The organism is Levilactobacillus bambusae (assembly GCF_003124125.1).
GTDB lineage: Bacteria > Bacillota > Bacilli > Lactobacillales > Lactobacillaceae > Levilactobacillus > Levilactobacillus bambusae.
This window is the reverse complement of the sequence record NZ_QCXQ01000002.1, coordinates 672801-730471: the sequence shown is the minus strand read 5'-3', so window position 1 is coordinate 730471 and position 57671 is coordinate 672801. Positions and strand designations below refer to the sequence as shown.

Sequence of the window (57671 nt, the reverse complement as noted above, 5' to 3'; positions counted from 1 at the left end):
ATTACCCTGGCCGTCGCCATCGGGCTACCCGAAAGCTTACCGATGGACAAACGGTCAACGGGCAGCCTGCGGAGCTCCTTTGCCGCCATGGGAAAACTGTTAACGCATCCCCGGTTTGACGCCATGCTCCTCGTGACCGGGCTCATCTACGCCATTTTATTCTGCTACATTTCGGCGTCCTCCTTCGTCTTTCAACACGGTTTTGGCATGTCCGCCCAGGCCTTTAGCTGGTTATACGCCATGAACGGACTTGCCATGGCGCTCGGGAGTGCCATCCCTGCCCGGTTAGTGGGTCGCTTAGACAACCGGCGGCAGCTCATCTGGGTGCTGCGGCTGACCCTGCTTGCCACGGGCTGCTTAGTGCTGTCGCTGTTCTTCCCCCAACAGTTATGGTTAGTGGTATCCCTGCTCTTCATTATTTTATTATTGAACGGCGCCGGATTAACCCTCTCGGGATCCTTAATTCTCGAAAACGCAACGGCCAACGCCGGCAGCGTTTCAGCCCTCATCGGCCTTTCTCAGGATGGGTTAGGCGGCTTAGCCTCGCCGCTCGTCGGACTAGGCAAGCCGGGATCATACGCCTCGATGGCCATCTGGATGCTGATCTCGGCCGCATTAGCCCTCGGTTTAACCCATACCAGTGAATTAAAACCCACAGTCTAAGGCCCTAAACGTCGTAAGAACACTAAAATCAAACATTTATACCACCCCAAATAAGGATGATGACCAAGATCGATCTTGGTCATCATCCTTATTTGGGGTGGTTAGTCGGGGTGCAAGCCTCAAGATCTACCGAGGGTCTCCATACCCTTTAGTTAGGTTCCATCACTCAGATCTCTGCGGATAACCCAAGAAACAAATTATGCTAAAGCCCAGCATATTTTGTTTCTTACGTTAATCCTCAAGCTCTACCGAGTGACTCCACACCCTTTAGTTGGGTTCCACCGCTCAGATCTCTGCGTTTAACCAGGTCATCGAATAATGCCCAAGCCCAGCATTTTTCGATGACCCCGTTAATCCTCAAGATCTACCGAACGGTTCCACACCCTCAGTCGGGTTCCAAGCCTCAACTCTTTCCGGTTAACCCAAGCAGCAAATAATACTAAAGCCCAGTATTTTTTTCTGCTTACGTTAATCCTCGAGAGTTAGCGAGGCTTTCCACACCCTTCATTCCGTTGCCGTTTCAAAGCGCCGGAGGAAAGCTTCTTTTTGGTCGTAAACCACCGGTGTCAAAAAGTCGGCTGGGCCGTGGTGGGCACCTTCAAGCCAGTGCCATTCCACCTTTCGTTCACCTAGGACACTCACGAGTTCGCTCGCCAGGTTAACGCTTTGGATGTAGGGAACCACGGCATCCGCCGTACCCGCGTATAGGAGCACCGGCGGCATCTGTGGCGTTAACCAGTTAGCTGGGTTGGCCTTTGCCACGGCGGCCTTTGCGTTCGCTGGCTTCGTTTTTCCAAACATCATACCTTCAAACGAATCGGCCGCCCCGGTCTCCGGAAACTTCGGGGTGATCCCTAATGTTTCAAACTGGGGCCGCATCAGCCGGAAGTCATAGGGGCCGTACGAAGCAATCACCGCGTTGACCCGGCTGTCAACCGTCAAATTTCCGCCTAAGTCGTTTTGCATTTCAGAAACGGCATCCGTTGCTGCCACCATCATGGCTAACTGGGCCCCGGAGGATTCCCCCATTAAAAAGAAGTTGTCAGGATCAAGCTGCAGACCCTTGGCGTGGGCCCGGACGTACCGAATGGCCGCCTTAATTTCAAAAATTTGGGCCGGGTACCGGCGTTGCCACGACAGCGAATAATTTGGCGAAACCACCGCAAACCCACGTTCTAAAAGCCGAAGGGCCCCTTCCATTTTATGTGAACTCTTCTCCCCAAAGTAGAGGCCGCCCCCGTATATATCAATGATGGTCGGAAACGGGCCCGCCCCTTCGTTTGGCAAGTAAACGTCTAATTGGTGCCGGTCACCCTCGGCATAGGAAAGGTTTAATTGTTGCTGTTTCACAAACTGGGTTTGAGCCGCCACAAACGGGACTTCTCGGTCAATAAACTTCATGTTTTCCTCCTTGCTAGTTACGCACTCCCACCTGACAAAATAAGAAGCGGGCCCCGATTCAATTGTCTTGGCAATTAAAGGGACCGGCTTCTTACTGGTAGTTCATTTAATCCTGTGAGATTTTTTGGGCCCACATCGTTAGCGTACTTTCCATATTGTTCAGGACTTTTAGCCCCTGTTGGTAATCCTGCTCTGATCCAAGCATCCGAAACGATAGCGTGCAGCTGTCGTTAAACGAACTCATCGTCAGCCGGAAGTCCGGCATCGTTCGAAACGAATCGGTCAGGTAAACGCCCGCCACCGGAATCTGGTCAAACATAAACCGGTTAGCATCAACCTCCCCAAACGCCTCGAACGAAACGTGGCGCAGGGGTTGGTTTCTGGCAATCATCCGGCGCATCATATCCGGGGTCGCCCACCGGCTTAGTCGCTGCAAAGCCGGAATAACGTTAAGGTACTGCTGCTGATCAATCATGGTTTCAATCGTGTCATGAACCCGCTGTAAGATGGTATCAAAGGTATCGTAAATATGAATTTGAACGGAAACAAGCAGCTGTCCCGTTAAATTCGCAATTTGAACGGTCTGATCCGAAAAACGTGCGGGATTAAACTGCCGAAGATTCACGGGGAATGGTATTTGAAGCCTTTGCTTGCCCGTTAGGACGTTAATAGCCTTCGCATATGCAGCTAACACAACCTCTTCAACGCTAAAATCATGGGTTTGACTGGCCTGCTCAATCCGTTTAAAACTGCGCTGACCAATTGTAATTTTACCGTTATGGTAATGAACCCCGCCGGGAATCGGCTGCCAGTCCGAAGCAATCTCGGTTTCTTCCTGATCCACTTCAACGTGGGACCGCTTTTTCAGGCCGGCCAGAATCGATCGCACACTGCGATCGTTCCTGATGGTGGAAATATCATCCCCGTTATACGCCGCTGCAAGTAAGTAAAGGTAGTTCTTAAATCCCACGCCATCCGTCACGAGGTGGCTTATAAAAATCCGAAGAACATCCGCATCATCGTGATGAATCACTTGAACCTGGAGCTGCGGACCAGCTAACAGGTCAAGGGAGGCTCGCTCAGGGTCCTGAAAACTAGCGTATTCTTGTACAACCGTTAAGTCATCCCGCTTTGGGGTGTCAAACCGGTTTCGTTTCAAACTATACCCCCCGTAAATCTCTGGTACGACGCTCGCCGTTGCCGTGACCGCCGCCTTTAGCCGTGGGATATTTAAGCGGTGGGCCAAATGAACAACGGCCTCCATTAATGGATATCGGCCTTGAAAATCAAGCGTGCTTAAAATATCTAACGGTTCACCACGATAAATCATTGTGTCACCCCTTTAGAACTCGCTTTTTATTATTAATAACAACTAATTTAAATTATTAATTACAATTTAGTTTTATTTCTGTCCGGTTAAATCTTCAATCCCGATGCTGTCATCAATCATTTCACCATCAGCCTTTAATTGCAATGTGTTATACGTCGGCTGCAGGGAAAGCGTCATATTTTGACCCAACTGGCGAACGGAATAATCCTTAGCGTACCAGGTCCCCATATTCGTTTCAATCGGGGTATTATAATCTTCGAATGGCATATCATCCCGAATGATGACCAACATAAAATCCACCTCTAAAGCGACTAAGCCATGATGAGAATAGGGGCCTACGCCGTCATCTAAACTTAGTAGAACCCGCGTGTGGGGCCCTAAAAGCGGAGCTATTTTTTTTCGTGCTGAATCGGCAACCATTAAATTCATGGTGATCCCTCCAATCGACTACTGTGCTATGCTTATTATCGTAACCTCGAATCAAAGTTTCAATTAATCTGCCTTCATTTTAACGAAAAGTTTGGACCTTTATAAATCCGTAATGTTTCATATGAAACAACCAAAATAAAGCGGCTCGTCCTGGGAATCTCAACGTAGAGATCAACCGGGCGAACCGCTTTATTATTTGGAATAATTTATTTGGGTTACTGCGCTTGATCCGTCACCTTAGCAATTTGCCCGTGCTTAATGTACACACTTAAAATTGCCAGGTCGGCCGGATTAACCCCGCTAATTCGGCTCGCCTGAGCGACCGTTTCTGGGTTAATCTTCTGAAGTTTTTGACGGGCTTCGGTCGCTAATCCTTCAATGGCCAGATAATCGATATTGTCAGGGATTTTCTTAGCCTCCGCTTTTTTCAGCTTGGCAACTCCCTCTTCCGCCTTCTTGATGTAGCCGGCATACTTCATTTGAATCTCGATTTCTTCCGTCAGCCAATGATCCAACGGCGTCTCAGGTGCTGGAATAAAATCAAGGAGAACGTCGTATGTTACGTAAGGACGCCGTAGAAAATCAGCCGCCGTAAGACTATCCTTTAGCGGTTTGTCACCATGACTAACAATAAAATCATCAACGGCATCCCCTGGCTTTAGGCGAATCTGCTCTAGCCGGGTCATCTCAGCGGCAATCTGAGCCTTCTTGTCTAAGAACGCCTGGTAGCGACGATCATCAATCAGCCCAATTTCGTGCCCGATTTCAGTGAGGCGTAAATCGGCGTTATCGTGACGCAGAATTAACCGGTACTCCGCCCGGCTGGTTAACAACCGGTAGGGCTCGTTCGTTCCCTTAGTCACTAAGTCATCGACCATCACCCCAATGTAGGCGTCGCTCCGTTTTAACACGAGGGGGGCCTTACCTAGGGCGCGTAACCCAGCGTTAATGCCGGCTAGCAGTCCCTGACCGGCAGCTTCCTCGTACCCGGACGTTCCGTTCGTTTGGCCGGCGGTATACAGGTTCTTCACCAACTTGGTCTCCAGGGTTGGTCGCAATTGGTATGGTGCAACAACGTCGTATTCAATAGCGTACCCCGGCCGCATCATCCGAGCGTCTTCCAACCCCTTAATTGACCGGACCATCTTCTGCTGAACTTCCTCTGGCAGACTAGTGGAAAGTCCCTGAACGTACCATTCTTCCGTTGTCCGGCCCTCTGGCTCTAAGAATAGCTGGTGGCGCTTCTTATCAGCAAACCGAACGATCTTGTCCTCAATGGATGGGCAATACCGGGGACCAACCCCCTCAATCACACCCGTAAACATGGGGGCCCGATCTAAGTTTTCGCGGATAATATCATGCGTTTTCTCGTTGGTGTAGGTTAACCAGCAGGAAAGCTGGTTCTTAACGTCCAGGTAGTCCTCATCCTTCGTTTCATAACTAAAATGATGGACATCGGCATCCCCGGGCTGTTCCTCCGTTTCATCGTAGTGAATGGTCGTTCCATCCACCCGTGGCGGAGTTCCCGTCTTAAACCGTTCGAGCCTAAACCCGTACTTATCCTTTAAGTTCTTAGTGAGTTCGAGCGCGGGTTGTGAATTATTGGGGCCGCTTGAATACATCAGTTCACCAATAATAATCCGGCCTCGCGCCGCCGTTCCCGCTGCAATCACCACGGACTTAGCCGTATATACGGCTCCCGTATTCGTCACGATCCCCTTACACTCACCGTCTTCAACCACTAGATCATCCACGATCCCCTGACGCAGGGTCAAGTTCGGTTCCTTTTCCAGGGTGTGCTTCATTTCATTGTGGTAGGCATGCTTATCAGCTTGGGCTCTAAGTGCCCGAACTGCCGGACCCTTCCCGGTATTCAGCATCCGCATTTGAACGTACGTTTTATCAATGTTCTTGGCCATTTCGCCGCCAAGCGCATCGATTTCACGGACGACAATTCCCTTCGCCGGCCCACCGACCGACGGGTTACACGGCATAAACGCTACCATATCCAGGTTAATGGTAATGAGCATGGTTTTATTTCCCATGCGTGCGGCTGCAAGCGCGGCTTCGCTACCTGCATGTCCCGCCCCAACGACAATCACGTCAAAGTCGCCGGCCGCATATTGTACTACTTCTGGCATTAAACTAATCGTTCCTTTCGCTAATTCATCCGGTGTTTCACATGAAACATCCTATTTTCCTAAACAGAATTGGGAGAATAATTGATCAATTAATTCGTCTTGGTAGCTATCACCGGTTATTTCACCCAGCAGACTCCAAGTACGCGTCATATCAATTTGCACGAGGTCCACTGGCATTCCAGCCGCAATTCCAGACATCACATCATCCAGGGCATCATTAGCTTGGTGTAACAGCCCAATTTGCCGGGAATTCGTCACCATGACACTATTATTCCGGTCAATTCCTTCATTAAAGAACATGTTGGAAATCGTCGTTTCTAATTCATCTAGCCCTTGATCGGCCGTGACCGCCGTTTGGATGATCTTAGCATCCGGGACTAACTTAGTTAACTGGGCCATATCCAATTGGATGGGTAAATCCGTCTTATTCAGAATCACAATCCGTTGGCTGCCCTTAGTGGCTTCCAAAAGTTCTTGATCCTCAGCAGATAAAGGTTCGCTGGCGTTTAAAACCATTAAGATTAAATCCGCCGTTTGAATCGCTTTTTTAGCTCGGTCAACCCCGATTTTTTCAACCTTATCAGCCGTTTCCCGGATTCCTGCCGTATCAACCAGTTTAAGCGGAACGTTCTTAACGTTGACGTACTCTTCAATTGAGTCCCGTGTCGTTCCTGGAACATCCGTGACAATGGCTTTATCTTCGTGCAGCAAGTGGTTAAGCAGGCTTGATTTCCCCACGTTTGGCCGCCCAACAATGGCCGTCGCCAACCCATCGCGCAGAATCTTCCCCTCCTTGGCTGTCGCCAATAGTTGGGTGATTTGTCCCTTAACTTCCTGCGCCTTTTCCATCAATAACTTAGTGGTCATGACTTCGGCGTCATCATACTCCGGGTAATCAATGTTGACCTCCACCTGGGCCAGAACGTCCAGGATGTCCTGACGCAAGTTACGTATGAGGTGGGATAGGTTGCCATCCAGTTGGTTTAAAGCCACCTTCATGGACCGATCCGTTTTAGCCCGGATCAAATCCATAACGGATTCCGCCTGGGTTAAATCAAGGCGCCCGTTTAAAAACGCCCGCTTGGTAAATTCACCAGGTTCAGCCATTCGAGCCCCGTGACTTAAGGTCAGCTGTAAAATTCGGTTGGTGGAAAGCAGTCCACCATGACAGTTAATTTCAACAACGTCTTCACGTGTATAAGTATGCGGCGCCCGGTAAACGGAAACCATTACTTCATCGACCACTTCATTTTGATTGTCTGGATCAATAATGTGACCGTAGTTAATGGTGTTCGCAGCTACCTGCCGTAAGTCCTTACCACGAAACAGGGGTTCAACAACGTCAAACACCTCATCTCCGCTGACACGGATAATTGCAATTCCACCCTCACCAGGTGGCGTTGAAATTGCGGCAATGGTATCAAATTCAGTTGTCGTCGTCATATGAAAACCTCCTTGAAGTTTCAGATAATAGTAGTTAAACATTCCTGGCGTGTCTTAATAAGCAACAAAAAAAGCGCCCGCTCCACGCTACCTAAAAGACGCGGATAAAGCACTTTCACTACTTTATCTATTAAGATAAGAATGATTGGTTCTAATATAAAGGCAAACGAGTGTTTTGTCAATGGGAAGTGTGAGACTCCCCCACTTAGATTTTGAGGATTAACGGGATAAGAAGAGGTTGGTGCTCTTTGCCAATTTCTTCTTATCTGGTTAACCGCAGAAATCTGGGAAGGCGAGCACGTTATGGGAAGTGTGGTGTCAAGTGGTCAGACTTTGAGGACTAACGTGATGATGGAGAGAGGTTTGGTTCTCAGAACCTTTTTCCATCATCTTGTTAGCCGCAGAAGTCTACTTGACGGAGCACGTTATGGGATGTGTGAGACTCCCCCCACCTAAATTATTTCTACTAATAACGCCCACACAAAAAGCTAGCCGTCCAATTAACGCGACGACTAGCTTAATATACAACGGCTTAATGAAGAATTACCTTGGGGCAACAACAACGGAACGACGGGGTTCGCGGCCAGCTGAATAAGTGGTGACAAATTCATTTTCCGCTAGCGTGGCGTGAATCACCTTGCGCTCAAAGGATGGCATGGGATCTAAATAAACCGGCTTACCATCCGCAACTGCCCTTCGAGCCGTCCGGTCGGCTAGCTGTTCTAGGGTTTGTTCCCGTCGTTCGCGGTACCCCGCAATATCCAGTTCCACCGTAAAATGGGAAGCTCGATGGTGATTAAGGTACATTTGGGCCAACGTTTGTAGGGCGTTAATGGTCCGTCCGTGCTTGCCAATCAATAACCCCTCTTGCGGCGTTTGAATATCAACTTTAATGTGTCGATGAGTCGTTTGATCCGTGAGATCAACCGGAATCCCCAAGTGACTAATAATATCGGTTAAATATGCTGTGACCTCCGTCGCGGCTCCCGTAATTTTCGTAACTTGCTGGGTGGCCTCAGATAACGTCTGATCTGCTTCCTTCGGCGCCCCAGGTTGAGTGATAGTTTCAGGGGCTCGATCTGATGTCGTTAAAGCTGGTGCAACTTCTGACTGAGGAGCAGAAATCAAAGTTATCTCGACCTCAGCCGGCCGTTTGCCAAACCCCAAAAAGCCCCTCTTCGGTTCAGAAACGACCGTTATTTTAACGTTTTCCCTTTGGGTCGCAAAATCCGCTAGGCCTTTTTGTACTGCTGCCTCAACTGTTTCACCTTTAAACCGTGTCATTATCAATTCTCCTTTTGGGCCGTCCACGAGGACCCGCTGATTTTCTTCCTTAAGTATACCATTCCCTAGATAGACTGCCACTTTGCCTTTTTAGTTATTATCAATAATGATCATTGTTTCGTTTAAAAGTTATAACTAAAGATAATCAAAAAAAACGACATTTCCCAATGACTGTTTCGACAGTCATCAGAAAACGTCGTTCCTGGTTATTTCCGTTTGCTTCGCTTAGCTTTCCGAACGGCATTCCTAATTTCGCGTTGCCGGCGTTCCTCTTCCTGAGCTTTTTCGTCCCGGTCCCGTTGAATCTTCCAAGGGTTCTGAATCAATAACGTTTGGAAGGCTTGGAACACATTCGTTACCACCCAGTAAAGGGAGATAGCGGAAGGAACATTGAGGGCCGTAAAGAAGATCACGATTGGCATAAAGACGATCATCGTCGTGCTCATGGCGTTTGATTCTGGTTGTGACTTCATGGATAACCAAGAGGTCACGAACGTGAAGAACGCCGCCAAGATTGGCATGATGAAGTAAGGATCAGGTTGTCCCAAGTTCATCCATAAGAACGAACCTGTTCTCAACACATGTGTCCGGGAAATAGCTTGATACAAGGCCCAAATAATGGGAAGCTGAACAACTAATGGCAGACATCCAGCTAAGGGATGCACCCCTGACTCGGAGTAGAGCTTCTGCTGTTCTTCTTGTAATTTTGCCATCGTTTCACGGTCACGAGATGAATACTTTTTCTGTAACGCCTTTAACTGCGGCTGAATTTCCTGCGTCTTTTGCATGCTGCGCGTTTGGAAAATCATCAGTGGCAACAGAAGGATCTTCACAATCACCGTGAAGACGATAATTCCCATTCCATATGACCCGCCAAAGAGATCTGCTAACCAGATGATGGCCCGGGAGAAGTTCAGGACAATTAATCCGTCCCATAATCCAGAGCTATGGTTCGTAATTGGCGTGGTTCCACAGGCCGCTAGCAGGAAGGCTAAACTAGAAATCGCAAGCATTGCTCGCGTTTTTTTGTTTTTCGTTTTCACTTTTCTTCCTCACTGTAGTTAGGATCTAACAAATGTGCCAGCTTAAGCACGTGGATCAGATTTTGTTTGGCATCCGCCATTGATATGCCATCGGCCCGCTTACGAGCGATGACCAGAAAATCAACGTCCGGCTTGATGTAGGGTTTTAACTCTAACAAAGACTGCCGAATCCGGCGTTTAACCCAGTTTCGGTGGACAGCGTTACCAATTTTCTTACCAACGGAGATTCCGACCCGAAAATGCGGCTGGCCCGGCTTTTCCATCGTATAAACCACAAACATCCGGTTAGCTACCGAATTCTTGAGGTTAAATACCGCCTGGAATTCCGACTCTTTCTTTATCCGGTAAGATTTTCGCATGGTACATCTCCAACATAGAAAAACTTCTATTATTTACATTAACATGTACGATGCCGGGCAAATTCCTTATAAACAAGAAATCCGCCCGGCTTAACTGAATGATCAGTTATAGTCCGAGCGGCATTAGAGTTCCAGTACCGTCCCAGATAAAATAAAAAGACCACTGACGGTCAGTGGCCTATGCAGACAAAACTTTGCGTCCTTTGCGACGACGACGTGCTAAGACACTACGACCATTGCTGGTGCTCATCCGCTTACGGAAGCCGTGTACACGTGAACGGTGACGCTTCTTTGGTTGGAAAGTCCGTTTCATTATTGAAACACCTCCTTATTCTTTTTTCTAAACAAATGAATCTCTCACGAAATGCATTTCTAGAATATAGTATCACAAAACTTACTCCCTGAAAACCTGAAATTAAAGCTTAACGGAAAAAAACTTGTGGGTAAAAATTTGTTTCATGAACAATGCTTGTGGAAAACTCGAAATTCTTTCAAACGTAAATCACAGGTAACCCACAGAGTTATCCACCATTCCACACCCCGTTAACAATTTTTTAAACAGCTTTCATTTTTTTGTGGAAAACATGTTGATCGATTGGTACGTCAACGATACTTATTCACATGTTACTGGGCATAACTTCTTTTTCGTCTCTAGTTATCCACATGTAAATTTCGCTTGTGGATAACTTGTGCACTCCCTGTGAAACATTAGTCACAGTCTAAAAATGCCTGTGGAAAACTTTTTTTTCGCATGATACACTGAACTTACATTTCAAATTAGGGGGATTCATCAGTGCTCGATATGGAAACATTGTGGGCCGAGGTTGCTGAGCAGTTTAAAAAGCGCAGTGCGCCAACTGCCTACGAAACCTGGGTCAATACTGCCAAGCCAGTTGCACTTGATGGAAATCAACTGACGATTGAACTACCGTCAGCCCTGCATCGTGATTACTGGAAGTCAAATAAGATGGACCAGCAATTGGTAGAATATGCATACCAAGCCACTCACGAAGACATTCAGCCGGTTTTAGTTCTCGAAGAAGAGTTAAAGCGGCCTGTTGCTAAAGCGCCAGCCTCGACTACAGCTAACAGCGACACGCCAACTTTCCGTAAGGATATTCAGCTGAATTCAAAGTATACGTTTGACACGTTTGTTATTGGTAAGGGGAATCAGATGGCCCACGCAGCGGCGTTGGTTGTCTCCGAGGAACCCGGCGCCATGTACAATCCGCTTTTGCTTTATGGAGGCGTCGGACTGGGGAAAACCCACTTGATGCACGCGATTGGCAACAAAATGATCGATGATAATCCAAGCACTAAAGTAAAGTACGTGACAAGCGAAGCCTTCACAAATGACTTTATTAATGCAATTCAAACCCACTCGCAGGAAGAATTTCGTCAAGAATACCGCAACGTCGACCTTTTACTGGTTGATGATATTCAATTTTTTGCTGATAAAGAGGGTACCCAAGAAGAATTTTTCCATACCTTCAATTCATTGTATAACGACAACAAGCAGATCGTATTAACGTCTGACCGGTTGCCAAACGAAATTCCTAAGCTGCAGGACCGGCTCGTTTCCCGGTTCGCATGGGGCTTATCCGTTGATATTACCCCACCCGACTTAGAAACCCGGATTGCCATTCTGCGTAACAAGGCCAATGCTGACCGAATTGACATCCCTGATGACACACTCAGTTACATTGCGGGCCAAATTGATTCCAACGTGCGTGAACTCGAGGGGGCATTAGCCCGGGTTCAGGCCTATTCCCGCCTTAAAAGCGCCCCAATTACAACGGATCTAGTCGCGGACGCCCTTCAAAGTCTCAACCTGACGGATAAAGTGACTCAACTGACGATTCCCGTCATTATGACTAAGGTCGCCAATTACTACCACGTTTCCGTTGCGGACCTGAAGGGTAAAAAACGGGTCAAAACCATCGTTATGCCCCGGCAAATTGCGATGTACTTATCCCGAGAACTAACCGATTCATCCCTGCCTAAAATCGGCAACGAGTTTGGCGGAAAGGACCATACAACGGTTATTCACGCGTACGATAAAATTGCCGACCAGCTAAAATCCGACGATGCGTTGCAAAAAGAAATTGGCGATTTAAAGAGTGAATTACAGCATTAATTAACTCGGGTACCGCCCTTTCTTACCCCGAAGCAGCCAAAATAACCATTTTGATCAGAAAAAAGTGGTTTGGCTGCTCTTTTTGGGTTTAATTTACCCGAATTTGAAGTAAAATTGAGGCGGCGAGAAATAAGGTGGTGTGGATAAAGGTGCGTAACTCAAAAAGTTATCCACAAGTTATCCACACCTTGCAACCCCATATGTGACGTTAATCAACCATAGTTATCCACATTATCCACCGCCCTACTACTGCTTCTATCTTTTAATTACTTAAATTAAATAACCTAACCTGTCATAAAGGAGTGTTCCTTCGTCATGAAGTTTTCCATTAACCGAGCCTCATTTGTTAAAGAGCTTAATAACGTGTCGCGTGCTATTTCGTCTAAGACGACCATCCCGATTTTAACGGGGTTAAAGATTGTTGCTGCTGAAAATGGCCTTACCTTAACGGGGTCCAACGCTGACATTTCTATCGAAACGTTAATTCATACGGATGATGCCGATAACCAGTTAGACATTGAAGATACGGGGGCCATTGTGCTCCCCGCCCGGTTTTTCAGTGAAATTGTCAAACGATTACCTACGGATACCATGACCCTAAACGTTGTGGATGGGTTTCAAACTGAAATTACTTCGGGGACGGCATCCTTTACCATCAATGGACTAGATGCCAATAACTACCCTCACCTACCAGAAATTGATACCACGGATTCCATCACCCTGTCTGGCGATGTCTTTAAAGAAATTATTCGCCAAACGGTCATTGCCGTTTCCACCCAGGAAAGCCGACCAATCTTAACCGGAGTCCACTTTATACTGGACGGCGATCAGTTCATGGCCGTAGCGACGGATAGTCACCGACTGAGCCAACGCAAAGTGGCCCTGCCCGCCCCAACCAGTGAAACGTATGACGTCATTATTCCCGGTAAGAGTCTGACCGAACTTTCAAAGATGATCGGTGAAGACAATCCGGACGTTGAAATGCGGCTTTCGGAAAACCAGGTACTCTTTTTACTGGGCGACCTGTCCTTTTACTCCCGGTTACTGGAGGGAAATTACCCGGATACGTCCCGGTTAATTCCAAAGGACGGCGATACGACGGTTGATTTCAATGCACCGGAACTTTTAGCCGCCATTGAACGGGCCTCCCTGTTATCCCACGAATCCCGGAACAACGTGGTGAAACTAACGTTGAAACCATCGGATGGTGCGGTGACCATCTTCGGAAATTCACCAGACGTTGGGAACGTGGAAGAGGAGTTGGAATCTCAGAACCTTACTGGGAACGACCTAGAAATTTCCTTCAACCCTGATTACATGAAGGACGCCCTGCGTTCCTTTGGTCAAACGGAAATTAAGGTCTCGTTTACCTCTGCTCTTCGGCCCTTTACCCTAGTGCCAACCGAGGATACCGAGAACTTTATTCAGTTGATTACGCCCGTTCGGACATTCTAATTTCACAAACTAAATTTAATGTAATCAAAATCAAGCGGGTCCCCTCTGGGACCCGCTTTTTTATGTATACCAATTTTTGAAACCGGCAAAGTTTGTGAAGCTAAACTTGCCGATTTTGCTCGTTTTATCGAGTTTGTGAAAATAACTGTTATGATGCCTGAAACAAGCGGAACTACGCTTGTGAAACTGAACTTTATAATTGGTCTACCCTGGCTGTTTACCCCATTCTTGGCAGGGGCACGGGGGAGCAGCTTAAATTTAAGCTAAAAACGGGGTAAAAGGGGCTAATTTTCCGTTTGAGCTCGTTTTTGGGCAAAACGATAAATTTATCAAAAAATTGTTTAAGGGCTATAAGTGCTTAAAATTGCGATATCCATGTACTTTTTCATAAAAAAAGCTTATAATATAAGAAAAAAGAGGGGTGAAATCATGAAAAATGAGGTTTTCATCGACACGCCCTACATCACGTTAGGTCAATTGCTTAAAGAAGAATCCGTAGTCAGTACGGGCGGCCAAGCGAAATGGTATTTGAGGGAACACGTTGTTAACGTAAACTCAGAACCTGATGATCGCCGCGGTCGGAAGCTGTATCCTGGCGATACAGTCGACGTACCAGACGTCGGATTATTTTTTATACGCTCAAAGCAGGGTGAATAATGTATTTGCAGGAGTTGCAGTTACATGATTTTCGAAATTACGATGACGTTGACGTTCAGTTTGGTCGCGGAGTAAATGTTTTACTGGGTGAGAATGCCCAGGGAAAAACCAACCTCCTCGAAGCCATTTACGTTTTAGCGTTGACGCGAAGTCATCGGACCCATAATGATCATGATTTGATTAACTGGGAAGCTAAGACAGCTCAAGTCCGTGGCAAAATCGTCAAGGTAACGGGGACGACACCGATTGAGCTGGATTTTTCTGCCCGGGGAAAAAAGGCGAAGATCAATCACTTAGAGCAGGCAAGGCTTTCACAGTATGTGGGACAGTTCAACGTTATTTTGTTTGCCCCGGAGGATCTATCCCTCGTAAAGGGGGCGCCTGCAATTCGGCGCCGGTTTGTGGATATGGAGTTTGGCCAAATGAGCAGCCGGTACCTCTACAACCTGGCCCAGTACCGGGACGTTTTAAAGCAGCGGAATCGTTATTTGCGTTTGTTACAGCACCACAGAGCTAAGGATTTGGTTTATTTAGGCGTCCTGTCGGATCAGCTAGCGGCATACGGCGCCGAAGTCGTTTTTCAACGGCTAGATATGCTGAAAAAGCTTGAGAAGTGGGCCCAGAAGCTGCACTTTGAGATTTCACAGGAGCGTGAACAGCTTAGTTTTAAGTACGATACCAAAATTCCCGTGGATCAGTTAACCAATACGGAGACGATTTACGCTGCGCTCCAAAAGCTCTACGCGGACAACCAGGATAAGGAAATTGAACGGGGAACGACGCTGTTTGGAGCTCACCGTGATGACCTTCAATTTTTCGTAAACGGTAAAAACGTGCAGACGTTTGGTTCGCAGGGTCAACAGCGGACGACCGCATTAAGCGTGAAGCTGGCGGAAATTGATCTGATGAAGGAAGAAACGGGGGAGTATCCGGTACTCTTACTGGATGACGTGCTGTCCGAGCTGGATGATGCACGTCAAACCCACTTATTAACGGCAATCCAGGATAAGGTGCAGACGTTTTTAACCACGACGAGCCTGAGTGGCATTGCCCGTAAACTGGTCCATGACCCCACGATTTTTAATATTGACGGGGGACAGTTAACACCTGAAAAGTAAGTTTGGCACTGTAAGGAGGAAAAATATTGGCTGAAGACAAGATGGAAGAAACCAAGGCTGAGCGGGCAGCGGAATACGATGCCAGCCAGATTCAAGTTTTGGAAGGCCTAGAAGCCGTTCGTAAACGGCCGGGGATGTACATTGGAACAACGAGTTCCCAAGGCCTTCACCACTTGGTTTGGGAAATCGTGGATAACGGGATTGATGAAGCGTTGGCCGGGTTTGCCGACGAAATTCACGTCATCGTTGAAAAGGATAATAGTATTACCGTGACCGATGATGGTCGGGGAATCCCAGTCGGTACTCAGAAAAAGACCGGGAAGTCGGCGCTAGAAACGGTTTATACCGTCCTGCATGCGGGCGGTAAGTTTGGCGGCGGCGGATACAAGGTTTCTGGGGGCCTCCACGGGGTCGGAGCGTCCGTTGTGAACGCTCTTTCGGAAGAACTGGACGTTTCAGTTACCCGGGGCGGCAAAACGTATTACATGGACTTTGAACGCGGTCACGTGAAGACGGGCATGAAGGTTATTGATGAGAATGCCCCTGAAACCGAGCACGGAACGAAGGTTCACTTTAAGCCAGATTCTGATATTTTCCTTGAAACCACCACTTACGACATTAAGGTGTTAACGAACCGGATTCGGGAACTTGCCTTCTTGAACAAGGGACTGCGGATTACGATCCGGGATAACCGTCCGGAGGAACCAACGGAAGAGGACTTCTTGTACGAAGGCGGAATTCGGCATTACGTTGAGTACCTCGATAAAGACAAGGAAACGTTGTTTGAACCCCCAATTTACGTTGAGGGGCAAGAAAGTGACATCACGGTTGAAGTGTCCCTGCAGTACACGTCCGGCTACCAGAGCCACATGCTGACGTTTGCTAATAACATTCACACCTACGAAGGTGGAACCCACGAAGAAGGGTTTAAACGGGCGCTTACTCGGGTCATTAACGATTATGCCCGGCAGATTGGGGCCATGAAGGATAAGGACCCTAACTTGAGCGGGGATGACGTTCGGGAAGGAATGACCGCCGTCATTTCCATTAAGCACCCGGACCCCCAATTTGAGGGCCAAACGAAGACGAAGTTAGGCAATTCTGACGCTCGGACCGCTGTTGACCGGATTTTCTCCGAGCACTTTAAGAAGTTTCTGCTCGAACACCCGGATGTCGGAAAGGACATCATTGAAAAGGGCCAGTTGGCTTCCAAGGCGCGGGTAGCAGCTAAGCGGGCGCGTGAAGTTACCCGGAAGAAGAGCGGGTTGGAAATTAGCAACCTGCCCGGTAAGTTAGCCGATAATACGTCAAAGGATCCCGCCGTTTCAGAACTGTTTATCGTCGAGGGGGATTCCGCCGGCGGATCCGCAAAACAGGGTCGGTCGCGATTGACCCAGGCGATCCTACCCATTCGGGGGAAGATCTTAAACGTCGAAAAGGCGTCAATGGATCGGATCTTAGCCAACGAAGAAATTCGGTCGTTATTTACGGCGATGGGAACCGGGTTTGGCAAGGACTTCGATGCTGAAAAGGCAAATTACCATAAATTAATTATCATGACCGATGCCGATGTTGATGGTGCCCACATTCGGACGCTGCTCTTGACGCTCATTTACCGTTATATGCGGCCACTCTTAGAAGCGGGATTTGTTTACATTGCTCAGCCACCGCTATACCGGGTTCGGCAGGGTAAAATGCAAAAGTATGTCGATAGTGACGAAGAGTTAAGCGAACTGCTGGGTCAGCTGCCACCAACTCCTAAGCCCCAAATTCAACGGTACAAGGGGTTAGGTGAAATGGATGCCGAACAGCTGTGGGAAACCACGATGGATCCGGAAACCCGGCGGCTATTGCGGGTTGATCCCCGCGACGCTGAGGATGCGGACGACGTTTTCCAAATGCTGATGGGTGATAAAGTGGCGCCACGGCGTCAATTCATCGAAGACAACGCACGGTTTGCGGATCTCGATGTTTAAAGCTTGGAATTGATGAATGGAGGGTAACAGTTTGGCAGATGAAAACACATCTGGTCGGATTACCAATGTCAACCTCTCGAACACGATGAAGTCGTCCTTCTTGGACTACGCTATGAGTGTTATTGTGGCGCGGGCTTTGCCTGATGTTCGGGACGGGATGAAGCCGGTTAACCGCCGGATTCTCTATGATATGCATGAATTAGGGGTTACCCCTGATAAACCGTACCGTAAGTCAGCCAGAATTGTCGGGGACGTCATGGGTAAGTACCACCCCCACGGTGATTCGTCGATTTACGAAGCCATGGTGCGGATGGCCCAGGACTTTTCTTACCGGTATATGCTGGTTGACGGCCACGGAAACTTTGGGTCGGTTGATGGAGATAAGGCTGCCGCAATGCGGTATACCGAAGCCCGATTAAGTAAAATTTCCCGGGAAATGATTCGGGACATCAATAAAGATACGATTGATTACCAAGATAACTACGATGGTACGGAGCGCGAACCCGTTGTTTTACCGTCCCGGTTCCCTAACTTATTGGTTAACGGAGCATCCGGAATTGCGGTTGGGATGGCAACGAACGTGCCGCCTCATAACCTGCAGGAAGTTATCAACGCCATTCACGTGTTAATGGATAACCCCGATGCCACTACGGCTGACTTGATGGATGTTTTACCTGGGCCAGACTTCCCAACTGGGGCCATTGTGATGGGCAAATCCGCCATTCGGAAGGCCTATGAAACGGGTCGGGGAACCATTATCTTACGGTCTAAGACGGAGATTGAAACCAGTAAGACCGGCAAACAGCGGATAATCGTGACTGAATTACCGTACATGGTGAATAAGGCCCGGTTAATCGAACACATTGCTGAGCTCGTGCGTGACAAACGGTTAGAGGGAATCACCGACATTAACGATGAGTCTGACCGGGATGGCGAACGGGTTGTGATCGACATTCGGCGTGACTCAAGCGCAGAAGTCGTTTTAAACAACCTGTTCAAGGAAACCTTGATGCAAACCACCTTTGGGATTAATATGCTGGCAATTGTCAACGGTGCACCGAAAGTGATGGGGCTAAAGGAAATCCTGCAGCATTACTTGGAATTCCAACTTGAGGTCATTGTTCGCCGGACCCAGTTTGACTTAAAGAAGGCGGAAGCCCGGGCTCATATCTTGGAAGGGTTACAGATTGCCCTCGATCACATTGATGAAATTGTGACCCTCATCCGGCAGTCTCAAACCTCTGAAATTGCCAAGAATGAATTAATGAGCCGGTTCAGCTTATCTGACAAACAGGCGCAAGCCATCTTAGACATGCGACTGGTTCGGTTAACCGGTTTGGAACGTGACAAGGTGGAAAAGGAGTACGAAGGCCTGTTAAAGGACATCGCTGAGTACAAATCCATCCTGGCATCCCGCGAAAAGCAGCAGGCCCTCATCTACAACGAATTGATGGAAATTGCTGATAAATACGGGGACGACCGCAGAACCGAACTTATGGTGGGTGAAGTAACTAGCCTAGAAGATGAAGACCTCATTGCTCAGGAAGACATTGTGATTTCTCTGACGCATAACGGCTACATTAAACGGTTAAAAACGTCTGATTTTAAGGCCCAAAACCGGGGTGGCAAGGGCGTCCAGGGGATGGGGGTGCACGATGATGACTTCATCGAACACCTCGTTTCCGGCTCAACGCACGATGCCCTGCTCTTCTTTACCAATACCGGGAAGGTTTACCGGATGAAGGGGTACGAAATCCCTGAGTACGGTCGGACCGCCAAGGGAATTCCGATTATCAACCTGTTAGGCATTAATAACGATGAACATATTCAAGACGTGATTGATGTTCAGCAAACGGGTGATAATGGTGACCGGGATCTCTTCTTTACCACGGTAAACGGGACGGTTAAGCGGACGGCAGTTGCTGAGTTTGAAAACATCCGGAGTAACGGACTGAAGGCCATCAACCTCAAGGAGGGTGACGAACTCATCGACGTTTCCATCGTCACGAAGGAAATGAACATGATTATCGGGACCCACGAAGGTTACGCCGTTAGTTTTAACGTAGGTGCCGTTCGGTCCATGGGCCGGAGTGCCTCAGGGGTTCGCGGAATTCGCCTGCGCGATAACGACTATGTAATTGGCGCGAGCGTTCTGCACCCGGATGATAACGTCTTTGTCATCTCCGAAAAGGGTTATGGCAAACAGACCCCTGCGACCGAATACCCAATTAAGGGTCGGGGTGGTAAAGGGATTAAGACGGCGAATATCGTTGAAAAGAACGGACCGTTAGCCGGGTTAACAACCGTTCGCGGTGACGAAGATATTATGCTGGTCACCGATTCCGGGGTCATGATTCGGTTTGACGTGAACGATGTCTCAACCACGGGTCGGGCAACCGTCGGGGTTCATCTGATGCGGATGAACGAAGAGTCTAAGGTTGCCACAATGGCCAAGGTTGATAAGGAAGATGATCAGCCTGTGGATGCCGTGGATGCAGAGTTGAGTGCCGAAGAAATGACCCGTGAGGCTGTTTCGGATGCTGCCCGACCAGTTGCGCCCGCTGCGAATGCCGCCGATCCTAGCGACATTCAGGCACTTGCGGATCGTGAAATTAAACATGAAGAAGAGGAAGCGGAAAACCAGTCTGATGGTTCCGACCTCGATCGTTAAAGAATGACTCAATGGGAACGCTGCAGGTGAAAAACTTGTAGACGTTCCCATTTTAATTTGGTAAGCTCTGTTGTTAGAGATTAAGAGGGAACAAGTCTAGGCGTCAGAACGCTATCTTGAACGACCAATTTGGTTATAGAACTTGGGGTGCTTGAACTTGAATACAGATACGGAACAGAAGATTCAAACAGCGTTTTCAACTCTGTTACAGCAAATGGATGCCAGTCAAATTACGGTTCGTAAAATTTGTGATTCCGCGCATATCTCGCGAACTACCTTCTACACTTATTTTTCCGATATTGATGGCTTGTATCGGTATCTGGAAGAAATTGCGCTTGGCGGGATGGAATCAATATTAAACGACTGGCGCTACCTGGATTTTCGGGCGTTTAGTCCGAACGAACCCTTTACACCACTGCTCAAAATGCACCGGTATATTTTACTTCATGAGTCGTTATATGCAGCGTTCATGGGGATGCACGGGTCCATGATGTTCCGGCAAAAGTTTACAACGGTGCTCGGGGCGTCCTGTGCGTCATTCGTCGGTCGTCAGATTCACCGCGAAGTTACCGAAGATGATTTCTATTTACAATTTTACGTTGGCGGAATTTATAATGCGATTTACTATTGGCTTTTAATGCCTAAGGAACGCCGGCATACGCCAGAAGAGCTAGCAATAAGCGAAACAAAGATGCTCCGGCGGATTATTTCCGATATGCAGAAGGCGTAAACAAGGGTGAACTGGACATAAATGCACATAAATGTTCAGTGAAACTTGTCACAGTGTTTTGTATTGTTCACGTAAAAAGAACACTATGTTAGAAAAACGTTCGTGAAAATTGGACAACGAACGGCTGAAGTGTTCAGCGACCCTGCAAATATTTGTTAATATAATACTTGTAGATGGAGTTGTTCACTGTTTCTACTCAAATTCCCATGTCCTATTATCAAGCCGTGGTTGGGTAATTATCGTAATTGATAATTTAATCTTAATTTCTTAACCTCTTAATCGTATCTTAACGTTACTTTGATTCCTGAGCGGGAATCAAATGGCAAACCAATTTACGGCGTAAAAGCAATCAGTGTCCGGGGGGAGCTGATTGCTTTTTTTTGCGTTTTTTTCGTCAAATTAGGGATTCGGTGCGAACCTATATGATAGATCGCAATTCTAACATCCCAAGACGGCCTTGCCTTAACCTTAATATTCTGCTATACTATTAATTCGTGAGTATCTATCATTTGATAGATAACTCTCCTTGCTCCCTTCATTGGGAGGGAGCCTAAAGTCCATAAGGAGGTGTAACATTCATGGAAACGACTAATTACGAAATTACTTACATCGTTCGTCCAGACTTAAACGATGACGACAAGACGGCCTTGATCGACCGTTTTGACAAGATCTTGTCTGACAATGGTGCAACAATTGTTGATTCCAAAGACTGGTCTAAGCGTAAGTTTGCTTACGAAATTGGAGGCTACAACGAAGGTGTATACCACATTACTAATGTGACTGCATCTAACGATGAAGCCCTAAACGAATTTGACCGTCTTTCAAAGATCAATGATGGCATTTTACGTCACATGATCGTTAAGCGCGATGACAAAAACTAATCACTAAACTGTTTTAATTGAGAGGAGATTTCAGCTATGATCAACCGAGTCGTACTTACTGGACGCCTTACGCGGGATGTGGAATTGCGATACACACAAAGCGGTGCTGCCGTAGCAACATTTACGTTAGCCGTCGATCAGCGTTTCACCAACTCAAGCGGTGAACGCGGAGCTGACTTCATCAGTTGTGTTATTTGGCGTAAACCAGCGGAAACCTTTGCAAACTACATGCATAAGGGATCCCTCGTTGGACTCGAAGGCCGGCTCCAAACCCGGAACTACGAAAACCAACAGGGTCAGCGCGTATACGTCACTGAAGTTGTGGTTGATAACTGGTCATTCTTGGAACCCCGGTCCGCTAATTCCAACTCTGGAAATAACGGCAACTATGGTAACAATAATGGTGGTAATACCAATAACAACAATAACTACAACGCTCCTCAAGGAGACGTAAATCCATTTGCTGGAGGCAGCAATAATGGCGGTAACCGCGGTGGAAATTCCGCACCAAGCAACAATAACGGTGGGAATGCCCCAGCCGATCCATTTGCTAACTCTGGTGACCAGATTGATATCTCTGATGATGATTTACCATTCTAATTAATCTGAGGAGGGACAACTATGGCTAACCAACGTCGTGGCGGCCGTCGCCGTCGTAAGGTTGACTTTATTGCAGCCAACCACATCGATTACATCGATTACAAAGATACTGACTTATTAAAGCGGTTCGTTTCAGAACGTGGTAAGATTTTACCTCGTCGTGTTACGGGCACTAGCGCTAAGAACCAACGTAAGTTAACGATCGCTATCAAGCGTTCACGTATCATGGGCTTAATGCCATTCGTTACTGAAGACTAGTCTTTAGTTTCGGTGAGGGATTCGGATGAAAATCCGGGTCCCTTTTTTTGTGAGCACCGTTAATCCTCGAAAGTAAGCGAGAAGTTCCACACCCTGTCCTGTAACTACTGGTCCGAAAGCATCCTGTTAAGGATACTTTCGGACCATGTTGCAAGAGACACATTTTTTAGCGAAGCGGACCTAATGACCCAGTCTTTTTATGCCATCGACAAAAGGCGGTCCGATCCACCCGAAGATATTCGGAAGGGATCGGACCGCCGTAGAGCCTGTAATTCAGTTGTCAAGGGGTGACATGCTGTCAGATTGGCCTAGCTTTGGGAGTGACGGGAAGACCGATTACGCTGATTGGGCTGCCGGTATTTTTGGTACTGTCGAAACCAAGCGTTGGATTGGGATTCCGAGATGTTGAATTCCTGTTGGGCCCGTTTGGCAAATTCATTCCAGGCGGCCTGCTGCTTTTCTTGGTCGTGACCAATGCGGTGAACCCGCTGAATGTAGCGGCGAATCATTTGGCTGTACTTGCGTTTGTCTGCGCCAGACATTTGATCGAAGCTTTTCTGACCTTCAATTGGCATCTGTGAAAGATCCTGCATTTCCTCGCTATTTAAGGCGTTGGTGAAGAAGGACCGGATGGGAATAATTAAGAAAAAGACAAGGGCGATTTTGGGATAAAAGTAAGCTAGAACGATAATGGTTAAGATCATGCCAAACATTCGGCCCATGTCACGGTTGCCATAAATCGATTGGTACATTTTTTTCATGTTCGCCTTATCCGTAAACTTGAGGTGAACCAGATCTTGGGCGAGCGACCGGAATACTCCCTCGATCAGAAGGTAGAGGGTACCATATAACATGACCGTTTGCCGAACCGTATCCTGCGTCATTAGGCGGGTTAACGTTGGGGTTAATGAAAGAAGCAGTAGGAAGATCAGATCTTTAATCACAATTTTGTTTGGGACCTCATCCACGGCGTCAAAGGCGATGGCATGCTGGTACCATAAGTCCGCAACGAAACAGAAACTGACGATGTAAATCCCAATTGATTGAAAGAGCTGGACGAAATTAACGTTGCCGTTATGGACGGTCACGGGGAGCTCTAATACCATAATTGTGATAATAATTGCGATGATGGCGTCACTGAACGCATCAAGGCGTTCCTTTAGTTTTTTCATGATTGAAACCTCCATTAATGGCTTCTATCATAGCAGATTTAGGCGGGGGGAGCGGGGGAAATTCACCGGCTGGTCATCAGAAGCGGATTCCCGCTAGGTGTGCTAAAATAACACTAGTAGACTATCTTCATGATTGAACGAAATTTAAGTCGTGAAAGTCAGATGAGGCATTAAAATGAAAAGATTCTTTTCGAGAGAAACGATTCCAGAGTTTTTAAGGAATAAACGGCTGCGGTGGATCGCGGCCTTCAATTCAGTTCTGGCGATTTTAGGCATTGTCCTGGCCTTTGTGGTGAACTGGATTTTTGGGCTAGGGGTGCTCATTGTTGTGGGCGTTGCAATGGTCGTCATCTTCAACATGATGGCGGCGATTAGCGCCGATACTAATCAGTACATTACCGACCTATCCTTTTACGTGCGGCACGGCGAACAGGCGGCGCTTCTTCACATGCCACTGGGCGTCATGGTGCTAAGCGACGATCACGTGATTGACTGGGTAAATCCCTACCTTCAGCGGTACTTTGGCGATACTGAGGTGTTGGGACGCCGCCTATCAGATTTAGACCCGGAATTAACGGAACTGATTAAGGCCCACAGAGATGATGATCGGCCCGTCAACGTTCGCTGGCGCAGTTACCGGTTTTCCCTGTTGGTTCAACCGGAACAGCATACCGTTTATCTAATGGACGTGACCCACTACCAACTCATTCAGGAGCAGTACGATGCTGAAAAAGTGGCCATTGGTCAGGTTTTCTTGGATAACTATGATGAAATTACCCAGTCCATGACGGATAAGGACATTTCTAACCTCAGAAACTACGTGACGAATGAGTTATCAACGTGGGCCCAACGGTTTGATATGTACATTAAGCGCCTGGACGACGACCATTACTTCTTGATTGCCTACGCTCGGTCACTAAGAGCCATTGAAAGCGACAAGTTTAAAATCTTGGATGCGATCCGGGAAACCACGTCGAAACAAAATTTCCCGTTAACGCTGAGCGTTGGGATCGCATACGGGGATCCCGATCTCAATACGTTAGCTGATCTGGCCCAGAGTAACCTAGACCTCGCTCTAGGGCGCGGGGGAGACCAAGTTGTGGTCAAATCGCAGGACGGGGAAGCCCGGTTCTACGGTGGACGAACGAATCCGATGGAAAAACGGACGCGGGTCCGGGCCCGGATGATCTCCCAGGCGCTTCAGGAATTGATGAACGATTCCGACCAGGTCTTTGTTATGGGCCACGTTCGGCCTGATATGGATGCCGTAGGTGCCTGCTTGGGGATTCGACGGATTGCCCAAATGAACCATAAGCAGTGTTGGATTGTCCTCGATAGTGAGAATCTCCACTCCGATATTCAGCGGTTGCTGGATGCGGTGAAGGACGATCCCGAAATCCGGGACGCCATTATTACGCCCGCTGAGGCCTTAGAAAAGGCGACGGATCAGAGTCTGCTCATTATGGTGGACCACTCTAAACCATCCCTTTCCATGTCACCAGAGCTCTATAAGCGGCTGGAAAACCGGGTGATGATCATTGACCACCACCGGCGCGGTGAGGAGTTCCCTGAAAATCCAATTCTGGTTTACATCGAACCCTACGCCAGTTCAACCTGTGAACTCATTACGGAAATGTTTGAATACCAGTCCCAAAGCGAGCCCATTACGCGAATTGAAGCAACGGCTATGCTGACGGGAATCACAATTGATACCAAAGAATTTTCACTGCGGACCGGGACCCGGACGTTTGATGCGGCAAGTTACTTGCGGTCTGCGGGTGCCGATCCAGAAGAAATGCAGCAGTTTATGAAGGAAAACGTGGACAGTTTCCTTCAGCGCAACCATTTAATCGGGTTAGTTGAGTTTATTAACCAAAATATGGCGTTGATTACCGGGGAAGAAGATAAAACGTACGATAACGTTACGGCAGCTCAGGCGGCGGACAGCTTACTGGGGATGTCCGGCGTGGATGCGTCGTTTGTCATTACTAAACGAAACGACGGTAAGATCGGAATTAGCGCCAGAAGTACTGGTGATGTCAACGTCCAATTAGTGATGGAAGCTATGGGCGGTGGCGGCCACCTGTCGAATGCGGCCACCCAAATTGAGGGCCAAACCGTTGGTGAAGTCAAACAGCAGCTGCTGGATGAAATTGCCAAGCAGGACGGTGATGAACCTAGCGAACCCTCTGCGGATTAGTTTGAAACCCACCCGAATCTAGGGTAGGATAGAGGGTAGAAATTAGCGAGGAGTGACTCACAGTGAAAGTAATTTTTACGCAGGATGTTCGTGGTAAGGGCAAACGGGGCGAAGTCAAGAACGTGCCCGATGGATACGCCCAAAACTTCTTAATTAAAAAGGGCCTTGCTAAGGCCGCTGATGCGAAAGCCATGAGTCAACTAAAGGGTCAACAACGGGCAGAGGCACGTGAAGAAGCCGAAGAATTAGCCGATGCGGAAGCATTAAAGACTAAGTTAGAGGACGATAAAACGGTCGTTCAAATCCAAGCTAAAGCGGGCACAGACAGCCGGTTATTCGGTTCCATCCCATCAAAGCAGATTGCAACGGCACTTAATAAACAGTTTGGCTTAAAGCTTGATAAACACAAAATTGAACTGCCACAACCCATTCGGTCACTCGGTTACACGAACGTTCCCGTCAAACTCCACAAGGACGTGACGGCTAAGATTCGGGTCCACGTGATTGAACAGGGATAATTAGGCAGGAGCATAAGACGTTCAGGCCGTGTTAGTAAGGGTGGTGACCGGATTCGATTTTGATCGGATTTGGTTACCACCCTTATTTCATTTGCCTGCCTAAAATTAGTATTCGAGGGGATCAATTTCTGTTAGAATAGACCTAATATTCAATGAGATGAAAGGAGGGACTTCCAATTGGATAACGTCCCAATTGATCAGACCCCACCACAGAACCTGGACGCCGAAAAGGCCGTTTTAGGGGCTATTTTTTTGAACGCTGAAGCGATTGTGGATGCCATGGAAATTTTGGAGCCGGATGATTTTTACCGGCGCGCCCACCAGATTATCTTCCAAGTCATGATGGACTTAAATAATCAGGATGAAGCGATTGATGCCGTGACGGTAACCAACCAGTTAACCCAGCGAAATCAGCTAGATGACGTGGGTGGAATTGCCTACATTGGTGAGTTAGCAACGTCCGTCCCAACGGCGGCCAACATCGTTTACTACGCTAAAATTGTGCAGGATATGTCGGTTCGGCGGCGGTTAATTCAAACGGCCACTAACATCGTCACAACGGCTTATACGGGAGAGGACTCCGTGGAAGACATGTTGGATGGTGCCGAACGCGACGTGATGAACGTGGCACAAAGTCGCAGTCAATCAGGGTTTATTAACATCCAAGAAGCCCTAAGCTCCGCCTTAGCTGAAATTGATCAGCTGTCTCAAAACGACGATGTTGTCACGGGTTTGGCCACGGGCTACCCTGAGTTAGATAAAATGACCACCGGTTTTCACGACGATGAATTAGTCATTCTAGCGGCCCGGCCCGGGGTGGGTAAGACCGCGTTTGCACTAAATATCGCTCAAAATGTGGGGACCAAGACGGATACGACGGTGGCAATTTTTAGTCTGGAAATGTCCGCAGAGTCCTTGGTCGATCGGATGCTGTGTTCAGAAGGCTCCATTGATGCCAATCACTTAAGAACGGGTCAGCTTAACCAAGAAGAGTGGAATAACCTCATGGTTGCCATGGGAAGCCTTAGTCAAGCGAGTGTGTACATTGATGATACGGCTGGAAATAAAATTACCGAAATTCGGGCTAAGTGCCGGCGATTGGCAAAGGAAACGGGCAACCTAGGTCTGGTCATTATCGATTATCTTCAATTAATTGAAGGTAATAATAAGGAAAACCGGCAGCAGGAAGTGTCTGACATTTCCCGGCAGTTAAAAAAGCTCGCTAAGGAACTGCACGTTCCCGTAATTGCGCTTTCCCAACTGTCCCGGGGAGTGGAACAACGTCAGGATAAGCGGCCCGTCCTATCGGATATCCGGGAATCTGGATCCATTGAACAAGATGCGGATATCGTGGCCTTCCTTTATCGGGATGACTATTACGAACGTGATGGCGATGACGAAGACGGCGGAGGCAGCACGCCTCAGCAGGATGAAGGCGACGAAAACGTGGGTCCCGTTGAAGTCATTATTGAAAAGAACCGGTCCGGGGCCCGGGGAACCGTTAAGCTGCTCTTCGTTAAATCCTATAACAAGTTCTCATCAATTGCCTATGATCCGGGTCAACCGGCTTAAATTGACGAAAAAATGCAAAAAGTTTGACTTTTGAAACTTTTTTTATGTTTTATGACAGAATCTTCATACTTTCGTCATATTTAATGGTTAATATAGTCAACATAGAAATCAGTTAATGATTTCTTGCAAAGATTAAAATCTTTTTTCATGTACTCCTCCTCCCCTGGAATAATGAAAAAATATAACGTCATTCTTATATGACGTTACCCCTACTCCGATGGTCACCGCTTCCCCGAGCGGTGGCCTTTTTTGTGTGGAGAGAACGGAGGCAGTCGATTAAACCTCGAGGACTACCTAGCAATAGGGAGTGTGCTTGGGTTGGAGCATAGTCCCTATTGCGTAGTAGCCGCAGAGGTTTGACTGCCAGAGTTCATTTCGACAACGTAGCAGGCAACAGAACCGCAGAGGGTTGAACGGAGGAACCCGACTAAAAAAGCAAGGGACCAACTCCGATCAAAACACAATCGAACCTGGTCCCTTGTTTTTTAGCACGGCTTGAACGTTTTATGTTCCAGCCTCTTAGACATTACTTTACTTAATGGACTCGATTTGAAGTCCCTTGTTATCGAGGTCGTCAATGGTTTCCTTCATAATGATGCGAGAATCATCGTACGTAATCCCTGGTAGTGCAGAACTAGCATAATTCCCCGTAATCTGCCCGTTCACCAGTAACGGCATAACGTGAATTTGATCGTGATTAGTGGTGGTAATGGTAACTTCGTAGCCGGCATTCAAACGGTCAACGGCTTTTAGAATCAACGATGTTTCTGCTAACATATGACGTTTCCCCCTTTGGAATTTTCCTGTCAACTCATTATGCGATCATTCTAGCATGATCAATTATAAATGACTACCAATCGGAATCACATAAAATTGAAAAAAGCCCATCAACTAACTGACATTAGTGCTATACTGATCGCAGATACTAGGGGAACGATGGATTTAAAGGGGAGAGTCACATGAAGAAGTTTCGAATTGGGTTATTTGTAGTGGCAGGTTTTATTCTGGGGATGCTGCCACTACCCGTTAGTGAGGGGCAAACGTTTGGGAATTGGATTACGGTGATCCAACCCGGAAGAGGGGAAACGACGCTCCATAACCATAAGGGGCGGGTTTCCGTAAACCCACCGGAGGATCAACCGAAGCACGATACGGGCCACGTACCCACCCATGACGTTAATCAATAAGTGTTTATCAAAAATAGGACCCCAACTTGATATCTAGTTGGGGTCCTAATCTATATAGTCATACAAAAAAACCCACCAACTAGTGGTGGGTTAAGGATGGGCAGTCAGGGGATCGAACCCTGGACCCACGGATTAAGAGTCCGTTGCTCTGCCAGCTGAGCTAACTGCCCATGTCATGAATCAACTATATTATAATATCATGAATGTTACACCGGTGCAACATAAAAATCACTTTTTTGTCTTGCATGGCCAGGCCACACAATGAATATGAGATAATAGGGAACATTAAAAATAAAAAACCATCAATTCAATGCATACATCATGCACCAAATTGATGGTTTCGGGTTAAGGATGGGCAGTCAGGGGATCGAACCCTGGACCCACGGATTAAGAGTCCGTTGCTCTGCCAGCTGAGCTAACTGCCCATGTCATGAATCAACTTTAATATAATATCATGTGGATACTGATCACGCAACCTTTTTTAGGCGAGAAAGTCATTTTTTATTCATTTTTTGACTGATTAACCATTTCTAAAGTGCGGTCCAATCCCCTAGAACTCTAGCTTTCATGTGTTATAATTGATTCAGCGCGAACCGTTTAATGCGCCTAAAATAATAAAATTAGCCGAGCCAATCAAACCAACCGGCTCGCCACTTATACGTAAAGAGTGCCCCAATGCTAGGCGGTATGTTAACGTCCATTGGCTGGCCCGCGACGAAATATCGTCGTTACTGGACTTCCTTAAGGAGGAAATTAAAGATTATGAAAAAAATTCTTGTTGTTGACGATGAAAAACCAATTAGTGACATTATTAAGTTTAACCTGACCAAGGAAGGGTATGAAGTCTATACCGCTTACGATGGTGAAGAAGCCATCAAACAGGTCGATGAAGTTGATCCTGATTTAGTGATTCTTGATTTAATGCTGCCCAAAGTTGACGGGTTAGAAGTGGCCCGCCAAATTCGGCGCAACCATAGCATGCCAATTATTATGGTAACGGCCAAGGATTCCGAGTTAGATAAGGTTCTGGGATTGGAACTGGGCGCAGATGATTACGTGACAAAGCCCTTCTCTAACCGGGAACTGGTGGCCCGGGTCAAGGCTAACTTACGCCGGGAAGATTCACCGTCTGCAGCGCAGAATGATGACGATCAGCCAGAAAACAAGGATATTGTTATCGGTGACCTTGTAATTCACCCAGAAGCTTATTCCGTTTCAAAACGGGGGAAGAACATCGACCTCACGCACCGTGAGTTTGAACTCCTGCATTATTTGGCTCAACATATTGGGCAGGTAATGACGCGAGAACACTTGTTACAAACCGTTTGGGGCTACGATTACTTTGGTGACGTCCGGACGGTAGATGTTACGGTTCGGCGGCTGCGTGAAAAAATTGAGGATAACCCCAGCCACCCAGAATGGCTGATCACACGGCGGGGTGTCGGATACTATTTGCGTAACCCCGAAAGTGACGAAGCAAAATAATTCGAATTAGATTCAATCGGAGACTAGGAGTTCGTGCAGCGTGAAAAGTAAAATTAAATGGTACCAGTCAATTCACTTCAAAATTGCGCTGGTTTTTGCACTCTTATTGTTGTTGACGTTAGAGATTGTGGGGGCCGTGTTTGTCCGCCAACTTGAACGACAAAGCCTTAACACTTTCAAATCAACGATGGAGGTGCCAACCTACATTGATAATCGGTTAGCTGATGAGTTAACGGAGACGAGTACCACCCAGGCCAACAAACAAATTAATAGTACGTTATCCGAAATTAATAATACTTCCAGCGCCCAAATTCAGATTATTGACAATAAGGGAACCATTCGGGGCACGAATCAAGCGGAAAACCAAGGGATTATTGGACAAAAGACGACGGATACGGCGATTAAAAACGCCATTTACAATAACCGTGACGTTTCAAAAACGACCGTCAGCAACAATAACAGCCGGTACTACGTCACCATTACCCGGTTGATTAAGACCCAGGGAAATAATAGTACCTTAGTGGGGGTTATTTACCAGCGGGCCAACTTAGATTCCGTGTACCAGACGATTAATAGTGTGACGCTGATTTACCTGTCCGCAGCCCTCGTGGCCATTGCGTTAGGGTTAATTATGGCGATCGTTATTTCCCGGGCAATAACCCGCCCAATCGATGAAATGAAGAAACAAACGATGCGGATTGCCCGGGGCGACTACTCCGGTCAAGTCCACGTTTACGGTCAAGATGAATTAGGCCAACTAGGGAGCGCCATTAACAACCTATCCGTCCGGGTGGAAGAAGCCCAGGAGTCGACCGAATCGGAACGTCGGCGGTTGGATTCCGTGATGTCCCACATGAGTGATGGGGTGATTGCGACCGACCGACGGGGTAACGTGACAATCATTAATGAAACGGCTGTTGACTACTTAGATACCGAAACCGACGAAGCCGTTGGTAAATCCATCCTAGATATTCTAAAAATCCGCTCCGATCATACGTTGCGGGATCTATTAGAGAACCCAGACGATCTGATCTTGGACTTTTCGTCTGATCGGCATGATTTGATCCTTCAAGCTTACTTCTCGCTGATTCAACGGGAATCCGGTTTTATTTCCGGGTTAGTGTGTGTCCTGCATGATGTTACGGAACAGCAAAAGATTGACGCTGACCGAAAGCAGTTCGTTTCTAACGTGTCCCATGAATTACGGACGCCGTTAACGAGCGTGCATTCCTACGTTGAAGCCTTATCCGAGGGGGCTTGGCAGGATCCCGAAGTGGCGCCCCAATTCTTAAAGGTTGCCCAGGATGAAACGGACCGGATGATTCGGATGATTAATGATCTTTTAACGCTATCCCGGATGGATTCTGGTACCCAAAAGCTGGATATTGAGTTAACGAACATTAACGAACTCTTTAACTACGTGTTAGACCGGTACGACATGATGCTGAAACAGGATGATAGTCCGGAGCATCAGAACACCCGGTTAGATGACCCGAATAAAGAGGGGGTCGGTAAGAAATACACCATCAAACGGGAGTTTACCCAGCGGGATCTATGGGTTGACTTAGATACCGACCGGTTTACCCAGGTGCTTGATAATTTAATGAATAACGCCATCAAGTATTCCCCAGACGGCAGTGTCATTACTTGCCGGTTGATTGAAACGCATAACAATGTGATTTTAAGCGTATCAGACCAAGGCCTTGGCATTCCCCGGGCAGATGTTCCGCACATTTTCGACCGGTTCTACCGGGTGGATAAGGCGCGGTCACGGGCTCAAGGTGGAACGGGATTAGGACTCGCAATTTCCCGAGAAGTCATTCAAATGCTAGGCGGAAAAATTTGGGTTGATAGTCGTGAAGGCCGCGGCTCAACCTTCTACATTTCGTTACCGTACCAACCTTATGAGGAGGATTTATGGGATGAAACTGACTAAATCCTTGCTGCCAATTACGTTAGGGATTACGGTGATCATCAGTATCATTCTTTCCGGGCTGATCTGGACTAACCCAGCCCACTTAGAACGTAACCACCAGAGCAGCGGAACGAGTACTTCAACCAATTTGAACTCGCGCCCAATGCAGGATATTTACTTGCCGACCCAGGCCGTTTACACCACGGAGGCGGGTCACGCTGAACAGCTCAGCAACCGAAAAGTTAATTTAATGTCTGAAATTCGATCCCAAATTCAGGGGTGGCAGGACCATACGACGGTCAAAGAAAGCCAGGTGAGCCGGCGGACGTACATGGCTTACCTGAAGCAAAAGGATAGCTTGACGCTGTCCTACCCGTCGGCGGTTACCGTTAAAACCTTGAATAAGGTGTTTAAGTTTAACGTGCGGCTCGCACCGAATACGGAGGTTAACCGGATTATGATCCCTCAGACGGAACCGGACACGTTCTACTTCCTTAGCGACAGCGGGTATCATGTTTACCGGATTCAGATTAAACGGTCTAATCCGGAAGCGTTGACGATGCTCTTAAAGGGGGACCTCGTCCGGTTACCCGTTCGGTGGGATTGGTTAAACAACCAGGCGATGACATACTACACGTCCAGCGTGAAGATGGCGTCGTACAGCTACCTAATGAATCATCAGTCGGCCGATTACTTCGTTAACCGACTGATGAATTCCGGCGAAAATACAAATATTAACGTCAAACGAAATAAGGATAGTGTGACCTATTCTGACGGATCAACCCGGAACCTGACCATCGTCAACCGGGATAATACCGCAATTTTTGAGGATTATGGGACCATGAAGTCGCTGACGACCTACACGGATCGGCTGCAGTATGGTTACCAAAGCCTCGTTTCAACTGGGGTGCCGATGGAAAACGTTCGGTTCTTTGACTATAACGCCCGGGGGAAAAAGTTAACCTACCGCAGTTACGTGGAAGGATTCCCCATCTTTAACCAAACGAATTACGGGGCCGTCCAAATTTCGGCCCTATCCGGAAACGTTCACCGTTTCAACTTTTCGTTATACAGTTTACAAGTTCCGGTACCCGCTGACGAAGCCGATAAAACCCTGGCTTCGACCGATACCGTTTTGAATCGCTTAACCGCAGCGGGACTTGATAAGGCTAAGATTAACGGTCTGCAGCTGGGCTATAAATGGTCGGAATCAAGTTCCTCGGATAAGGTTGTGAACCTGGCGCCAACTTGGTATATTAACTACGATGGTCGCTGGGAGACCTACCAGGATCTCATGGGTGAGTGATGTAAGAAAGGAGAAACGGCATGAACTTTCGCCGGATTGAATGGATCTTCTTAGTGGGGTTCATCATGATTGATATTTTTTTATTCGTGGCGTTTCAACACGATCGGACATCGCAATTGACGTCTCAAACGTCAAAAAGTTCGAACGCAAATATCACAGTGGTTAGGGAAATGAAAAACGATAGTATTTCCCTGCCGAAGCTGTCTACCGAGGAAGATGACGGTTACTATATTTCGGCCACGGCGGATCCAGATTTGCGGTCTGAACTCGGGACACTCCAGGGTCAGACAGCCCGCCTAGACGACGCCAAAAACATCATCAGTACGTTTAAAAACAATATTACGGTTAACCGAAAATCACCGGAAAAGGTGCTGGATACGGTCGTTGATAATCCGGTCAATATTCTACACGGTGATGAGTACCAGTACAGTCAACAGCTGTCATCGACGAATACCGTGGTGTACGTCCAACAAGTCACGGGCGGCAACGTGATGTCACGGGCCGGTGAGATTCGGTTTTCCCTTAATGATAACGGAAATGTTTTAGGGTATTCTCAGGGGTACCTCGCCAACGTGAAGACGCTGCGGGAACGGGCAACGATCATTTCGCAGGAAAAGGCCCTCTCCTGGCTGTACCAGTATAATCAAATTCCGAATAACGCCAAGGTCAAGTGGGCAAAGCTAGGTTATACCCAGTACTTTACGTTAAAAAACGCTAGCATCTATATTCCAACGTGGATGGTTGAAATTAAAATGGAAAGCGGCTCAACCACCCTTAAAAAGGTGAACGCCTTTACCGGGGCCATTATGTCCGATAGTTCAGACGGTGACGCCAAAACAACGGATACAACAACCTCTTAGACTGAACGAAATAGAGTTATGGCACTGCAATCAGGCAGCCTAACCAACTCCGATTAAAATCGTAATCGAAGTTGGTTAGGCTGCCTGGTTTGTTAGTGGGGACTTTTTTAGGCTAATTTTTCCGCGAATAATTGGCAACGGGCAAGCGATGCGCTAGAATGGTCTTATGATTTTGAAAGGATAGGACGACATGAATTCAGACGATACAATGAGGGTAAGCGTGTTAGCCAGTGGAAGTACGGGTAACGCGTGTTACATTGAAACGGACCAGGAACGGATTCTGGTGGACGCTGGCCTCAGCGGCAAGAAAATTGAGGGCTTAATGGCTTCAATTGGGCGCACCATGAACGACGTTGATAGTCTACTGGTGACCCACGAACACAGTGATCACCGCAAAAGCGTCGGAATTCTTGCCCGTCGCTACCCGAAGTTAAACGTGTATGCCAATAAGGGAACGTGGGATGCGATGGCCCCCCGGATCGGGAAGGTCAGCTTGGAACAGGAAAATCTGTTTGCACCCGGAACCGTCCAGACGTTGGGCGACATCGACGTGGAAAGTTTTGCGGTGTCGCATGATGCCGCCGAACCCCAGTTTTACGCCCTCCACCACCATAATAAGACCTTCGTTATCTTAACGGATACGGGTCAGGTGACGGATCACATGGAGGGGGTCATTTCGGACGCGGATGGCTACCTCGTAGAGTGCAACCACGACATTCAAATGTTAGAAAACGGGGACTACTCGTGGTCGCTGCAACAACGGATCATGAGTGACCACGGGCATTTATCCAACGTGGACGGTGCCAACGTTTTAATGGATGTCATGGGTAACCACACGAAACATATTTTTTTGGGTCACCGCAGCCAGCATAATAACATGAAGTCGCTCGCTCACTTAACGGTTGCTTCCATGATGGAAGACAACGACTACGGGGTGGGACACGATTTCGAACTGCTGGACACCGAGGCTGAGCAGGCTTCGAATTTGATCGTTATTTAAGACCTTTTAATAATCTTGAGACTAAATTCAAGAAATTTTCATATTCTCACTATATGATAGATAATATAAACTGCAGTGGGGTCCTTTCGATCTTACGAAGGAGGGAAGAACGCTTAATTGCGTGATTAGGTATGGATAATAACGATAATCAACAAAATAATAATCAACGGCCAAAACAACACGGGTCGTTTTCACTTGGTAAGGTAGCTGGAGTGGCACTGTTAGCCGGGTTACTCGGCGGGGGGATTGCTTACGGTGGTGCGAACTACTTTGCGAACGCCAACGAGGCTTCCGATACGGCGGTTCCCGTCAGCAGCAACAAGTCGGGCAACACCAAGACGTCCAATGTCACGGTGAACGTTTCGACTCAAGCCAATAAGGCCTACAACTCCATTAAGGGGGCCGTCGTTTCCGTCATTAACCTGCAACGGGAAAATACGAGCAGCTCAAACGGATTAGAAGCGATCTTTGGGAATGGCAGCTCCTCTAGCTCTAAATCAGGGGCCTTACAGGCCGCCTCAGAGGGTTCAGGGGTAATTTATAAGAAGAGTAAGAACGTGGCTTATATCGTCACGAATAACCATGTGGTCTCGGGAGCTAACAGTCTCGAAGTGGTCTTAAGCAACGGCAAGAAAATTGACGCCGACCTCGTTGGGAAGGATTCCGTTACCGACCTCGCCGTCCTGAAAATTAACGGCGCCGACGTTAAGACGGTTGCGTCGTTTGGTAATTCCGATGATATTAAGGTGGGCGAAACGGCCTTAGCCATTGGTTCGCCACTCGGGACCCAGTACGCTTCAACGCTAACGGAAGGGATTATTTCCGCTAAGAAACGGACCGTTCAAACAACGAATTCATCCGGCGCCCAAACGGGGAACGCCACGGCCATTCAAACGGATGCCGCCATTAATCCCGGCAACTCTGGGGGCCCCTTGACGAATATTGCCGGTCAGGTGATCGGGATAAACTCGAGCAAGATTGCCAGTGACGACGACGGGACCAGCGTGGAAGGGATCGGGTTTGCCATCCCAAGTAACGAAGTGGTCAAGATCATTAATCAACTGGTATCTAAGGGAAAGGTTGAACGGCCCGCGTTAGGAATTACATACGTTGACTTAACGAATGTTTCCACGAGCCAGCAGAAGTCCATTCTAAAGCTGCCGTCAGACGTCAGTTCCGGGGTCGTTGTGATGGGAACCAGCTCATCTAACTCACCAGCTCGGGCGGCCGGATTGAAGAAGTACGACGTCATTACCGAAATGAACGGCAAGAAGATTTCCGATACGTCGACCTTGCAGGACCTCCTCTATAAGTACGACGTTGGGGATACGATCAAGCTGACGTATTATCGGAACGGTTCTAAGAAAACGGCCGATGTCAAACTGACTGAAACAACGTCACAGATGTCGAGTTCCAGTAAATCAAGTGCCGAAAGTTAAAAACAGGTGTTTACATCAAAAAACGGGTCGCTCATTTGAGGGTGTCCCGTTTTTTGACGGTTTCATTTAAAAATCCGAATATTGGACCGGTCCAGTGGTTGCTTGCTACCACTAAACGGGCAATTGCCATTTAAGAATGCGAACAAAGATGAGATAATAAAACGTGACCATTCAGACCGAAAAAGTAAAGGAAAACTTTTAGTGGATTAATCTGTGGATAACGTTGTGGATAACTTGTGACTTCGGTAAAATAAGAAAAGAAACAAAGTAAAATGGGCATTTGTTACAAAATTAAAGTTATCCACAGGATATGTTGGTAACTGTGCAAAACTTTAAAATCGAACAAAATAATCCGCTTCAAATGCTGATATCATCGTATTTTTCCGTGTGTGTCACGAATGCACGTTCTGTTGGTAACTGTGGATAACTTTATTTTTGGTCTGAAATCGATCTCAAAATAGAAGTTTTAGCCGTAAATCCAGAAAATGCAAGGATTTTGCCTCTTACAAGTACCTGTGGAAAACTTTGTGGATAACCTGTGAATTAAGGAGTAGTTATGAACATTAAATTAGTCGTTGTCGGTAAGTTAAAGGAAAAGTATTACAAACAGGGAATCGCTGAATACGCTAAGCGCCTCTCCCGCTTCTGCAAGTTCACCATTGTCGAAGTTCCGGATGAAAAAGCGCCTGAATCGCTTTCTTCGGCGCAGATGGATCAAGTAATGCAGGCTGAGGGGGATCGCATCCTCAGCAAGATTAAGGACCGCGAGTACGTGTTTGCCCTCGCCATCTTAGGTCAGGAACGGACTTCCGAGGCGTTTGCTAAGGAAATTAAGGACCTTACAACGTACGGCCATTCCGACCTCACGTTTGTCATCGGCGGATCCCTTGGACTCGCACCAGAAGTTTTAAAGCGGGCAAACACCCAAATTTCATTCGGCAAGTTCACGCTTCCGCATCAATTAATGCGGCTGGTGCTGACGGAGCAGATTTACCGGGCGTTTATGATTAATGAGGGGAGTCCGTACCATAAGTGACGGGGGTGAAATAATTAAGGAACTTCACACTACAATTTATCTAGAATAGAGTTCTAGTCAATTCTATAAATATATATATTCTAACTATGAAACTCATCCAGAGAACTGAATGGGTTTTTATTTGTCTAAATAATTAACTTAATATAGAAATTGGATCACTTTATCTTAATAGTACTTATCTATAGTTGTGAAAATCATAAATTAATCTAAACCTACATAATAAATGAACTCGTGGGTATTTGAGGTGCACTATTAGACCCAAAAATCGAAATAAAAGTCATAAAACAGAAATTCAAATACTGTCAAATCAACAAATGTAAAAAGATATTCTATTAACTAGTAAAATGCAAAAGAAAAAAATATAAATTAATTCTAATAAGTGCTAATTTCATACGCAAAAAGGACGGGAAAATGTGGGAGTTAATACTAATTCCACCTAACTAATTAGGGCTGTAATTACTAGCACCCTGGCATTCTAAGAATCTAAACAGGTAATGTTAGCGGAGTTATGTGAATAAATATTAACATTTATCTAATGAAACAAAGCTTTCATAAAATAATAATAACAATGAAAATTTTGTTGAAATTAATTTCATTTTATGTTATAATACATATTAAATAAAAGTGAATCGGAACATATTTTTTTAAAAATAAATGTAACCGATTACAGAAAAGGAGACGTACCATATCGAAAATATGTTACAGAAACAAGAAATTGAAAGACGGCTTATGTTGCCAGAATTGAAGCAGTACGATGTTATTACAGTTAATGAAAGCTTTGATGATGTAGTGGCCGCGCTTAGTGATGGACGATATGATAGTGCAATAAATTATAGTAAAAGTATGCTTGAGGCTTGTAGTCGGTGGATTTATAAACAGAAGATCGGTCGTGATTTGCCTAAGAACATGGAGTTGAAACAAAAAGTTATGGGGGCTATAGATACTTTAGAAGTGCAATCAGCAGATGATAAACTGTTTAAGCAGATGATTCAAGACATGTCTTTAAAAATTGGAAAGATACGCAATAACACTTCAGAATCTCATGGGCAAGCTAGTCGTAAGGTACGACACTCTGAAGTTCAGGCTGAATTTATTGCAACAACATCGACCGCTATCTGTAATATGCTACTGGAGCTGTTTTTTTCAACTAAGGGAACGAAGGATAATATAATTGGTTCCCATATTAAAATGAAGAATGGTTTCGAACTTGCACGTGATAATGACTATATCGTGAATGATAGAAAAAGTAATGACGCTGTTACTTATAATCTTGAGAAAGATACTAGAATTATTCAGCAAATTTGTATAACGACCAAAGTTATTTTGACACCTGGACTAGATGTTGAGACGCTTCATAATATTGTCCAACCATACTTACCAAATGATGTTAGACTAGCTCCGGAGCTTAATAAAGATTCCGTGTATAAATATTATTACTATTCTGAACAGTGTGATCTTTACGTCTCAATAATTATTGAGTCTTTAAAGCCGAAGGATGGAACTCAAATTTACATTACTATGGAATATCCCGATCAACAGGGTGGGGGAATTTTCTAAAAAAGAATAGATTAAGATGACCTTCTAGTATTGGAAATGAAATTTTCGTACTATAAAGTTGTTTCAATGTGATTTAGGTACTTGAATTAGCTGCAGTGAGAATCGATACGGAAGTCCGTACCATAAGTGACGAAGTCATGGACATATAAAAAGCTAGAGAATAATCGACAAGCAAAAAGAGGAAGCGTTCCAAAATGGACTTCCTCTTTTTGCTTGTCGTGAGATTGGGTTTACATGGATAAAACAACTAAAAAATAAAGTTAAAGAGTAAATTTTCCAATGCACTCCAACTTTTTCCAATAATGTAGCGAAACTACATTATTGGATTGAAAAGCATTGTGGACTGCAATTACTATTGTCAGTAAGTTAAGTTTAGGAGGTAGGTTCAATGACAATTTGGTTGTGGTTCGTGCGGTGGGGATGGTTATACTGCATGCTAGCAATGAGTATCCTTTTGAGTGTTCAACTAATTCTTAATTGGCGGTCCTGGAATACGTTAACTAAGCTAGGGGCGTTTACTGTGATTGTACTGACTTTGCACGTTTGGGAAGAATGGGTTATTCCAGGTGGCTTTCATGTTATTTATAATCTTCATTCTCAGTTTCCTGATCGTTATCCAATGAGTGAATTAACAGATATGTTAACTAACTTTTTAGGTGGTTTGCTATGGTTTAGCCTGACGGAAACAAAACATTTTGACCCCAGAATGGGGGTGGCAACGGCATTGTTTAGCTTCTTTGAATTCATTATTCATAATTTTCTAGCCCTCCAGTCCTTAGCTGCATTTGGAAGGGTTGGTCAAAATGTATATTATGCGCCAGGATTGATAACGGCGACTTTATGTTGGTTACCACTGGATATTGGTTTTGTGGTTTATTTTAATCAGCATCAGCCATCATTGAAAATATTTAGCCAGGGAGTATTAATCCTATTATTGATGACCTTTTTTATTGTTCAATTACCCGAGAAAGTGCTGAAGAACCCAATTAATCCGTATGCTTTTGATAATCAAGGTTGGTATCAACAATTTAAAAAATGACTAATCGACAGTGTTTTGGGACAGAATTTTAAGTTGGTTTTTAACAATTTTAGTTAGTTCTTCGGGAGTCTCTTGTTTTCCATTTTTAATCCAAGTTAGTAAAATGCTGATTGTGACACCGGTGCGAATTGCCATGAAATACTCAGCGTTTTGTGGGATAACCTTTGGGTAAGGAAATTTATCCCATAACAGTTCAGCGTTTTTTAAGTGACTAGCATAAATAATGTCTGGACGGTTGATTGCGAGAAGGGTCTCTAGAACGTCACTTCTAGTTAGCCAAAAACTAAAATAGGTTGGCAAAAACCTTATTTCATCAAAAAACATATCCTGTGTTAGTTGAGATAGAATCTGTTGAAAGCAGAGGTTACAGTACCACGTTAGGACATCAAGGAGATTATCAAAACTACGATAAAACGTAGATCTGGCAATACCTGAATCTCTTTGAATATCGGTCACAGTGATTTCTGAAAAGTCTTTTTTATGTAAGCAACTTACTAGACTCCGATATATTTTTAGTGCGGAACGTTGTGTTCGCTTGTCTGATTTAACGTGATCCAAAACTTTCTCCTTGAGTAAATTTATTGTTAAGTAAAGTATAGATGACTTTTTCCTTTTTGATAATCATGAATGGTTTATCGAAAAACTAAAACGGCTCTACCTTATCATAGGTAATAGAACTATCCCAGTACTGTTGAAGACAATTGATACCCATTTTTTAACTAAGCTGATTTAGTTTGGCGGAGATTGGGCCAGTAGTTACGGGGACCACAACCAAATAAGCAAAGGGACCAAATCCGATCAAATGACAATCGAACCTGGTCCTTTTGCCTATTTGGCATGGTCTGAACGTCTTAAGTCCCTGCCTCTTTTTTATATCCATACTAATTGATGACAAATGTCACGCTAACTTCATGACAACCGTGACTATAACTACTAGTCAAACTCAATTACGATGGTAATTAGAGGTGATAATGATGCAGATTATTTCAGCACGAAATGTAACCGTGAGTTATGGGCAAAATAAAGTATTTAGCAAGTTGAATTTTACAATTAATCAGGGAGAAATTATTGGATTGATTGGGTAAAATGGAGCGGGTAAAACGACGTTATTAAATAGTTTGCTTGGTGTATTACCGGCACAAGGAGAGATATGTATTTTTGGTGGGCAACCCGGTAATAAAATTGCCAGGAAGAAAACTGGATCGATGTTACAGGGGGATGTCGTTCTACAAGGGATAACAGTTAGTGATTTTTTGCAGGAAATGGCATCAGCTTACCAAAACCCAAATGAAATAACTGCAATTTTGCAGAGCCTCAATCTTACAGCTATTCAGCACAAGGCCCTCACGACATTGTCTGGTGGTCAATTACGGCAAGTGACTTTTGCGTTGACCTTAGTTGGTAATCCAGACTTGTTATTTTTAGATGAACCTACTGTGGGGATGGATGTGACTGCTCGACAATGATTTTGGAAGCGAATCACCGCAATGCGAGACCAAGGCAAAACCATCGTCATTACGTCTCACTATTTAGAAGAGATTCAATCAGTTGCGGATCGTCTGATGATTTTACAAAAGGGACGGTTCATTTTTCAGGGGAGTTTTGCTCAACTACAGGAAAGATACCAGCAAACACAAATCAGTTTTAAAACGACTCTGCCATTAGCGGATTTTGATCGTCTTGATCAGGTAATTGATGCAACGTACGTGGGCGGTCGAATTGTATTATCAAGTCGGGACAGTGATGCGACAGTTCGAGCACTGGTGCCTAAATTAGCCTATATTTCAAACTTAGTCATTATGAAGGAGTCGCTTGAAGAATTATTTATAACATTATCTAAGAGGGAGAAAGCTAATGAAGCGACTCAAGCAAGAATTTAGTTTTGACGGTAAACGGTTAGTCCTGCGCAACGGCTCATTCCTATTTTTTTCACTTTTGATGCCGGCCGGATTTTATCTTTTATTTACTAAGATCCTGATTACTGGTGATCAATCTCAGATGAGCCATTTTTACCTTAGTTATATGGGAAATATGATTGTTTACAGTGGGTTGATAAATGGTCTATTTAGTATTGCCAGCGTTTTGATGCATGATCGGAAAGCAGGCTTTACACAACTGTTGTCGCAATCACCATCCGGACTAGGAATTTACTACACGATTATCTTTTGTTGGGCACTTTTGATGAACTTAGCGGCTGTCATTCTCATTGGTGTTTTAGCGGTGACGGTAAATCAGGTCTCACTTTCGGTTGGTGACTGGTTGGCAATTGGTAGTCTATCATTATTGGGCCAGCTCCCTATCCTTGGTGTTAGTGCCTTGATTTCATTTGTATCGCGGGAAGAAACACTCAGTCTTTTGAGTAATCTGATTACCTTTCCGTTGGCAATTATTAGTGGTCTTTGGTGGCCGATCTCTATGCTGCCAACGTGGGTGCAACACATCGGTAAGTGGTTACCGCCTTATTTTACTAACCAGTTATTAAATGCGGTGGCGGACAATGGTACACTATCAATGAGTTATATCTGGGGGTTACTAGGTTGGTTTCTTCTGATTATTGGGATACTATATAGTGTTCTTCGGATCAAAATGAAGTGGGGTGGTGTGCTTGGCAAAGCCTAAATGGCAAGCGAAACTTGAAAACTTAAAGTGGACCAATTATGTTTGGCTTTTCTATTTACCATTTAATATGCTAATTTATTTACCAGCACATCGGCCCTCTGATTGGTTTTGGTTGGGGATGATTGCCGTTTTCTTCATTATTTATGTGTTAGTGGCTGAAATTCCACGTTGGTGGTCCGTGACAATTCCATTAGAGCTTATCGTTACAGGTGCGTTTTCAATTTTTGGATTTAACAACTATATGATTATTTTTCCAGCATGGCAGGTGTCATTTTTACTTGGTAGACGGACAAAACGTCATTTTATCGTGTTTGCGATGGCCTATGAACTTATTTTGATCGGCGGTTTAATTCGGTTTAACAGTTATCATCCGGGCGTTTTGACAATGAGCAATCCTGATATTGAAGGGCTGTTTTTCCCGGTCGCTTCACCGTTCTTAGCCTATGTATTTTCACGATCCATGTGGCAAAGACGTTCGTTAAATCAAACGAATCGGCGGCTAGAAGCCATTATTCAACGTGATGAACGCGAACGAATTGCCCGGGATCTTCATGATACACTTGGCCAGAGTTTCTCAATGATTACGATCAAAACGGAATTAGCTAAAAAGTTATTGACCAAAGCCCCAAAACAAGTCCCTGCAGAGCTGGATGATATTGCGGCCGTTAGTCGCAAAAACCTGCAACTAGTGCGTCAAATCGTGAATGATTTACATGATCAATCCATTAGCGAAGTACTACTTAATCAGGATCAACAATTAGAGGATGCAGGTGTGGAACTGCAAACGGTGAACGAAGATCGTGCCAATAATTGGCCGAGTAAAACTCAAGCACAGTTAGCCGCTGTGATTACTGAAGCGACCACTAACGTTATCCGGCATGCACATGCGCAAGAAGTTAGGATTGTTTTTGAAGAAACAGATGTTGGTTACCGTGTTCAACTAAGTGATGACGGGCACGGTGGCCAATATACCCGGTCTGGTTCTAATGGGATGACCGGAATGCAATCGCGGATGCAGGCTGCTGGTGGTCAGTTTACTATTCAAGGCAATAATAATGGTACGTTGATTATACTTTTACAGCCAAAGGAGAACGGATGATTACACTTTATTTAGCGGAAGATCAGGAATTACTCAACACTGCGATGCAACAATTATTGAATCTGGAAGATGATATGAAGGTTGTTGGCAGTGCAACGGATGGCCGGCAAGCCTGGCAGGAAATTCAAGCAGTAAAGCCCGATATTGCAATTTTAGATATCGAAATGCCATACCAGTCTGGGTTGACAGTGGCCGCCAAGATGAAAAATGAAGCATTACCGACACGAGCGATTATCCTAACAACGTTTGCCCAACGGACTTATTTTAATCAAGCGGTCAAAGCTGACGTAGCTGCTTATTTGCTTAAGGATAGTCCAACTGACGAACTTGTTGCCGTCATTCGTCGTGTTCAAACCGGTGAGGTTATTTATGCACCTGAACTAGTTCGGAATATGGTAACAGAAGAAAATAATCCTTTAACCGACCGTGAGATGGACATTTTGAAATGGGTAGCACAGGGGGCATCGAATAAAAAAATTGCGGCTGAGCTTTATCTCTCGGATGGCACCGTTCGCAATTATCTTTCTGCAATCTTTAGTAAATTGGGCATTCATAGCCGAACTGAAGCGATTAATTTAGCGCAGCAAAATAAGTGGTTGGTTTAAATCCCAGTGCTATGAACCATAATAAGTGTGGTGAGTTTTAAATGAAAATAAAAAAACTAAAAAAGCAGCCGAGTCCGTGTCATATCACGGATTCGACTGCTTTTTTAGTTGGCCTTAGTTAATTAATTTAATGAAATAGTTGACGTTATATAGTACATGTACTATATTAAAGACATTGTTCTTAACATACCGTTTTAAAATAAGCTTATTTAGAAACAGAGATGCCTTAATAGGAATTATAGCACATGTTATATAAAGAAAACCAAAAAGGGGATTGGATTATGAAATCAGGATTAATGATTACTAGTATTGCCGTTATTATCTTAGTTATTTTAACCATTTTTATTTACGTTGTTTATGGGAATAAACCGGATCAGCTGGCTAACATTGGGCGCATTGCTCTGATTGAAACCGTTGCAAGTTTAATTATTTGGCTCAGTATTTAGAAGGGGGCTGAAACGATGACACAAACCGTTTTGGTTTTAGGTGCGACCGGGGGTACGGGGCAGGCCATTGTCCACGAACTTCTTATGCGAGACGTGAAGGTACGGGTATTTGGGCGTAACCGTCAGCGGCTTGAATCTTTGTGGCCGAACGTTGAGACTGTTATGGGCGACATTTTTAATTTAGCTGATCTAATTAGAGCGATGCAGGCTGTGGATGTGGTTATCCAATGCGCGGCCATCCCTTACAGTCAGACAGCGATAAAATAGGTGCCACTGGGTAGAAATGTGATGGAAGCTGCTTTACAATCAAGGACAAAGGTTGTTTTTCTTGATGGCATCTATGCTTACGGTGACGCTAACGGCCTGGTGGATGAAAACTCACCGTTAGTGCCTAATAGTCGCAAGGGCAAAGCGAAGAAAGCATTGTCTGAACTGATTTTTAGTCCGCAATATGAGGATATTGATAAAACGTTGCTGCGCCTGCCCGACTACTACGGGCCAAGTATGCGGTCCGCAACCTACTTAGGGATGACACTGGATGGAATCGCTAACCGGCAGTTAACCTTTTACGTTGGACCGAAGAATAGGGTTCGTGAATACGTCTACCTGCCTGATGCAGCTAAAATGGTTGTTAACATTGCGCTAGCGAGTCGTGCTTATAATCAGGTTTGGAATATTCCGGGTCAAACGATCACTGGAAATGACCTGATTAAAATCGCTAAACAGATTTCGGGGGACACGAAGCCAGTCCTGACCTTAACCAAACCGTTGATCCGGATAGTTGGCCTCCGGGATGCCAACGTCGGTGAGATTGCGGAGATGTACTATTTAACTCGGCGCCCACTATATCTCAGTCACCACAAGTACGAGGCGCAATTTGGTCCGGTACCAGCAACGCCGTGGCAGATTGGTCTAACTGCGACAATTAAAAGCATGCAGAAATGAGGAATTAGAATGGCTCAAACGGAAGCCCAAAAACGGGCGCAACAGAAATATAACGCGAAAAACAAAGAGAAGCGTAAGGTCACCTCATACCGTAATTCAGCCCGGACCTTTATTCGGAGCTATGCAACTGAAGCCGATTTGGTGGAATTCGAAGCGCTTATCAAGGAACGCCATCGCATCAACAAGTTATTGAACCGGCTGGATGGGGTTCGGGCCTATATGAATGACCCCCAATTTCTTAAGGACGCCCAGGTGGAGATTGAAATTTGGCGCCGACCGGTCGATCTGCTCACAGATCGGTTAGAAAACGGGGGAACGGATCAAGACTGGCAGGCCTGGTTTGATAAGAAGATTGCCCCTAAATTTTCTAAGGAAGAACCCGTTGTTGAGATTACGCATAATGGTAAGCATCGGTTCTATAATGGCAACCGCGCCTATGATATTTTGGATTGGTTGGATTAACCGTTTGATATAGGATGTTTAGACTATTTTAAATAGGATGGTAAAAATTATGTTTTCTGTGTGAAACAGTTCGATTATCCACAACGGTTCCCAATCGATTAATTAAAATTTTAGTTGCTAAAAATAAGCTGACATAAAAATTGCGGATCCTTGCAAATCTAAATGAAACCGTTTACTATAATAAGTATGTACCATGGAAGGTAATCTCAAAACTTATAAAGGGGTAATCAGCTATGTTTAATGTACGTAATAAAGACTTTTTAACGCTCATGGACTGGACACCACGTCAAATCGAATATTTATTGGACTTAGCCGAAGATTTAAAGAAGGCCAAGTACGATGGGACGGAACAGCAAACACTTAAGGGTAAAGAGATTGTCTTAATCTTTGAAAAGGCTTCTACGAGAACCCGTTGTGCGTTCCAAGTTGGGGCGCAGGATCAGGGTGCCCATATTACGTACTTAGGGCCTTCGGGTTCCCACATGGGACATAAAGAAACCGCTAAGGATACGGCCCGGGTACTCGGTGGCATGTACGACGGAATCGAATACCGGGGGTTCTCCCAACGGACCGCTGAAACGTTAGCTGAATACTCAGGTGTTCCCGTATGGAATGGGTTAACGGATGAAGATCACCCAACTCAAGTCTTAGCGGACTTCTTAACCGCTAAGGAAGTTTTGAAGAAGGAATACAAGGATATCAAGTACGCCTTCGTTGGTGACGGTCAAGATAACGTTTCAAACGCTTTGATGATCGGAGCCGCTAAGTTAGGGATGAGCTACCACGTTGTTTGCCCTAAGGAATTGAACCCGAACCAGGACCTGTTAGACAAGTGTAACGCCATCGCTAAGGAAACGGGCGCTGAAATCAAGGTCTTCAACGATGTTGATGAAGGTGTAAAGGGCGCCGACGTTGTTTATACCGATGTCTGGGTTTCCATGGGCGAACCTGACAGCATTTGGGAACAACGGATTAAGTTGTTGAAGCCTTACCAAGTTAACTCGCACGTGATGCAAGCAACTCAAAATCCGAACGCCATTTTTGAACACTGTTTACCAGCCTTCCACAACGATGATACCGAAGTGGGGAAGGAAATTGCTGATAAGTACGGGATTACTGAAATGGAAGTCACGGACGAAGTCTTCGAAAGCAAACAGTCAGTTGTCTTCCGGGAAGCCGAAAATCGGATGCACACCATTAAATCCGTTATGGTTGCGACCTTGGGTGAAAACTAATTAAAAAGGCAGGGACATAAGACGTTCAGGCCATGCCAAATAGGGCAACGGACCAGGTTCGATTGTATTTTGATCGGATTTGGTCCGTTGCCCTATTTGGCTGTGGTCTGTCTTATGTCCCGTAACTACAGGTCCGAAAGCATCCTGTTAAGGATGAAAGGCTTTCGGGCCATGTTGCAAGAGTCGCATTTCTAAGCGAAGCGGGCCTAATGTTCCAACCTCTTTTTCGTGTTGATCCTTACTTTGCGAGGCGTCGGCTCATTAGGAGGTCCCTTTGGGAGGCCTGCCCAATATGAAAGACGTGCTCACTAAACGGCTGAAAACCCATGCGCCGGTAAAACTGTTGCGCGGCATCATTGTGTTCCCAAACGCCAAGCCAAAGGTGAGTTTTCGCCTGGTTAGTCGCTTCTAATACGGCAAAATCAATTAACCGGGTTCCCAACCCCTGGCGTTTAAAGGGTTGGCGAATATAAATCCGTTCAACTTCAAGATGGGTTGCCGGCATTGGTTCAGATTGGGCGGTCTCAACGTTCAACTTAAGGTAGCCGGCCAGCTGGTGATTGACGAATAAAAAGTAGAATTTTGAGTTCTCAGTTTGTAATTCCGTGGTCAGTTGTTCAGATGAATAGGCGCGGTTCAGGTAGGCTTGGATATTCCTAGCGGTATTAAACGGGCCAAACGTGTCCGCAAAGGTTTCGCGACTAATGGCTTGGAGCACCGCAAGTTCACTGAGTTGAACTTGGCGAATGGTAATGGACATTTCAATTCCTCCCCGGAAAGCAGTGATTATTTATTGAAAACGTTTTCTGATATCATCCCTATCATAGCTTAAACGGGGAATAAAAGGGAATAATTTTGAGCTACCTCATAAAAACGGCCAAGCCAAATCAGGAATTGATATAGCTTGGCCGTTTTTTAGGCCATCCATTCGTGCTTTCGGTTTTCCTGGTACAACCCAAACGCGGAGTAGAGGAGGACCACAATGACGACCCATTGAATGAGGCTGGTATTGAGGCTTTTGACGAGGAAAACGGCAATTAAAACGCCGATAATCCCAAAAATGGAAAACAGGGTAATTTTTCGGGAGTAATCGTTGAGCCGGATAAATTGCATGCTGCCAATGGGGAGGGAGACCGTGCAGCCGCCCATCATGATGGGGAAAGCGGCGATGGGGTTCATGCCCATAGCGTAAACGGTGGCCATCGTGAGGGAAAAAGATCCAATTCCAACGTTGTTAAGGGCGCCGAAGACGAACATCAAAACGCCAGTCAGCCACAGTTTCCAACCGTATAGTTCAGTCGCAGTCCCGCCATCGGGGATCCAACCTAGTTTGCCACCGAGGATTAAGCCGGTTGCGACCAGTAGACCAATAATGACAAATTGACGAATCCGCTTTTCAGGTAAGCGGATGACCACGTAGGGACCCAGAAACGCACCGAGGGCCTGACAGATGATGCAAACCAGCAGGGTTGTGATCCCGACTTTGACGCTGGAAATGTAGGCGAGCGACATGACGAACACGGGGATAACGTCCTGAGCGTTAAGGGTTCCCGGCAACTTTTTCATGGAGACCCACTTCGCCTTTGAATAAATGGCCGTCGAGATGGCAAAGTCCGAAACGCCAAACGTCGACAGGAAGAAAATCCCGATTTGGGCAATTGGTGTCCAAACTGGATTGGCGGGTTCTGCCATAACTTCCGTGCGGTGCCGAATCAGGTCGCGGATAAAAACTAAGATAAAAAGTGAGTTAATTAAAATAATGGCAATAATTAATAAGTGCTGCATTCTCTAGCCCCTCGTTTTCAGATCAGCTTATGGTGTTTTGGGTTGATCTAGTGGTTAATTAAACATTTATCTAGTGTAGCACAACAGGGGAGCGAAGAACTTAGGGCGCTAGCATTACCCGATTAAATTGATTAACGGTTTTGGTCCGGTTGGCCAATACTAATACGAAATTTAATTTTGACGATTAGCAAAAGGATGAGAAGGCCAACTAGGCTAATTAAACCTAATTGAATAAAGTTGGCTTGGTCGGTGCCAACCTGGTAGTGGGTGTGGAAGATGCTTTGGACCATGGGATACATGGGGTCAATCCAGTTGACCCCAGTATACTGAAACACATTGGGGTAATTTGTACCATGTTTGACGCTAGTCCTCAGCCAAAGTTAGAAAAATGATACCAAACGTTAATTGAACTCTTGCGAACGGAAACGATTGCTGAGGTGACCGTTTCAGAGTTGACGGCCCGTAGCGGTATTTCGCGGAACTATTTTTACCGGCACTTTAGTTCGAAGGTTGACGTGATTGCCCAGTACTTTGACTACGGTTTTAGCCGCCTCATTCGGCAATTAGAACATCGGCAGCAACCCGAAAAGTCGACCGTTTTCCTGCAACAATACTTTGCCCACTTGGCGAATAAACGGGACCACTATCGGATTTTAATGGCAAACAACTTCTACGTGGCTCATTTAGCTAACGCGGGATTGACCGCCGTTGGGCTTCAGTGAGTGGCGTCAGAAACGACATCCGTCGCCGAAATGATCCGCAAGGTGAAGGGATATTTACCGGGACACTAGGAATTGTTGCTTGGTAAGTGGAAGTTAGGCCGGTAGTTAGAAAATATAATTAGCGTCAACTTAAACGCGGTATACTCAAAATTCACACAAATTTTGAGTATACCGCGTTTTTGAAGGTTATTTTTTAACAATTGTTTCATGTGAAACAACCTAGTTCTGACCTATTTAAATAAAAATACTTTTGCTTCGTACGGGCGTAGTTCCGTTTAATGAAGTATCTTGGGAAGTAAAAATGGATTATTAGCATTATGTAGAAAGAATCATGTTTTTGAAAAAATTATTATTTGCAATATTTTATTTCCTTTAGTGCTGATGACGTGAAATTTTTGGGAGTTATGAAAAGATAGGGTATTGATCACTTTTATCATATTGATTATTGTTATATGCCCAATAATCTCGCAAAGCAATAAACCTTAAAAATTGGTGATTCTTATAAATGATAAAATAATTCAGATCATTTTCCACTTTTAATTAAAATAAATAGGGATACATAACTATGTTTGTGATAAACTAGATTCAACGATAATTTTTTTATGAATAAGAGTGTTTTATTTTTTTATGTATGTTAGTAACTTACTCTTCAGTAGTTTACTGTGTTTTTTGTGACTATTTTGCAGGGGCTAAAAATTTTAGACGAGGGGCTTATTACATTTGGAAAACTATATTATTGGGACTGTATCAATAATTATTTTTGATTTGTTCTTACTCAATAGAGTTATTTTGTGGATCACAATGACTATACAATCTCTAGCCGCGTTAACTTGGTCACTAATTCGTCTAAGGCATGTTTGGTATATGTTAAATAAGAAAAAATAAAGAACGAAAAAGTTAATGGAACGATTATTGCTTAAATTATATGTTATAAGGTTAATTTATAATTGATTTTTAAAATTAATTAAGATGTTATAGCGTATAAATTACGAGATGTTATAAAAACACTCGATACTTTCTTGTAAATCTGTTTTTTACATTTGTGTTAGTATAGAAAAGATAGATGTAAGAAACATATTCCCTTGATACATAAGGGGTGATCCAAAGAGTGCTTTTTTGTTGTATTTATCACTCAGCTTATTCCCCATATATATATGGGGGTAATTATTTTAGGCATAAAAGCAGGATATTGATGCTTTTATGCCTTTTTTTGCCGAAATAGCACTTTGGTATAATTATCCTAAACAATATTGAGGTGAAATAATGGACTATCAAAACTTTGAACAGATGATTATGGACTTTACTTATCAACGTAATTGGGATCAGTACCATAATCTCAAGGACTTAGCGTTGTCATTAAATCTTGAAGCTAGTGAAGTGTCAGAAGTTTTCCAGTGGAAGGATGAAAAACAGCCGTTAACTAATCGGGAAACCAATGATTTAGAAATGGAACTGGCGGATGTGTTTATTTATTTGGCTTATATGTGTGAGAAGCTGCACGTTACGCCCCTAGAACTTGCCGGGAAAAAAATGACCATTAACCAAGGTCGAACGTGGAAGTTGGATAATAATGAGTAATGTTGGAATTTACATAGAAGAAGTCGATTATTCACTAGAAGGAATGGTGAATTTACATTGTGTATCAGATGATCGGGCAGAGGCGATTTTAACTGATTGGCCTGTAGACTACATCATTCATAATGGACGTGATTCGGCCTATATTGGTGAAACCATTTCAATTGAACGACGGACAAAGGAACACTTAAAAAGTGAAGACGTTGGCCGAAATATGACTAAAATAACCGTTATTGGGCAGGAAAAATTTAATCAGTCTGCGACATATAACATTGAAACTAATCTGATTAATAACTTTATCGGTGATAATCGGTTTAATAAAATTTTGAACAAGTCACAAACGATGATGAACACCACTAATGATTACTATGATAAACAATATTACGACCAAGAAGTTTTTCAGACACTGTGGCAAGAATTAATTGATCGGGGTTTAGCCAACCAATCTTTGGAACAGATTGAGAACAATGATATTTATAAGGTTTCACCGTTTAAATCACTGAGTAAGAGTCAAAGTCAGTTAAAGGAGCAAGTGCTAGAATTTTGTCGAGCCAATATCTCCAATAAGGAATCGTCACTTTTCCTTATTGAAGGAGATGCAGGGACAGGCAAAAGCGTTGTCCTTAGTTCGATTTTTAATACTATTCAAACGATTGCCCGCAGTAAGGCTCGGGATGTGGAATCCGATCCCTTGCAGGGGACGCATAACTACCTACTGGTTAATCATCCGGAGATGTTGAAAACTTACCGCACATTGGCGAAAAAGTTACCAACGTTAAAAGTGGGGGACTTTAATAAACCTACCCCTTTCATTAATAAGATGACAAAGGAAGAACAACAAGCTGATATTATTTTAGTAGATGAGGCACATCTTTTATTATCAAAGTCCGATCCATACAACAATTACCGGGGGACAAATCAGTTAGAGGACCTGATGAAGCTTGGGAAAATTGTAATTGCTGTATTTGATCCTAACCAAGTACTGAAGCTAAAAAGTCACTGGGATCAAGGGATGTTAAATCAATTATTACTAAATCATCCATCAACTAAATTTGAGTTGGAAGATCAGTTTCGTATTCAAGGTGGTAAAGCCACCTTGCAATGGATTGATGATTTTACAAAAAGGCGGCAGGTTGATGCCATTCCCAAGGATGCTAAGTTTGATTTTAGGGTATTTGAGCATGCAGAAGAGATGGATCAATTAATTCGAAAACGGGATCAGGAGAGTCAATTGTCTCGGATAGTTGCTACGTTTGACTACGCCTATAGTACCGTGGATTCATCCCCTCATTATATTCAGGAGGGAAGTTTTAAACATGTTTGGAATACGACGAACTCAAAAGAAACGTGGGCTGAACGACCAGAAACAATTAACGAAGTGGGTTCCATTTATACCATTCAGGGTTTTGACCTAAACTACGTTGGGGTCATTTTAGGGCCATCAGTAAAATTCAATCCAGCAACCAATCAAATTGAATTGGAGCTGCAGGCGTATCAGGATAGTGAGGCCTTTAAGGGTCGGCAAGATTTAGCTAATGATATTGATTTGGAAAAAGAAAGAATTATTTTAAACTCCATTAATGTTTTGATGAAACGTGGTGTACATGGACTATATATTTATGCCCATGATCCCGCATTAAGAAAGAAACTAAATGATATGAAAAATGATCACTAATATTGTGGAGTGATAGTTTATAAAAATATAGTGTGCTAAAGTATTTAAGGATATAATGTGATCAATGAAAAAGTTGGGCAGTTTGATAAGTTATTAGAAACCAAACTCATGTAAAACTGACCATTGGTATTTTCAAAAGAGCTTAGTGACGGGATTTTTTTAGTGTACTCCCCATGTATATGGGGATGATCCCCAGCATTACCACCGCTCTTGAATTGCTCAAGGGTACTCCCCATGTATATGGGGATGATCCCGGAATTATCGATTGCGCTAAGCAGTTTCATGTAGTACTCCCCATGTATATGGGGATGATCCCAAAAAGTTTATCATGCACTGTTGGACAACATGGTACTCCCCATGTATATGGGGATGATCCCAAAGAGGACTACCGCTGGATATGGAAATAAAAGTACTCCCCATGTATATGGGGATGATCCTATCATGAAGCTTTACATACTAATGTTGAGGCAGTACTCCCCATGTATATGGGGATGATCCTGCATTATATCTTGCAATAGCCAGTTGACTTTGTGGTACTCCCCATGTATATGGGGATGATCCTGGTTCGAATAGTGCACATACACTAACGTTTGCGTACTCCCCATGTATATGGGGATGATCCCAGCAGTACACGAGCAAGGCGATCAACAACGCTAGTACTCCCCATGTATATGGGGATGATCCTTTATTCGCTATTTCAAACAAGGCCGATTTTTCGTACTCCCCATGTATATGGGGATGATCCTTCCGGCTATGCCCGGGACGTCATGAACCAGCAGTACTCCCCATGTATATGGGGATGCTCCTGGCCTAGATTTACAAAGAGTTCTTTATTCCCCAAATTTATGGGGTTGATCCTAATTAACACTTAATCTGATATGATATTCCCCATATACATGGGGGAAGTTTTGAAAAGTTAATAATAACAAGACCATTTTTACAAATTATGGATGAATCACGGTACGTATTATGGTAAGTTTGTAACGAGTGTAATAAATAAAAGGTTAAGAAGGGGTGGTAATGGTTGGTTACAGACGAAGTGAACGCCCTATGGGCAAAGAAACGCTCCGAAGACGGTGACCAGTTATGGTTACCATTAGTGACTCATTTAAGGGATGCCCAGGCTGTTATTAATCATTTGTATGACCATTGGTTAAGCGATGGGCAACGTCAAGCAATTGCTGGAGATTTATCGGATGAAGATGCCCACCGACTCGTTAAGTTTGTGGGGTTTAGTCATGATTTAGGAAAGGCTACGCCGGCGTTTCAGGTGAAGACGTCTTACAACGGCGACCTATCATTAGACCATGACTTAATGGAAACTTTGGTTCGAAATGGATTCCAGGATTTGGATTGCCTTAATTTATCATCCAGTAATGAATCACCCCACGCTAAAGCAGGTGAAGCTTTACTCGGAAATTTTAAGGTCCCAGAAACTGTATGCGCTATCATAGGTGGTCATCATGGCAAACCGGAAAATGACGACGGGGTTCAAACGGATCTAGAGATACATACCAAAAACTATTATCAGAGTGAAAATAGTGATTCTGAAACCCAAGAAATTTGGAGGGCTGTCCAGCGGGAATTATTTGATGAAGCACTCCAATCTTCTGGCTATCAAAGTGTTGAAGAAGTGCCATCAATTTTACAGCCTCAAGCCGTGCTATTAGAAGGGTTATTAATAATGGCCGACTGGTTGGCATCTAGTGAGTATTTTAATGATGATCCGGCTAAACCCTTATTTCCGTTAATTCGTTTAGATCAAACGGTTGCGGATATTGATCGACAGGGTCGGTTTCAAAATGCCATTCAAACCTGGACACTTGATGATGAATGGGCTCCCGCTAAGGTTGATGAACAAACGGATCCTTACCAAGAACGGTGGGGATTTAAGGCTCGTCCCGTGCAAGCTAAAATGTCTGAAACGATCGGGCAGGCGATTGATCCAGGAATGGCCATTATTGAAGCTCCAATGGGAATTGGTAAAACTGAGATTGCGTTACTGGCAGCGGAACAGATGGCTTATGCAACGGGCCGCGACGGTGTCTTTATTGGCCTCCCAACCCAAGCAACGACTAACGCCATGTTTGATCGGGCGGAGACCTGGTTGGAAAAAACGGCGGGTGATAACGAGGCTAGCTATTCCATAAATCTGATGCACGGTAAGGCGCAGTTCAATAAGACGTATCAGGAGCTCCCCCAGGCAGGCAACATTGGTGATCCCGACGTGGCGCCCGATGCGGTAACCGTTAATAGTTGGTTCTCCGGGAAAAAATCGATCTTAACGAAGTTTACGGTGGGCACAATTGATCATCTCTTACTGATGGGATTAAAACAAAAGCATCTTTTTCTTCGCCACTTAGGTTTTAGTGGCAAGGTCGTCATTATTGATGAAGCCCATGGATATGATGCCTATATGAATAAATATTTATATAAAGTTTTAAATTGGTTGGGGGCTTACCACGTGCCAGTAGTCGTGTTATCCGCCACTTTGCCAGCAGAAAAGCGGAAGCGGCTGTTGATGGCCTACCAAGCGGGCAAATACACTAAGAGTCGCAAACGGTTAATTGCTCCTGATGGTTGGGAAACGACCCAGGCTTACCCGCTGTTGAGTTTGTTGGATGGTTTAACGCTGACGCAGGTTTCTGATTTTGATGGCTTAGGGGATCAATCAACTACCGAAGTTCAGGTTAGTCGACTCACCTTAGATGATTCCGAATTAATCCAACACGTCCTACATCAAATCAAAAATGGGGGCGTTGCCGGACTTATTGTTAACACGGTCAAACGGGCGCAGAAACTAGCCAAATTAGTCCCGGATGATGTTGAATTAATGGTGCTCCATTCGGCCTTTTTAGCACCAGATCGGGCGCGCCGGGAAAGCGAGTTAATGGCCAAAATTGGGAAACATGCTGATCGACCAACTAAGATGATCGTCATTGGAACCCAAGTTTTGGAACAGTCATTAGACGTTGATTTCGATGTGATGTATACAGATATTGCCCCCATGGATTTAATTCTGCAGCGGATTGGTCGGCTACACCGGCATGATATTGTCCGACCAAGCGGCCTTCAAGACCCCCAACTATTTGTTTTGGGGATCAATGAAGAGGGTTATGACGAGGGTAGCACAGCGGTTTATGGTGATTATTTATTAATGAAGACGGATCACTTCCTACCGGATCAGATTAAGTTGCCGGATGATATTTCGCCGCTAGTTCAAGCGGTATATGATCCAAAAACCAACGATGAGATTGATGGGATTGACCAATGCTGGGCTACATTTCAGCGGGATCAGAAGAAAGAGGAACAAAAAGCAAAGGGATTTCAAATTGGCCCCCCACTATTGACTGGTGATAGGTCCATTCATGGTTGGTTGAGTCGCAATCATAGTGATGTTAGTAACAGTGACTCACGTGCCGCTGCGGCTGTTCGTGACATTAAAGAAACCATCGAAGTAGTTTTAACGCAGCAAATTGATGGAAAAGATTATTTAGTGGACGGGCGAGAATTAAGCACTGTGTCGCCTAAAGTCATTGCACAGCAGACAATTCGCATTCCTTCAGCTGTGACACCAAATTTTGATGGGGCGATTGATCGGACGATTAAAGAGTTAGAAAAATCCACCTATTCTAATTACC

50 protein-coding genes, 2 tRNA genes, 2 pseudogenes and 1 CRISPR repeat array (2 of these 55 cut by a window edge) are annotated in these 57671 nt (G+C 45.2%); of the genes and pseudogenes, 37 read left to right on the top strand and 17 right to left on the bottom strand.

Annotated elements, in window-relative coordinates; translation table 11 throughout:
* On the top strand, window positions 1–663 hold the 3' portion of the coding sequence (locus DCM90_RS06320; protein ID WP_109250481.1) for a multidrug effflux MFS transporter. Its footprint begins 531 nt before the window's first position; 663 of the gene's 1194 nt are visible here — the last part of the coding sequence; its start codon lies off the left edge, out of view; the stop codon is at window positions 661–663.
* A 504-nt stretch (window positions 664–1167) separates the two neighbouring features.
* Here the strand turns inward: DCM90_RS06320 and DCM90_RS06315 are convergent.
* The 9 genes from DCM90_RS06315 to rpmH form a co-directional block, all read right to left on the bottom strand.
* Entirely contained in the window at window positions 1168–2064 is an 897-nt protein-coding gene (locus tag DCM90_RS06315) for an alpha/beta hydrolase (RefSeq protein WP_109250480.1), read from the bottom strand.
* A gap of 106 nt (window positions 2065–2170) precedes the next feature.
* The gene (locus DCM90_RS06310) at window positions 2171–3394 is read right to left on the bottom strand and encodes a hypothetical protein (protein WP_109250479.1); all 1224 of its coding nucleotides are present in this window, start codon (window positions 3392–3394) and stop codon (window positions 2171–2173) included.
* A 72-nt stretch (window positions 3395–3466) separates the two neighbouring features.
* Complete coding sequence (locus DCM90_RS06305) at window positions 3467–3823, bottom strand: iron-sulfur cluster biosynthesis family protein (protein ID WP_109250478.1); 357 nt, start codon at window positions 3821–3823, stop codon at window positions 3467–3469.
* Between the two features lie 215 nt (window positions 3824–4038).
* The gene (gene mnmG, locus DCM90_RS06300; RefSeq protein ID WP_109250477.1) at window positions 4039–5964 is read right to left on the bottom strand and encodes a tRNA uridine-5-carboxymethylaminomethyl(34) synthesis enzyme MnmG; all 1926 of its coding nucleotides are present in this window, start codon (window positions 5962–5964) and stop codon (window positions 4039–4041) included.
* A 51-nt stretch (window positions 5965–6015) separates the two neighbouring features.
* On the bottom strand, window positions 6016–7407 hold the full coding sequence (gene mnmE, locus DCM90_RS06295) for a tRNA uridine-5-carboxymethylaminomethyl(34) synthesis GTPase MnmE (RefSeq protein WP_109250476.1): 1392 nt from the start codon (window positions 7405–7407) through the stop codon (window positions 6016–6018).
* Between the two features lie 543 nt (window positions 7408–7950).
* On the bottom strand, window positions 7951–8691 hold the full coding sequence (gene jag / locus DCM90_RS06290) for an RNA-binding cell elongation regulator Jag/EloR (RefSeq protein ID WP_109250475.1): 741 nt from the start codon (window positions 8689–8691) through the stop codon (window positions 7951–7953).
* A 206-nt stretch (window positions 8692–8897) separates the two neighbouring features.
* Window positions 8898–9734, bottom strand: a complete 837-nt coding sequence (locus tag DCM90_RS06285; RefSeq protein WP_109250474.1) for a YidC/Oxa1 family membrane protein insertase — start codon at window positions 9732–9734, stop codon at window positions 8898–8900.
* Window positions 9731–10093, bottom strand: coding sequence for a ribonuclease P protein component (gene rnpA, locus DCM90_RS06280; RefSeq protein WP_109250473.1), 363 nt, complete (start codon window positions 10091–10093; stop codon window positions 9731–9733). Before rnpA ends, DCM90_RS06285 begins: the two co-directional genes overlap by 4 nt.
* A 178-nt stretch (window positions 10094–10271) precedes the next feature.
* On the bottom strand, window positions 10272–10406 hold the full coding sequence (gene rpmH / locus DCM90_RS06275; RefSeq protein ID WP_109250472.1) for a 50S ribosomal protein L34: 135 nt from the start codon (window positions 10404–10406) through the stop codon (window positions 10272–10274).
* A 480-nt stretch (window positions 10407–10886) separates the two neighbouring features.
* On the opposite strand from rpmH, the gene dnaA reads away from it, so the two are divergent.
* From dnaA to rpsR, 10 genes are all read left to right on the top strand, one after another.
* The gene (dnaA, locus tag DCM90_RS06270) at window positions 10887–12230 is read left to right on the top strand and encodes a chromosomal replication initiator protein DnaA (RefSeq protein WP_109250471.1); all 1344 of its coding nucleotides are present in this window, start codon (window positions 10887–10889) and stop codon (window positions 12228–12230) included.
* Between the two features lie 315 nt (window positions 12231–12545).
* Window positions 12546–13685, top strand: coding sequence for a DNA polymerase III subunit beta (dnaN, locus tag DCM90_RS06265; protein ID WP_109250470.1), 1140 nt, complete (start codon window positions 12546–12548; stop codon window positions 13683–13685).
* Between the two features lie 429 nt (window positions 13686–14114).
* A complete protein-coding gene (yaaA, locus tag DCM90_RS06260) occupies window positions 14115–14342 on the top strand; it encodes a S4 domain-containing protein YaaA (RefSeq protein WP_109250469.1) in 228 nt (75 codons plus the stop codon).
* Window positions 14342–15460, top strand: coding sequence for a DNA replication/repair protein RecF (recF, locus tag DCM90_RS06255; protein ID WP_109250468.1), 1119 nt, complete (start codon window positions 14342–14344; stop codon window positions 15458–15460). Before yaaA ends, recF begins: the two co-directional genes overlap by 1 nt.
* 41 nt (window positions 15461–15501) lie before the next feature.
* Window positions 15502–17436, top strand: a complete 1935-nt coding sequence (gene gyrB, locus DCM90_RS06250; protein ID WP_109250555.1) for a DNA topoisomerase (ATP-hydrolyzing) subunit B — start codon at window positions 15502–15504, stop codon at window positions 17434–17436.
* Between the two features lie 16 nt (window positions 17437–17452).
* Window positions 17453–20107, top strand: a complete 2655-nt coding sequence (gene gyrA, locus DCM90_RS06245) for a DNA gyrase subunit A (RefSeq protein WP_109250467.1) — start codon at window positions 17453–17455, stop codon at window positions 20105–20107.
* A 157-nt stretch (window positions 20108–20264) separates the two neighbouring features.
* Window positions 20265–20837, top strand: a complete 573-nt coding sequence (locus tag DCM90_RS06240; protein ID WP_109250466.1) for a TetR/AcrR family transcriptional regulator — start codon at window positions 20265–20267, stop codon at window positions 20835–20837.
* 578 nt (window positions 20838–21415) lie between these two features.
* A complete protein-coding gene (rpsF, locus tag DCM90_RS06235; protein WP_109250465.1) occupies window positions 21416–21718 on the top strand; it encodes a 30S ribosomal protein S6 in 303 nt (100 codons plus the stop codon).
* A 36-nt stretch (window positions 21719–21754) separates the two neighbouring features.
* A complete protein-coding gene (gene ssb / locus DCM90_RS06230) occupies window positions 21755–22318 on the top strand; it encodes a single-stranded DNA-binding protein (protein WP_109250464.1) in 564 nt (187 codons plus the stop codon).
* A 21-nt stretch (window positions 22319–22339) separates the two neighbouring features.
* Complete coding sequence (rpsR, locus tag DCM90_RS06225) at window positions 22340–22576, top strand: 30S ribosomal protein S18 (protein ID WP_109250463.1); 237 nt, start codon at window positions 22340–22342, stop codon at window positions 22574–22576.
* A 308-nt stretch (window positions 22577–22884) separates the two neighbouring features.
* Here the strand turns inward: rpsR and DCM90_RS06220 are convergent, their stop codons facing one another.
* Window positions 22885–23748, bottom strand: coding sequence for a TMEM175 family protein (locus DCM90_RS06220; RefSeq protein WP_165815233.1), 864 nt, complete (start codon window positions 23746–23748; stop codon window positions 22885–22887).
* A gap of 175 nt (window positions 23749–23923) precedes the next feature.
* On the opposite strand from DCM90_RS06220, the gene DCM90_RS06215 reads away from it, so the two are divergent.
* From DCM90_RS06215 to dnaB, 3 genes are all read left to right on the top strand, one after another.
* Window positions 23924–25948: a DHH family phosphoesterase gene (locus DCM90_RS06215; RefSeq protein WP_109250461.1), complete on the top strand. Its 2025-nt coding sequence runs from the start codon at window positions 23924–23926 to the stop codon at window positions 25946–25948.
* 62 nt (window positions 25949–26010) lie between these two features.
* Window positions 26011–26466, top strand: coding sequence for a 50S ribosomal protein L9 (gene rplI, locus DCM90_RS06210; RefSeq protein ID WP_109250460.1), 456 nt, complete (start codon window positions 26011–26013; stop codon window positions 26464–26466).
* A gap of 177 nt (window positions 26467–26643) precedes the next feature.
* On the top strand, window positions 26644–28038 hold the full coding sequence (gene dnaB / locus DCM90_RS06205; RefSeq protein ID WP_109250459.1) for a replicative DNA helicase: 1395 nt from the start codon (window positions 26644–26646) through the stop codon (window positions 28036–28038).
* A 531-nt stretch (window positions 28039–28569) separates the two neighbouring features.
* On the opposite strand, the gene DCM90_RS06200 is transcribed toward dnaB, so the two are convergent.
* The gene (locus DCM90_RS06200; protein WP_109250458.1) at window positions 28570–28815 is read right to left on the bottom strand and encodes a hypothetical protein; all 246 of its coding nucleotides are present in this window, start codon (window positions 28813–28815) and stop codon (window positions 28570–28572) included.
* A gap of 182 nt (window positions 28816–28997) precedes the next feature.
* Between DCM90_RS06200 and DCM90_RS06195 the strand changes: the two genes are divergently transcribed.
* On the top strand, window positions 28998–29225 hold the full coding sequence (locus DCM90_RS06195) for a hypothetical protein (RefSeq protein WP_109250457.1): 228 nt from the start codon (window positions 28998–29000) through the stop codon (window positions 29223–29225).
* 97 nt (window positions 29226–29322) lie between these two features.
* Here the strand turns inward: DCM90_RS06195 and DCM90_RS06190 are convergent.
* Window positions 29323–29395 (bottom strand) — tRNA-Lys (locus DCM90_RS06190).
* A gap of 182 nt (window positions 29396–29577) precedes the next feature.
* A tRNA-Lys gene (locus tag DCM90_RS06185) sits at window positions 29578–29650 on the bottom strand.
* Window positions 29651–29987: 337 nt separating this feature from the next.
* Between DCM90_RS06185 and yycF the strand changes: the two genes are divergently transcribed.
* The 9 genes from yycF to DCM90_RS06140 all read left to right on the top strand — a co-directional run bounded on the left by yycF (window position 29988) and on the right by DCM90_RS06140 (window position 40862).
* Window positions 29988–30710, top strand: a complete 723-nt coding sequence (gene yycF, locus DCM90_RS06180; protein WP_109250456.1) for a response regulator YycF — start codon at window positions 29988–29990, stop codon at window positions 30708–30710.
* A 40-nt stretch (window positions 30711–30750) separates the two neighbouring features.
* Window positions 30751–32646 carry a cell wall metabolism sensor histidine kinase WalK gene (gene walK, locus DCM90_RS06175; RefSeq protein ID WP_109250455.1) on the top strand — a complete coding sequence of 632 codons (1896 nt, stop codon included), beginning with the start codon at window positions 30751–30753 and terminating at the stop codon, window positions 32644–32646.
* Window positions 32633–33931 carry a YycH family regulatory protein gene (locus DCM90_RS06170; protein WP_165815232.1) on the top strand — a complete coding sequence of 433 codons (1299 nt, stop codon included), beginning with the start codon at window positions 32633–32635 and terminating at the stop codon, window positions 33929–33931. Before walK ends, DCM90_RS06170 begins: the two co-directional genes overlap by 14 nt.
* Before the next feature lie 20 nt (window positions 33932–33951).
* The gene (locus DCM90_RS06165; RefSeq protein ID WP_109250453.1) at window positions 33952–34791 is read left to right on the top strand and encodes a two-component system regulatory protein YycI; all 840 of its coding nucleotides are present in this window, start codon (window positions 33952–33954) and stop codon (window positions 34789–34791) included.
* 190 nt (window positions 34792–34981) lie between these two features.
* Complete coding sequence (locus tag DCM90_RS06160; protein ID WP_109250452.1) at window positions 34982–35791, top strand: MBL fold metallo-hydrolase; 810 nt, start codon at window positions 34982–34984, stop codon at window positions 35789–35791.
* A gap of 131 nt (window positions 35792–35922) precedes the next feature.
* A complete protein-coding gene (locus DCM90_RS06155; RefSeq protein ID WP_109250451.1) occupies window positions 35923–37230 on the top strand; it encodes a S1C family serine protease in 1308 nt (435 codons plus the stop codon).
* A 556-nt stretch (window positions 37231–37786) separates the two neighbouring features.
* A complete protein-coding gene (rlmH, locus tag DCM90_RS06150; RefSeq protein WP_109250450.1) occupies window positions 37787–38266 on the top strand; it encodes a 23S rRNA (pseudouridine(1915)-N(3))-methyltransferase RlmH in 480 nt (159 codons plus the stop codon).
* A 696-nt stretch (window positions 38267–38962) separates the two neighbouring features.
* Window positions 38963–39823, top strand: a complete 861-nt coding sequence (locus DCM90_RS06145; protein ID WP_109250449.1) for an abortive infection family protein — start codon at window positions 38963–38965, stop codon at window positions 39821–39823.
* A 388-nt stretch (window positions 39824–40211) separates the two neighbouring features.
* A complete protein-coding gene (locus DCM90_RS06140) occupies window positions 40212–40862 on the top strand; it encodes an HXXEE domain-containing protein (protein ID WP_109250448.1) in 651 nt (216 codons plus the stop codon).
* Here DCM90_RS06140 and DCM90_RS06135 read toward each other — a convergent pair whose 3' ends face one another.
* Window positions 40863–41420 carry a hypothetical protein gene (locus DCM90_RS06135; protein WP_109250447.1) on the bottom strand — a complete coding sequence of 186 codons (558 nt, stop codon included), beginning with the start codon at window positions 41418–41420 and terminating at the stop codon, window positions 40863–40865.
* Between the two features lie 539 nt (window positions 41421–41959).
* Here DCM90_RS06135 and DCM90_RS10110 point away from each other — a divergent pair.
* The 9 genes and pseudogenes from DCM90_RS10110 to argF all read left to right on the top strand — a co-directional run.
* Window positions 41960–42328: pseudogene (locus DCM90_RS10110) on the top strand (ATP-binding cassette domain-containing protein); the annotation flags it as partial.
* A gap of 21 nt (window positions 42329–42349) precedes the next feature.
* Window positions 42350–42742, top strand: coding sequence for an ATP-binding cassette domain-containing protein (locus tag DCM90_RS10105; RefSeq protein WP_109250446.1), 393 nt, complete (start codon window positions 42350–42352; stop codon window positions 42740–42742).
* Entirely contained in the window at window positions 42717–43481 is a 765-nt protein-coding gene (locus DCM90_RS06120) for an ABC transporter permease (protein WP_109250445.1), read from the top strand. The genes DCM90_RS10105 and DCM90_RS06120 overlap by 26 nt, the downstream gene beginning before the upstream one ends.
* 67 nt (window positions 43482–43548) lie before the next feature.
* Window positions 43549–44580, top strand: a complete 1032-nt coding sequence (locus DCM90_RS06115; protein WP_109250554.1) for a sensor histidine kinase — start codon at window positions 43549–43551, stop codon at window positions 44578–44580.
* On the top strand, window positions 44577–45185 hold the full coding sequence (locus DCM90_RS06110) for a response regulator transcription factor (RefSeq protein ID WP_109250444.1): 609 nt from the start codon (window positions 44577–44579) through the stop codon (window positions 45183–45185). The genes DCM90_RS06115 and DCM90_RS06110 overlap by 4 nt, the downstream gene beginning before the upstream one ends.
* A gap of 281 nt (window positions 45186–45466) precedes the next feature.
* The gene (locus tag DCM90_RS10005) at window positions 45467–45631 is read left to right on the top strand and encodes a hypothetical protein (protein ID WP_165815231.1); all 165 of its coding nucleotides are present in this window, start codon (window positions 45467–45469) and stop codon (window positions 45629–45631) included.
* Between the two features lie 15 nt (window positions 45632–45646).
* Window positions 45647–46576, top strand: a pseudogene (locus tag DCM90_RS06095) (NAD-dependent epimerase/dehydratase family protein).
* A gap of 9 nt (window positions 46577–46585) precedes the next feature.
* Window positions 46586–47038 carry a hypothetical protein gene (locus DCM90_RS06090; RefSeq protein ID WP_109250440.1) on the top strand — a complete coding sequence of 151 codons (453 nt, stop codon included), beginning with the start codon at window positions 46586–46588 and terminating at the stop codon, window positions 47036–47038.
* Window positions 47039–47271: 233 nt separating this feature from the next.
* Complete coding sequence (argF, locus tag DCM90_RS06085) at window positions 47272–48273, top strand: ornithine carbamoyltransferase (RefSeq protein ID WP_109250439.1); 1002 nt, start codon at window positions 47272–47274, stop codon at window positions 48271–48273.
* Between the two features lie 238 nt (window positions 48274–48511).
* On the opposite strand, the gene DCM90_RS06080 is transcribed toward argF, so the two are convergent.
* From DCM90_RS06080 to DCM90_RS10000, 3 genes are all read right to left on the bottom strand, one after another.
* Window positions 48512–49033 (bottom strand): GNAT family N-acetyltransferase, encoded by a 522-nt coding sequence (locus DCM90_RS06080; protein WP_109250438.1) that lies wholly within the window; start codon window positions 49031–49033, stop codon window positions 48512–48514.
* A 155-nt stretch (window positions 49034–49188) separates the two neighbouring features.
* Window positions 49189–50058, bottom strand: coding sequence for a sulfite exporter TauE/SafE family protein (locus tag DCM90_RS06075; protein ID WP_109250437.1), 870 nt, complete (start codon window positions 50056–50058; stop codon window positions 49189–49191).
* A gap of 131 nt (window positions 50059–50189) precedes the next feature.
* On the bottom strand, window positions 50190–50393 hold the full coding sequence (locus DCM90_RS10000; protein WP_165815230.1) for a hypothetical protein: 204 nt from the start codon (window positions 50391–50393) through the stop codon (window positions 50190–50192).
* 78 nt (window positions 50394–50471) lie between these two features.
* Here DCM90_RS10000 and DCM90_RS06070 point away from each other — a divergent pair, with 78 nt between their 5' ends.
* The 4 genes from DCM90_RS06070 to cas3 all read left to right on the top strand — a co-directional run.
* Window positions 50472–50780 (top strand): TetR/AcrR family transcriptional regulator, encoded by a 309-nt coding sequence (locus DCM90_RS06070; RefSeq protein ID WP_165815229.1) that lies wholly within the window; start codon window positions 50472–50474, stop codon window positions 50778–50780.
* A 1263-nt stretch (window positions 50781–52043) separates the two neighbouring features.
* On the top strand, window positions 52044–52358 hold the full coding sequence (locus tag DCM90_RS06065) for a nucleotide pyrophosphohydrolase (RefSeq protein WP_109250435.1): 315 nt from the start codon (window positions 52044–52046) through the stop codon (window positions 52356–52358).
* Window positions 52351–54030 (top strand): DUF2075 domain-containing protein, encoded by a 1680-nt coding sequence (locus DCM90_RS06060; RefSeq protein WP_109250434.1) that lies wholly within the window; start codon window positions 52351–52353, stop codon window positions 54028–54030. The genes DCM90_RS06065 and DCM90_RS06060 overlap by 8 nt, the downstream gene beginning before the upstream one ends.
* 164 nt (window positions 54031–54194) lie before the next feature.
* Window positions 54195–54836: a CRISPR direct-repeat array (repeat unit 28 nt; unit sequence GTACTCCCCATGTATATGGGGATGATCC).
* 218 nt (window positions 54837–55054) lie between these two features.
* Window positions 55055–57671 carry the 5' portion of a CRISPR-associated helicase Cas3' gene (gene cas3, locus DCM90_RS06055; RefSeq protein WP_109250433.1) on the top strand. It continues 143 nt past the right edge of the window, so the window shows 2617 of its 2760 coding nt (coding positions 1–2617); the start codon lies at window positions 55055–55057; its stop codon lies beyond the right edge, outside the window.

Bases quoted from the DNA above. Each gene is read 5' to 3' on its own strand.
- DCM90_RS06315 (WP_109250480.1), bottom strand. From the start codon at position 2,064: ATGAAGTTTATTGACCGAGAAGTCCCGTTTGTGGCGGCTCAAACCCAG.
- DCM90_RS06310 (WP_109250479.1), bottom strand. From the start codon at position 3,394: ATGATTTATCGTGGTGAACCGTTAGATATTTTAAGCACGCTTGATTTT.
- DCM90_RS06305 (WP_109250478.1), bottom strand. From the start codon at position 3,823: ATGAATTTAATGGTTGCCGATTCAGCACGAAAAAAAATAGCTCCGCTT.
- mnmG (WP_109250477.1), bottom strand. From the start codon at position 5,964: ATGCCAGAAGTAGTACAATATGCGGCCGGCGACTTTGACGTGATTGTC.
- mnmE (WP_109250476.1), bottom strand. From the start codon at position 7,407: ATGACGACGACAACTGAATTTGATACCATTGCCGCAATTTCAACGCCA.
- jag (WP_109250475.1), bottom strand. From the start codon at position 8,691: ATGACACGGTTTAAAGGTGAAACAGTTGAGGCAGCAGTACAAAAAGGC.
- rnpA (WP_109250473.1), bottom strand. From the start codon at position 10,093: ATGCGAAAATCTTACCGGATAAAGAAAGAGTCGGAATTCCAGGCGGTA.
- rpmH (WP_109250472.1), bottom strand. From the start codon at position 10,406: ATGAAACGGACTTTCCAACCAAAGAAGCGTCACCGTTCACGTGTACAC.
- dnaN (WP_109250470.1), top strand. From the start codon at position 12,546: ATGAAGTTTTCCATTAACCGAGCCTCATTTGTTAAAGAGCTTAATAAC.
- yaaA (WP_109250469.1), top strand. From the start codon at position 14,115: ATGAAAAATGAGGTTTTCATCGACACGCCCTACATCACGTTAGGTCAA.
- recF (WP_109250468.1), top strand. From the start codon at position 14,342: ATGTATTTGCAGGAGTTGCAGTTACATGATTTTCGAAATTACGATGAC.
- gyrB (WP_109250555.1), top strand. From the start codon at position 15,502: ATGGAAGAAACCAAGGCTGAGCGGGCAGCGGAATACGATGCCAGCCAG.
- gyrA (WP_109250467.1), top strand. From the start codon at position 17,453: ATGGAGGGTAACAGTTTGGCAGATGAAAACACATCTGGTCGGATTACC.
- rpsF (WP_109250465.1), top strand. From the start codon at position 21,416: ATGGAAACGACTAATTACGAAATTACTTACATCGTTCGTCCAGACTTA.
- ssb (WP_109250464.1), top strand. From the start codon at position 21,755: ATGATCAACCGAGTCGTACTTACTGGACGCCTTACGCGGGATGTGGAA.
- rpsR (WP_109250463.1), top strand. From the start codon at position 22,340: ATGGCTAACCAACGTCGTGGCGGCCGTCGCCGTCGTAAGGTTGACTTT.
- DCM90_RS06220 (WP_165815233.1), bottom strand. From the start codon at position 23,748: ATGAAAAAACTAAAGGAACGCCTTGATGCGTTCAGTGACGCCATCATC.
- DCM90_RS06215 (WP_109250461.1), top strand. From the start codon at position 23,924: ATGAAAAGATTCTTTTCGAGAGAAACGATTCCAGAGTTTTTAAGGAAT.
- DCM90_RS06200 (WP_109250458.1), bottom strand. From the start codon at position 28,815: ATGTTAGCAGAAACATCGTTGATTCTAAAAGCCGTTGACCGTTTGAAT.
- DCM90_RS06195 (WP_109250457.1), top strand. From the start codon at position 28,998: ATGAAGAAGTTTCGAATTGGGTTATTTGTAGTGGCAGGTTTTATTCTG.
- yycF (WP_109250456.1), top strand. From the start codon at position 29,988: ATGAAAAAAATTCTTGTTGTTGACGATGAAAAACCAATTAGTGACATT.
- DCM90_RS06170 (WP_165815232.1), top strand. From the start codon at position 32,633: ATGAAACTGACTAAATCCTTGCTGCCAATTACGTTAGGGATTACGGTG.
- DCM90_RS06165 (WP_109250453.1), top strand. From the start codon at position 33,952: ATGAACTTTCGCCGGATTGAATGGATCTTCTTAGTGGGGTTCATCATG.
- DCM90_RS06160 (WP_109250452.1), top strand. From the start codon at position 34,982: ATGAATTCAGACGATACAATGAGGGTAAGCGTGTTAGCCAGTGGAAGT.
- DCM90_RS06155 (WP_109250451.1), top strand. From the start codon at position 35,923: ATGGATAATAACGATAATCAACAAAATAATAATCAACGGCCAAAACAA.
- rlmH (WP_109250450.1), top strand. From the start codon at position 37,787: ATGAACATTAAATTAGTCGTTGTCGGTAAGTTAAAGGAAAAGTATTAC.
- DCM90_RS06145 (WP_109250449.1), top strand. From the start codon at position 38,963: ATGTTACAGAAACAAGAAATTGAAAGACGGCTTATGTTGCCAGAATTG.
- DCM90_RS06140 (WP_109250448.1), top strand. From the start codon at position 40,212: ATGACAATTTGGTTGTGGTTCGTGCGGTGGGGATGGTTATACTGCATG.
- DCM90_RS10105 (WP_109250446.1), top strand. From the start codon at position 42,350: ATGCGAGACCAAGGCAAAACCATCGTCATTACGTCTCACTATTTAGAA.
- DCM90_RS06120 (WP_109250445.1), top strand. From the start codon at position 42,717: ATGAAGCGACTCAAGCAAGAATTTAGTTTTGACGGTAAACGGTTAGTC.
- DCM90_RS06115 (WP_109250554.1), top strand. From the start codon at position 43,549: ATGCTAATTTATTTACCAGCACATCGGCCCTCTGATTGGTTTTGGTTG.
- DCM90_RS06110 (WP_109250444.1), top strand. From the start codon at position 44,577: ATGATTACACTTTATTTAGCGGAAGATCAGGAATTACTCAACACTGCG.
- DCM90_RS10005 (WP_165815231.1), top strand. From the start codon at position 45,467: ATGAAATCAGGATTAATGATTACTAGTATTGCCGTTATTATCTTAGTT.
- DCM90_RS06090 (WP_109250440.1), top strand. From the start codon at position 46,586: ATGGCTCAAACGGAAGCCCAAAAACGGGCGCAACAGAAATATAACGCG.
- argF (WP_109250439.1), top strand. From the start codon at position 47,272: ATGTTTAATGTACGTAATAAAGACTTTTTAACGCTCATGGACTGGACA.
- DCM90_RS06080 (WP_109250438.1), bottom strand. From the start codon at position 49,033: ATGTCCATTACCATTCGCCAAGTTCAACTCAGTGAACTTGCGGTGCTC.
- DCM90_RS06075 (WP_109250437.1), bottom strand. From the start codon at position 50,058: ATGCAGCACTTATTAATTATTGCCATTATTTTAATTAACTCACTTTTT.
- DCM90_RS06065 (WP_109250435.1), top strand. From the start codon at position 52,044: ATGGACTATCAAAACTTTGAACAGATGATTATGGACTTTACTTATCAA.
- DCM90_RS06060 (WP_109250434.1), top strand. From the start codon at position 52,351: ATGAGTAATGTTGGAATTTACATAGAAGAAGTCGATTATTCACTAGAA.